Annotated in this window: 36 protein-coding genes (1 of these 36 cut by a window edge); 12 read left to right on the top strand and 24 right to left on the bottom strand. The window is 64.1% G+C overall.

Annotated elements, in window-relative coordinates:
* Positions 1-64 precede the first annotated feature (64 nt).
* The 10 genes from INR38_RS22740 to dapC form a co-directional block, all read right to left on the bottom strand.
* The gene (locus INR38_RS22740; RefSeq protein WP_207443505.1) at positions 65-2,128 is read right to left on the bottom strand and encodes an ATP-binding cassette domain-containing protein; all 2,064 of its coding nucleotides are present in this window, start codon (positions 2,126-2,128) and stop codon (positions 65-67) included.
* 94 nt (positions 2,129-2,222) lie between these two features.
* On the bottom strand, positions 2,223-3,242 hold the full coding sequence (locus INR38_RS22735; protein ID WP_013802547.1) for a tripartite tricarboxylate transporter substrate binding protein: 1,020 nt from the start codon (positions 3,240-3,242) through the stop codon (positions 2,223-2,225).
* Between the two features lie 41 nt (positions 3,243-3,283).
* Complete coding sequence (locus INR38_RS22730; RefSeq protein ID WP_207443504.1) at positions 3,284-4,507, bottom strand: acyl-CoA dehydrogenase family protein; 1,224 nt, start codon at positions 4,505-4,507, stop codon at positions 3,284-3,286.
* 1 nt (position 4,508) lies between these two features.
* Positions 4,509-6,107, bottom strand: a complete 1,599-nt coding sequence (locus INR38_RS22725) for an AMP-binding protein (RefSeq protein WP_207443503.1) — start codon at positions 6,105-6,107, stop codon at positions 4,509-4,511.
* Positions 6,108-6,291: 184 nt separating this feature from the next.
* Entirely contained in the window at positions 6,292-7,290 is a 999-nt protein-coding gene (locus INR38_RS22720) for a LysR family transcriptional regulator (RefSeq protein ID WP_207443502.1), read from the bottom strand.
* Position 7,291: 1 nt separating this feature from the next.
* Positions 7,292-8,269 carry a 50S ribosomal protein L3 N(5)-glutamine methyltransferase gene (prmB, locus tag INR38_RS22715; protein WP_207443501.1) on the bottom strand — a complete coding sequence of 326 codons (978 nt, stop codon included), beginning with the start codon at positions 8,267-8,269 and terminating at the stop codon, positions 7,292-7,294.
* Positions 8,270-8,289: 20 nt separating this feature from the next.
* Complete coding sequence (gene dapE / locus INR38_RS22710) at positions 8,290-9,450, bottom strand: succinyl-diaminopimelate desuccinylase (RefSeq protein WP_207443500.1); 1,161 nt, start codon at positions 9,448-9,450, stop codon at positions 8,290-8,292.
* A gap of 86 nt (positions 9,451-9,536) precedes the next feature.
* Positions 9,537-10,706 (bottom strand): PilT/PilU family type 4a pilus ATPase, encoded by a 1,170-nt coding sequence (locus INR38_RS22705; protein ID WP_207443499.1) that lies wholly within the window; start codon positions 10,704-10,706, stop codon positions 9,537-9,539.
* Between the two features lie 180 nt (positions 10,707-10,886).
* Positions 10,887-11,711 (bottom strand): 2,3,4,5-tetrahydropyridine-2,6-dicarboxylate N-succinyltransferase, encoded by an 825-nt coding sequence (gene dapD / locus INR38_RS22700; RefSeq protein ID WP_012205450.1) that lies wholly within the window; start codon positions 11,709-11,711, stop codon positions 10,887-10,889.
* A 51-nt stretch (positions 11,712-11,762) separates the two neighbouring features.
* Positions 11,763-12,968 (bottom strand): succinyldiaminopimelate transaminase, encoded by a 1,206-nt coding sequence (dapC, locus tag INR38_RS22695; RefSeq protein WP_207443498.1) that lies wholly within the window; start codon positions 12,966-12,968, stop codon positions 11,763-11,765.
* Between the two features lie 188 nt (positions 12,969-13,156).
* On the opposite strand from dapC, the gene INR38_RS22690 reads away from it, so the two are divergent.
* Positions 13,157-14,695, top strand: coding sequence for a methyl-accepting chemotaxis protein (locus INR38_RS22690; RefSeq protein ID WP_207443497.1), 1,539 nt, complete (start codon positions 13,157-13,159; stop codon positions 14,693-14,695).
* A 108-nt stretch (positions 14,696-14,803) separates the two neighbouring features.
* Here the strand turns inward: INR38_RS22690 and rsxB are convergent, their stop codons facing one another.
* The 3 genes from rsxB to dusA all read right to left on the bottom strand — a co-directional run bounded on the left by rsxB (position 14,804) and on the right by dusA (position 18,096).
* Positions 14,804-15,520, bottom strand: a complete 717-nt coding sequence (gene rsxB / locus INR38_RS22685; RefSeq protein ID WP_096916177.1) for an electron transport complex subunit RsxB — start codon at positions 15,518-15,520, stop codon at positions 14,804-14,806.
* A gap of 23 nt (positions 15,521-15,543) precedes the next feature.
* Positions 15,544-16,917, bottom strand: a complete 1,374-nt coding sequence (gene phaZ, locus INR38_RS22680; RefSeq protein ID WP_034393218.1) for a polyhydroxyalkanoate depolymerase — start codon at positions 16,915-16,917, stop codon at positions 15,544-15,546.
* 168 nt (positions 16,918-17,085) lie between these two features.
* Entirely contained in the window at positions 17,086-18,096 is a 1,011-nt protein-coding gene (dusA, locus tag INR38_RS22675) for a tRNA dihydrouridine(20/20a) synthase DusA (protein ID WP_207443496.1), read from the bottom strand.
* 186 nt (positions 18,097-18,282) lie between these two features.
* Here dusA and INR38_RS22670 point away from each other — a divergent pair, with 186 nt between their 5' ends.
* Together INR38_RS22670 and INR38_RS22665 are read left to right on the top strand one after the other, a co-directional pair.
* A complete protein-coding gene (locus INR38_RS22670) occupies positions 18,283-19,326 on the top strand; it encodes a site-specific integrase (RefSeq protein WP_123693157.1) in 1,044 nt (347 codons plus the stop codon).
* 99 nt (positions 19,327-19,425) lie between these two features.
* On the top strand, positions 19,426-19,704 hold the full coding sequence (locus INR38_RS22665) for a hypothetical protein (protein ID WP_242699163.1): 279 nt from the start codon (positions 19,426-19,428) through the stop codon (positions 19,702-19,704).
* An 82-nt stretch (positions 19,705-19,786) separates the two neighbouring features.
* On the opposite strand, the gene INR38_RS22660 is transcribed toward INR38_RS22665, so the two are convergent.
* Entirely contained in the window at positions 19,787-22,582 is a 2,796-nt protein-coding gene (locus tag INR38_RS22660; protein WP_242699162.1) for an IPTL-CTERM sorting domain-containing protein, read from the bottom strand.
* Positions 22,583-22,854: 272 nt separating this feature from the next.
* Complete coding sequence (locus INR38_RS22655) at positions 22,855-23,136, bottom strand: hypothetical protein (protein ID WP_207475997.1); 282 nt, start codon at positions 23,134-23,136, stop codon at positions 22,855-22,857.
* Between INR38_RS22655 and INR38_RS28795 the strand changes: the two genes are divergently transcribed.
* From INR38_RS28795 to INR38_RS28780, 4 genes are all read left to right on the top strand, one after another.
* Positions 23,123-23,746 (top strand): hypothetical protein, encoded by a 624-nt coding sequence (locus INR38_RS28795; RefSeq protein WP_242699161.1) that lies wholly within the window; start codon positions 23,123-23,125, stop codon positions 23,744-23,746. The two genes, INR38_RS22655 and INR38_RS28795, sit on opposite strands and share 14 nt — an antisense overlap.
* Before the next feature lie 157 nt (positions 23,747-23,903).
* A complete protein-coding gene (locus INR38_RS28790) occupies positions 23,904-24,416 on the top strand; it encodes an LPD38 domain-containing protein (protein ID WP_242699160.1) in 513 nt (170 codons plus the stop codon).
* Positions 24,319-24,666: an LPD38 domain-containing protein gene (locus INR38_RS28785; protein ID WP_347566768.1), complete on the top strand. Its 348-nt coding sequence runs from the start codon at positions 24,319-24,321 to the stop codon at positions 24,664-24,666. The genes INR38_RS28790 and INR38_RS28785 overlap by 98 nt, the downstream gene beginning before the upstream one ends.
* 4 nt (positions 24,667-24,670) lie before the next feature.
* Complete coding sequence (locus INR38_RS28780; RefSeq protein WP_242699159.1) at positions 24,671-24,871, top strand: hypothetical protein; 201 nt, start codon at positions 24,671-24,673, stop codon at positions 24,869-24,871.
* Between the two features lie 344 nt (positions 24,872-25,215).
* Here INR38_RS28780 and INR38_RS22645 read toward each other — a convergent pair whose 3' ends face one another.
* Positions 25,216-25,443, bottom strand: a complete 228-nt coding sequence (locus INR38_RS22645) for a hypothetical protein (RefSeq protein ID WP_207443495.1) — start codon at positions 25,441-25,443, stop codon at positions 25,216-25,218.
* 11 nt (positions 25,444-25,454) lie between these two features.
* On the opposite strand from INR38_RS22645, the gene INR38_RS22640 reads away from it, so the two are divergent.
* From INR38_RS22640 to INR38_RS22630, 3 genes are all read left to right on the top strand, one after another.
* Entirely contained in the window at positions 25,455-26,084 is a 630-nt protein-coding gene (locus INR38_RS22640) for a hypothetical protein (protein WP_207443494.1), read from the top strand.
* A 165-nt stretch (positions 26,085-26,249) separates the two neighbouring features.
* Positions 26,250-26,816: a hypothetical protein gene (locus tag INR38_RS22635; RefSeq protein WP_207443493.1), complete on the top strand. Its 567-nt coding sequence runs from the start codon at positions 26,250-26,252 to the stop codon at positions 26,814-26,816.
* A gap of 1,323 nt (positions 26,817-28,139) precedes the next feature.
* The gene (locus tag INR38_RS22630; RefSeq protein WP_207443492.1) at positions 28,140-29,447 is read left to right on the top strand and encodes an HD domain-containing phosphohydrolase; all 1,308 of its coding nucleotides are present in this window, start codon (positions 28,140-28,142) and stop codon (positions 29,445-29,447) included.
* A gap of 626 nt (positions 29,448-30,073) precedes the next feature.
* Here the strand turns inward: INR38_RS22630 and INR38_RS22625 are convergent.
* The 7 genes from INR38_RS22625 to INR38_RS22595 all read right to left on the bottom strand — a co-directional run bounded on the left by INR38_RS22625 (position 30,074) and on the right by INR38_RS22595 (position 39,032).
* Complete coding sequence (locus INR38_RS22625) at positions 30,074-30,763, bottom strand: ANTAR domain-containing protein (RefSeq protein WP_207443491.1); 690 nt, start codon at positions 30,761-30,763, stop codon at positions 30,074-30,076.
* 2 nt (positions 30,764-30,765) lie between these two features.
* The gene (locus INR38_RS22620) at positions 30,766-31,914 is read right to left on the bottom strand and encodes a transporter substrate-binding domain-containing protein (protein ID WP_207443490.1); all 1,149 of its coding nucleotides are present in this window, start codon (positions 31,912-31,914) and stop codon (positions 30,766-30,768) included.
* 81 nt (positions 31,915-31,995) lie between these two features.
* A complete protein-coding gene (locus INR38_RS22615) occupies positions 31,996-33,732 on the bottom strand; it encodes a VWA domain-containing protein (RefSeq protein WP_207443489.1) in 1,737 nt (578 codons plus the stop codon).
* A gap of 12 nt (positions 33,733-33,744) precedes the next feature.
* Positions 33,745-34,602 (bottom strand): CbbQ/NirQ/NorQ/GpvN family protein, encoded by an 858-nt coding sequence (locus tag INR38_RS22610; RefSeq protein WP_207443488.1) that lies wholly within the window; start codon positions 34,600-34,602, stop codon positions 33,745-33,747.
* A 72-nt stretch (positions 34,603-34,674) separates the two neighbouring features.
* Positions 34,675-35,712, bottom strand: a complete 1,038-nt coding sequence (locus INR38_RS22605) for an aliphatic amidase (RefSeq protein WP_207443487.1) — start codon at positions 35,710-35,712, stop codon at positions 34,675-34,677.
* A gap of 307 nt (positions 35,713-36,019) precedes the next feature.
* Positions 36,020-37,429, bottom strand: coding sequence for a GntP family permease (locus tag INR38_RS22600; RefSeq protein WP_034393326.1), 1,410 nt, complete (start codon positions 37,427-37,429; stop codon positions 36,020-36,022).
* Between the two features lie 112 nt (positions 37,430-37,541).
* Positions 37,542-39,032, bottom strand: a complete 1,491-nt coding sequence (locus INR38_RS22595) for a cytochrome P450 (RefSeq protein ID WP_207443486.1) — start codon at positions 39,030-39,032, stop codon at positions 37,542-37,544.
* On the opposite strand from INR38_RS22595, the gene INR38_RS22590 reads away from it, so the two are divergent.
* A complete protein-coding gene (locus tag INR38_RS22590; protein ID WP_242699158.1) occupies positions 39,031-40,086 on the top strand; it encodes a helix-turn-helix domain-containing protein in 1,056 nt (351 codons plus the stop codon). The genes INR38_RS22595 and INR38_RS22590 overlap by 2 nt on opposite strands.
* 338 nt (positions 40,087-40,424) lie before the next feature.
* Positions 40,425-42,659, top strand: a complete 2,235-nt coding sequence (locus INR38_RS22585) for an NADP-dependent isocitrate dehydrogenase (RefSeq protein WP_207443485.1) — start codon at positions 40,425-40,427, stop codon at positions 42,657-42,659.
* A gap of 154 nt (positions 42,660-42,813) precedes the next feature.
* Here the strand turns inward: INR38_RS22585 and INR38_RS22580 are convergent, their stop codons facing one another.
* Positions 42,814-43,029, bottom strand: partial view of an RNA-binding protein gene (locus tag INR38_RS22580; protein WP_012205474.1) — the 3' portion only. 132 nt of this gene lie beyond the right edge of the window; 216 of the gene's 348 nt are visible here — the last part of the coding sequence; the start codon falls outside the window, past its right edge; its stop codon occupies positions 42,814-42,816.

Raw genomic sequence — 43,029 nt, 5'->3', positions numbered from 1 at the left:
ACGCGGGACGACGCTTGTGGCAGGCGGTCCCATGGGACCGCCTGATTTTTGAGAACGACTGGAATCAGTCGGAAATCGCGGCCGACAGCTGCTCGATCTGCTCGCTCAGTTCCAGCCAGCGCTCTTCCAGGCTGTCGATCTCGTCGTTGCAGGCCTTGAGGCTGCGGCCCGTCTCGGCCATGTCGGCGGGCGAGATGGGCTGACTCAGCAGGCCTTCGAGCCGCGTGCGCTCGGCCTGCAGCTGGGGCAGGCGCTTGTCCAGCTGTTCCAGTTCCTTCTTGAACGGCCGGGTCTTCTCGGCCATCTGCTGGCGGGCCAGGGCCGCCAGGCGCCGTTGCTCGCGCTGGTCTCCGGCACTGGCGGCCGGGGGCGTGGGTGGGGCAGCGGGAGCCGGCGCCAGCGCAGCAGCCACGGGGGCCTGCACTGCAGGTGCTGCATGTGCTGCAGGCTCCACCTGCGCTGCCGCCTTGCTGGTGGCCGCAGCCGCCTGTTCGGCCTTGCGGGCCTCTTCGCGCAGGCGGCGGGATTCTTCCAGCAGGTAGCGCTGGTAGTCGTCCAGGTCGCCGTCGAAGGGGCCGACCACGCCACGGCCGACCAGCCAGAAGTCCTCGCAGACCGAGCGCAGCAGCGCACGGTCGTGGCTGACCAGCATGACGGTGCCGTCGAAGTCGTTGATGGCCATGGCCAGGGCCTCGCGGGTGGCCAGGTCCAGGTGGTTGGTGGGCTCGTCCAGCAGCAGCAGGTTGGGGCGCTGCCAGACGATCATGGCCAGCACCAGGCGGGCCTTTTCGCCGCCGCTCATGCTGCCCACGGCCTGCTTGACCATGTCGCCGCTGAAGTTGAACGTGCCCAGGTAGCTGCGCAGGTCCTGCTCGCGGGCCTGCGGGCCGGTGGCGCCGGTGTCCCGTGCCAGGCGGATCATGTGCTCCATGGGGTTTTCGCCGGGGCGCAGCACGTCCAGTTCCTGCTGGGCGAAGTAGCCGATGTTCAGGCCCTTGCCTTCGGTCACGGTGCCGGCCAGGGCCTTCATCTCGCGCGCAATGGTCTTGACCAGGGTGGACTTGCCCTGGCCGTTGGCGCCCAGGATGCCGATGCGCTGGCCCGCCAGCACCGAGCGGTTGACGCCGCGCAGGATGGTGGTCGCCTGGCCTTCGTCGTCCAGGTAGCCGAATGCGGCGTTCGTGATCGCCAGCATGGGGTTGGGCAGGTTGGCCGGCGGCTTGAACTCGAAGGTGAAATCGGCGCTGGCCAGCATGGGGGCGACCTTTTCCATGCGCTCGATCTGCTTGACGCGGCTTTGCGCCTGCTTGGCCTTGGAGGCCTTGGCCTTGAAGCGGTCGATGAATTTCTGCAGGTGGGCGATCTTGTCCTGCTGGCGCTCGAACGAGGCCTGCTGCAGCAGGATCTGCTGGGCGCGCAGTTCCTCGAACTTGCTGTAGTTGCCGCCATAGCGCGTGACCTGCGCGTTTTCTATGTGCAGCGTGGTGTTGGTGATGGCGTCCAGGAATTCGCGGTCATGGCTGATCACGACCAGGGTGCCGGGATAGCGCTTGAGCCAGGCTTCCAGCCAGACCAGGGCGTCCAGGTCCAAGTGGTTGGTGGGCTCGTCCAGCAGCAGCAGGTCGGAGGGGCACATCAGCGCGCGCGCCAGCTGCAGGCGCATGCGCCAGCCGCCGGAGAAGCTGTTGACGGGGTGCTCCAGCTCGGAGACCTTGAAGCCCAGGCCCAGGATCAGGGCCTGGGCGCGCGGCACGGCATCGTGGGCACCGGCGTCGGCCAGGTCCACGTGGGCGTGGGCAATGGCCATGCCGTCCTCGCTGGCCTCGGCGGCCGCGAGCTGGGCGTTGAGCTCGCTCAGGCGGGTGTCGCCGTCCAGCACGAACTGGGTGGCCGTCTCCGAGGTCTCGGGCATGTTCTGCGCGACCTGGCCCAGGCGCCATTGCGAAGGGATGGAGAACTCTCCACCGTCCTCGGCCAGGCTGCCGTTGAGCAGGGCGAACAGGCTGGACTTGCCGGCGCCATTGCGTCCGACAAGGCCGACTTTTTCACCGGGGTTGATGGAGACGGAGGTGCTGTCCAGCAGCACGCGGGTGCCGCGGCGCAGGGTAATGTTGCGAAGGCTGATCATGAATGGGCAGGATTATCCCAGCGATTGCGTCAGGACAGGATTGCCGCCCGCCATGCCCGTGCCCGGCCACGGTGCAAAGCCCTGGTACCTGGCCCTAGATCGGCTGTATGCCCACGCGCTGCATCATGGACTGGGTGAACTGGATCTCGCGCTCGAAGCCCTTGGCATAGGCGTCGGCGCTGGTGATGGCGACCTTGCCGCCTTCCTGCTCCAGCAAGGCGATGACCCTGGGCTGCCTGAGCACCTCCTCCAGCGCCGTGCGCAGCCGCTGGACGATGGGCTCGGGCGTGGCGGCCGGCACGGACACGCCGCCCCAGGACGTGAGGTTGACGTTGGGCACGCCCAGCTCGGCCAGGGTCTGCACCTGGGGCAGCTTGGCGTTGCGCTGCGGGCCGGCAATGGCCAGCGGCACCAGCTTGCCGGCCAGCACCTGGGGATAGGCCACGGAAAACAGCGGGGCGCCGAAGGCCACCTGCTGGCCCAGCACGGCATTGACCAGCTCGGACGCGCCCTTGTAGGGCACATGGTTGACCTGCAGGCCCATGCTGGAGGCCAGCATTTCCACACCCAGGTGCGATGGCGTGCCCACGCCGCCCGAGGCATAGTCCAGCGCGCCGGGTTTGGCCTTGGCGCGCGCGGCCAGGTCGTCCAGCGTGCGCATGCCCGAGTCGGCATGCACGACGACCAGGATGTCCGAGCGCGACATGCCCAGCACATGGCGGAAGTCCTTGAACACGTCGTAGCCCGGGCTTTTGTACATGCGCATGGCGGCGGCCATGGGCGAGCCCGAATACAGCAGGGTGTAGCCGTCCGCCGGGGCCTTGGCCACCTGGCGTGCGCCGATGTTGCCGCCCGCGCCTGCACGGTTGTCTATCACCACGGGCTGGCCCAGCTGGGCGGACAGCGCCTCGGCCACTATGCGCGCGGCCGTGTCGGGGCTGGTGCCGGCTAGGTAGGGCACCACCCATTTGATGGGGCGCGTGGGCCAGGCGCTGTCGTGTGTGGTGGCTGTGGCGGCTGTGGTGGCCCAGGGCAGGCCTGCGGCAAGCGATGCGGCGCCCGCAGCGCGCAGGAATCGGCGTCGGTCCGGCCTTTGGGATGGATTGTCTTGCATGGCGTTGTCTCCTTGTCTTTTCGCTTTCATGCCGGCCAGCCTCAGGCGCCGGCCCGCTCCAGCAGTTCCTTGGCGATGGTGTTGCGCTGTATCTCGCTGGTGCCCGTGAGCACGCGGTACATGCGCAGCATGCGGAACAGGAATTCCACGCGCCGGCCCTGGACGATGCCTTCGCCGCCATGGATTTGCACGGCGCGGTCGGCAATGCGGAACGCCGTCTCCGAGCAGAACAGCTTGCTCATCGAGGCCTGGGCGCGCGCATCGATGCCGGCGTCGATGGCGCGGGCCGTCTGCACCATCAGTGCGCGCGCGGCCATCCATTCGGTGGCCATGTCGGCCAGCATGTGCTGTATGGACTGGAACTGGGCAATGCTGCGGCCGAATTGCTGGCGGCCCAGCGCATAGTCGCGCGCATCGCGCAGCGCCACCTGGGCCAGCCCCAGCATGGCCGGGCAGTGCAGCAGGCGGTTGACGGTGATGCGGCCCAGCGCCAGGGCCAGGCCACGGCCCGGCTCCCCGATCAACTGGGCGGCGGGCACGCGGCAGCCGTCGAGCACGATGTCCCCCGTGCTGGACTGCCCGGCCATGGTCTTGTAGCCGCTGACCACCTGCACGCCCGGGGCATGCAGGTCCACGAAGAAGGCGCTGATCTCGCGCTGCGGGCTGCCCTCGGGCGCGGTCGAGGCCATGAGCACGGCCAAGTCGGCGAACGGCGAGCCCGAGATGAAGCGCTTGCGGCCGTGCAGCACGTAGTGGTCGCCTTCGAGCACGGCGCGCGTCTCCAGCGCACCGGCGTCCGAGCCCGCTGCGGCCTCGGTCAGCGCAAAGCAGATGGATTTCTCGGCGCGCGCCACGGGCAGGATGAACTGCTCCATCTGCAGCGGCGTGGCCTTGCGGATCAGCGCGCCTATGCGCGGCGGGCCGCTGAGTTCGCCCAGCACATGGGGCGCGAAGGGCGAGCCCGTGGCGTAGATGGCCTCCTTGACCAGCACCTGATCGAGCACGGACAGGCCGGCGCCGCCCATGGCCTCGGGCAGGGTCATGCCGTAGAAGCCGCGCGCATGCGACAGCTTCCACACCTGGCGCAGCAAATCGGTGGAAGCGCTGTTTTCATGGTCCACGCCATGCGCGCGGGCGAGGTCGGCAAGTTCGCCGTGGATGAAAGCGTTGAGCGCGTCGATCAGGCCGGCTGCGCGTTCCGAGCCTTCAAAGGGCATTTCCAGCAGGGCAGCGTTGGCGGCGGGGAGTGTGTCTTTGGCGTTCATCTCAGTTCACCTTGCGGGCGTGGTTGGCCCAGTAGGGCGCCTGCACGGCGCGGCGCATGACCTTGCCGTTGGGGTTCTTGGGCAGCTGCTGCACGAATTCGATGTGGCGCGGGCGCTTGAAGCCGCCCAGGCGCTCGGCGCAGAAGCGGTCCAGCGCGGCGCTGTCGCCGGCCAGGCCGGGCTTGAGCACGATGTGGGCGGCCACGGCCTCGCCCCATTTGTCGTCGGGAATGGCGAACACGCAGGCATCGGCCACCGAGGCATGTTCGTAGAGCACGGACTCCACCTCGGACGGATAGACGTTGAAGCCGCCGCTGATGACCATGTCCTTCTTGCGGTCCACGATGTAGACAAAGCCCTGCTCGTCCATGCGGGCCAGATCGCCCGTGTGGTAGCGGCCGTTCCTGAGCACCTCGGCCGTCAGCTCGGGCGCGCGCCAGTAGCCTGCAAAGACATCGGCGCCGCTGACCACGATTTCGCCGATCTCGCCCTCGGGCACCGGGCGGCCCTCGTCGTCCAGCACTTCGACCAGGGATTCCAGGAAGGGCCGTCCGCAGGATGCCAGCCGCTCGGGGCGCGATGCGCGCGCCTGCAGGTGGTCCTGCACCGTCAGGCCACAGACGCCGGAGGTGGTCTCGCCCGCGCCGTAGCCCTGGGACAGGATGGGGCCGAACACGTCCATGGCCTGCAGGATGCGCGCGGGCGCCATGGGCGCTGCGCCGTAGCCCAGGCGCAGCAGGTCGGGCAGGGGGCGGTAGCGGCCGCCGATCTCGGCCAGCAGCATGTTGATCATGGTGGGCACCATGAAGGTATGGGTCACGCGCCGCGCCTGCATCTCGGCCATGAAGGCGCCCGGCTCGAAGCCCGAGAACAGGTGGATGGTGGCGCCCGTGCACAGCGCCGGCACCATCTGCATGCCCGAGGCGTGCGTGACCGGACCGACCAGGCCCAGCACGTGGCCGGCCTGCATGCCCTCGCCGCGCATCAGGAATTTGCGCAGCTGGGCCAGGCGGTTGCCGAAGGTCTGCATGGCGGCCTTGAGCACGCCCGATGAGCCTGAGGTGTAGTGCAGCACGGCCACCTCGTGCTCGTGCACGGCCACGGGCTGGAAGCGGTCGCTGGCGCGGGCGAGCAGGGACTCGTAGCTTTCGCCGGCGGGGCCGTCCAGCAGCAGCAGGCGCACGTCGGCAGACTGCAGGTGCGGCTTGAAGGCCTCGGCGCGCGCTGCGGTGGTCACGATGACGGCGGCATCGCTGTTGGCCGCGATATCTCCCACTTCGCGCGGTGAAAGGCGTGCGTTGAAGGGAGCCTTGATGAGCCCGGCCTTGTAGCAGGCGATCTCGATCTCCACGATTTCCACGCAGTTGGGCAGGTAGATGCCCACGCGGTCGCCACGGGACAGGCCCAGCGCCGCCAGCGCATTGGCCAGCCGGTTGGAGCGCTGTTCCAGCTCGGCATAGCTGATGCTGCGCGCGGCGCTGGTCACGGCCGGCTGCGCGCCGTGGGCCTTGCAACTGCGCGCGACCAGTTCGCCGACATTGGGGATGGGAAGGGAGTGGGAATGGGTGTGGCCTGCGGTGGGCCGGGATGTCTCGTGCATGGCATTCCTTGGCTGAAGCCGCGCGTTTTGCGCGGCGTGCCATGCACTGTTCCAGAAGAGGCCTGGAGCGGGGAAATACCGTTTAGTGATTCAGGCACATCAGAAAAATTGATGTCCAGATCAACCCTTGCGGTATTTGCTGATGACCCCGTGCCCAGACCCCTGCGGTCATGCCGTCATGCCGTCATGCCTGCTGCCAGCGCGCCTGCCAGATGCCGGCCGTGATCAATTGCCGGGCCTGTGCCATCAGCGCCTGCTGGACCACCTGCAGTGCCGGGTCGCTGCTGCGGTTGGCCTGCACGGCCAGGAAGTAGCGGCGCAGCAGTTCGGGCGCCGTGACCTGGGCCACGATCCAGCCGTGCTGGATGGCCGTGGGCGCAGCCTTGGCTTCCTCGCGCAGCCAGGCGGGCGCATCGCTCAGCGAGCAGGCGGGCGTGAAGGTGAAGCCCGCGCCGCAGTGGTAGAGCGAGCGGATGACGCGGGCGGAATCGTGTTCGTGGACGATGTTCAGCCGCAGGTCCCGTGCGTCGGCCGCGGCCTCCACGGTCTGGCGGATGGAAAAGCGGCGCGACTGCAGCACCAGCGGCAGCTGGCAGGCGTGGGCAAAGTCCATGTGCGGCAGGCCGCCGTCCGGCGCGGGGCGCAGCAGCGGGGCCACGCTGCCATCGACATCCTGGCCGCAGACGTAGATGGATTCCTCGGCCATGGGCTGCACCTGCATGTCGTGCAGGCTGGCCGTGTCCACGAGGATGGCCAGGTCTGCGCGCCGGTCCAGCATGGCCTTTTGCACCATGAGGCTGAGGTCGTCGAGCACAAAGATGCGTATGCGCGGGTGGCTGCTGCGCAGGCTGGCGATCACGGGGCCGGCCAGCAGGCTGGTCAGCAAAAAGGGCAGGGCGATGGTGACCGAGCCTTCGGGGCCCTGGGGCAGGCGCTGTATGCGCTCGCGCATGGCATCGGCGTCGGACAGCAGGCGGCGTGCGTCCTCGTACAGCTGGGCGCCGGCCGGCGTGGGCGTCACGCCGGCGTGGCTGCGCTCCAGCAACTGGGCTCCCAGCTCACCTTCCAGCTTCTTGATCTGCGCCGTGAGCGCGGGCTGGGCCACGTACAGCGAATGCGCGGCGCGCGAGAGGCTGCCCGCCTCCAGCACCGCGATGAAGTAGCGCAGCGCCCGCAGGTCCATCTCAGCCCAGGGGGCGGTAGGTGGGGCGCAGGGCCTCGATGTCGCCCTCGGTCCAGGCGCGCAGCGCCTCCTGGGTGATCAGCAGCACCTGTTCGTCGCCCGAACTGGTGTCCAGCCAGAACACGGGCAGGTCGGGGAAGGCGGCTTCGAAGAAGTCCTTTTCATTGCCGATTTCCAGCACGACCACGCCTTCCTTGGCCAGACGCGACGGCAGGTCCAGCAGCAGGCGGCGGATGAAGTCCATGCCGTCGGCGCCGCCGGCCAGCGCCAGTTCGGGCTCGGCCTGGTATTCGGCGGGCAGGCGCGACATGCTGTCGGCATTCACATAGGGCGGGTTGCACAGCACCAGGTCCCAGGGGCCGGGAAGGGCGGCCAGTCCGTCGCTTTCCAGCAATTGCACGCGCTCGGCGAGTTCATGGCGGTCCACGTTGATGCGCGCCACGGCCAGCGCGTCGGCCGAGATGTCGGCGCCCGTGACCTCGACCTCGGGCCAGGCCATGGCCGCCAGGCAGGCCAGGCTGCCGTTGCCGGTGCACAGGTCCAGCACGCGGCGCGTGCGGTCGGACAGCCAGCCGTCGATGCTGCCGTCGGCCAGCAGCTCGGCAATGAAGCTGCGCGGCACGATGGCGCGCTCGTCCACGTAGAAGGGCACGCCCTGCAGCCAGGCCTCGCGCGTGAGGTAGGCGGCGGGCTTGCGCGTTCGGATGCGCTCTGCGAAAAGCTCGGCCACTTCGGCCTGCTGCTGGGCGCTGACGGCCTGGTCGGCCAGGGATTCGGGCGCGCCAGGCGCCAGTTCGCTGTCCAGCGGCAGGCCCAGCTTCCACAGCGTGAGCCAGGCCGCTTCGTCTACGGCCGTGGCCGTGCCGTGGCCAAAGGCCACGCCGGCCGCCGTGAGCGCTGCGGCCCCGGAGGCCACGAGGTCGGCGATGGTGCTGCCCGAGATGGCGGGAATATTGGCAGGGGTGGGGGCGGATGTCATCGTCGGCTCCTTGGTCGCGTTCAGATGGCCTGCTGTCGCTGCAGCTCCTGGAGCGTGCGGCGGTAAATGTTCTTGATGGGCTCGATGTCGGCCACCACGATGTGCTCGTCGATCTTGTGGATGCTGGCGTTGGGCGGGCCCACCTCCACGACCTGGCTGCAGATTTGGGCGATGAAGCGGCCGTCGCTGGTGCCGCCCGTGGTGGACAGCTCGGTCTCCAGGCCGGTCTCGGCGCGGATGGCCGCCTGCACGGCGCTCACCAGCGTGCCCGGCGTGGTCAGGAAGGGCTGGCCGCCAACGGTCCAGGCCAGCTCGTACTCCAGCCCGTGGCGGTCCAGCACGGCGTGCACGCGCTGCTGCAGCGATTCGGCCGTGGACTCGGTGCAGAAGCGGAAGTTGAAGTCGATGGTCACATGGCCGGGAATGACGTTGGATGCGCCCGTGCCGCCATGCATGTTGCTGATCTGCCAGCTGGTGGGCGGGAAGAAGGCATTGCCCTCGTCCCAGCGCGTGGCGGCCAGTTCGGCCAGGGCCGGCAGGGCCTGGTGGATGGGGTTGCGCGCCAGCTGCGGGTAGGCGATGTGGCCCTGGATGCCCTTGACCGTGAGGCGCCCGCTCATGGTGCCCCGGCGGCCGTTCTTGATCATGTCGCCCGTGCGCTCCACCGAGGTGGGCTCGCCGACGATGCACCAGTCCAGGCGCTCGCCGCGCTCGCGCAGCAGCTCGACCACGACCTTGGTGCCGTCCACCGAAGGGCCTTCCTCGTCGCTGGTCAGCAGCAGGGCAATGTCGAAGGAGGGAGCCGGTGTCTCGGCCAGGAATTCCTCCAGTGCCACGACGAAGGCGGCGATGGAGGTCTTCATGTCGCTGGCGCCGCGGCCGTACAGCTTGCCGTCGCGGTGCGTGGGCACGAAGGGCGGGCTGCTCCACTGCTCCAGCGGGCCGGTGGGCACCACGTCGGTATGGCCGGCAAAGACCAGCACGGGCCGGTCGGCGCCTGTCCCGGAGCGCCGGGCCCAGAGGTTGCGCACGCGAAAGCTGTCGGGGCCGCTGTCGATGCGCTCGCAGGCAAAGCCCATGGGCTGCAGGGCATCGGCCAGGAGTTCGAGGCAGCCGGCGTCTTCGGGAGTGACGGAGGGCAGGCTGATCAGCTGCTCGGTCAGTTGCAGGGTGCGGGACATGGTGGGTGGAATCAAAAAACAAAAAAGTCGGAGGGCCGGCTGCCGCCAGCGTGCTCCGACATTGTGAACGCTGCGGGGCTGGCCGATCAGTTCGGCTTGACTTCCAGCATGATTTCCGTGAACGAGGGCATGTCATCCTCGCCGGGGGTGGCCAGTTCGGCGAACTGGCTGGACGGCGCGGCATGGCTGGCCTTGACCACGTCGTTTTCCAGGCGCCACATCAGGTTGGTGGGCGAATCGGCGAAGGCCAGGGCTTCGGCGCGGTCGATGCGGCCGGAGCGGACCAGCTGCGCCAGCGCCTCTTCAAAGGTCTGCGAGCCTTCGGCCATGGATTTTTCCATGGCCTCCTTGACGCCCGAGAAGTTGCCGCGCTCGATCAGGTCGGCGATCAGCTTGGTGTTGAGCATGACCTCGACGGCCGGAATGCGGCCGCCGTCCACGGTGCGCACCAGGCGCTGGGAGATCACGCCCTTGAGCGCTGCCGACAGCTCGCCCAGCATGGTGGGGCGGATTTCCTCGGGGAAGAAGGACAGGATGCGGTTGAGCGCGTGGTAGCTGTTGTTGGCGTGCAGCGTGGCCAGGCACAGGTGGCCCGACTGCGCAAAGCCCATGGCCGAGGACATGGTCTCGCGGTCGCGGATTTCGCCGATCAGGATCACGTCGGGCGCCTGGCGCAGCGCATTCTTGAGCGCGATCTGCAGCGATGCCGTGTCCGAGCCCACTTCGCGCTGGTTGACGATGGAGCGCTTGTTGCGGAACTGGTATTCGATGGGGTCCTCGATGGTGAGGATGTGGCCCGTGAGCTTTTCGTTGCGCGCATCGATCATCGAGGCCAGCGTCGTGCTCTTGCCCGAGCCCGTGGAGCCCACGACCAGCAGCAGGCCGCGCTTTTGCATGATCAGCTCGCCCAGCACGGGCGGCAGGTTCAGCGTGTCCATGGCCGGAATGTGCTGGGCGATGAAGCGGATCACCACGGCGCAGCTGCCGCGCTGGTGCATGGCGCTGACGCGAAAACGCCCCACGCCGCGCAGCGGCACGCCCATGTTGAGCTCGCCCGTTTCGTCCAGCTCCTGCAGGCGCTCGGCCGGCACGATCTCGGCCAGCAGGCTGCGCGGCGCGTCGGGCGGCAGCAGCTGGTTGTTGATGGGCACGCATTCGCCGTTGATCTTGATCAGCGCCGGCGCGTTGACCGCCAGGTAGACGTCGGACGCCTGCTTCTCGCCCATCAGGCGCAAAATCCTCTCCATCGTGCCCATGTTTTCCCCCAAATTCGTGTACTGCCGCTGTTCTTGGATCGTCTGCACGCTCTTGTGACGTGAAACGGGCGTCCGCTGCCTGGTGGCCGGGGACGCCCTCGAGAGTATGCCTTGCTCCATCCCCTGAACAGGGGATGTTTTGGCGCCGCAACCACGCCTTTGGCGCGGTGCGGATGCGGATCAATCGCGCAGCAGGTCGTTCAGGCTCGTGGTGGAGCGTGTCTTGGCATCGACCTTCTTGACGATGATGGCGGCGTACATGCTGTAGCGGCCGTTGTCCTTGGGCAGGTTGCCCGACACCACCACCGAGCCGGCAGGCACGCGGCCATAGCTGGTCTCGCCGGTCGCACGGTCATAGATGGGGGTGGACTGGCCGATGTACACGCCCATGGAGATCACGGAGTTCTCTTCCACGATCACGCCTTCGACGATCTCGGATCGCGCGCCGATGAAGCAGTTGTCCTCAATGATGGTCGGGTTTGCCTGCAGCGGCTCCAGCACGCCGCCCAGGCCCACGCCGCCGGACAGGTGCACGTTCTTGCCGACCTGGGCGCAGGAGCCCACGGTGGCCCAGGTGTCGACCATGGTGCCTTCGTCCACATAGGCGCCGATGTTCACGTAGGAAGGCATCAGGATCGCGCCCTTGGCCACGAAGCTGCCGCGGCGGGCCACGGCCGGGGGCACCACGCGCACGCCGGTGGCGGCGATCTCGGCCTCGGTCATGCCGGCGAACTTGGTGGGGACCTTGTCGAAGAAGTTCAGGTCGCCGGACTGCATCAGCACGTTGTCCTTGAGGCGGAAGGACAGCAGCACGGCCTTCTTGATCCACTGGTGCACGGTCCACTGGCCCACGCCTTCGCGCGTGGCCACGCGCAGCTGGCCGTTGTTCAGGGCTTCGATCACGTGGTCCACGGCCTCGGTCACTTCCTTGGGGGCGGCAGCGGGGGAGAGGCTGGCACGGTTGTCCCAGGCGGTGTCGATGATGGATTGCAGCTGTTGCGTCATATGGCTTTGGTGATCAAAGGGTTTGTGAGGAAAGGGGAGCGCAGGGCTGTCTCAGCGCTGGCGCGATTCTATGAACTGTGCAATGCGCTGGGCGGCTTCCAGGCATTCTGCGGTCTCGGCCACCAGGGCCATGCGCACGCGCCCGGCGCCGGGGTTGCGGCCATTGGCTTCGCGCGCCAGGTAGCTGCCGGGCAGCACGGTCACGCCGGTGGCGGCGTACAGCTCGCGTGCAAAGTCGGCGTCGTCCAGGCCCAGCGATTCGGGAATGCCGGCCCAGAGGTAGAAGCTTGCGTCGGGCAGGCGAACATCCATCACGCGCGCCAGCACGGGCGTGACCTGGTTGAACTTCTCGCGGTAAAGGCGGCGGTTTTCCTCGACATGGGCCTCGTCGGCCCAGGCCGCCATGCTGGCCGTCTGCACCACGGGGCTCATGGCACCGCCGTGGTAGGTGCGGTACAGCAAAAAGGCCTTGATCAGGGCCGCATCGCCCGCCACGAAACCGCTGCGCAGGCCAGGCACATTGCTGCGCTTGGACAGGCTGGTGAACATCAGCAGGTTTTTGTAGTCCGCGCGGCCCAGGCGCTGCGCGGCTTCCAGGCCGCCCAGGGGGGCGGTGCCGTCGAAATAGATCTCGCTGTAGCACTCGTCGCTGGCAATCACGAAGCCGTAGCGGTCGGACAGCGCAAACAGCTTTTCCCACTCGGCCAGCGGCATCACCGCGCCCGTGGGGTTGCCGGGCGAGCACACGAAGATCAGCTGGGTCTTTTCCCACACGTCGGCGGGCACGCTGTCCCAGTCCACCGCGAAGTTGCGTGCGGCGTCGCTGGGCGCGTAGTACGGCTGGGCGCCGGCCAGCAGGGTGGCGCCTTCGTAGATTTGATAGAACGGGTTGGGGCAGATCACGCGCGCGCCGTCCTGGCTGGCATCCACCACCACCTGGGTGAAGGCAAACAGTGCCTCGCGCGAGCCGTTGACGGGCAGCACCTGGGTGGCGGCGTCCAGGGCAATGCCATAGCGCTGGCGTGCCCATTGGGCGCAGGCCTCGCGCAGCGCGGGTTCGCCGGCCGTGGCGGGGTACTTGGCCAGGCCGCCGAGGTCGGCGCTCAGTGCCTGTTCGATGAACGCTGGCGTGGCATGGCGGGGCTCTCCGATGCCAAGGCTGATGGGGCGCACGCCCGCCGGTGGCTGGACCCCGGTGAACAGTTTGCGAAGACGCTCAAACGGGTAGGGCTGGAGTCGGGAGAGCAGGGGATTCATGGGCTCGCATTATGGATTGATGCGCTTTCGGCATGCCGTTGTCACAGGGGACTGCGGGTCTGCACGCTGGCTTTTTTGCATTCTGTTACCTATTCTGGCATGGTCTCGACTGGGGCCATGCCATCTCGTGTGGCGGGGCTTCGTGAACGGTGAATTCCAGATACCAATGACTAGAGAGGCAATCAGCTATGCAGGCAGGCGCTGGCATGGAAAAAGTGGGAAACAAGCATCGTAAGCATACATCCGGCCCCGGGGCCGGCTTCCTTGTATGCGCCGTGTGGGCATTGGCGGGGCCGCCGCTGGCGCTGGTAGCCGGTTCGGCGGGCTTGGGGCCCTGGGTTTGGGGTGCCTTGCTGCTGTGGGCCGGGCTGCTGCTGGGCGGCATGCACAGGCTCTGGTCGCGGGTGATCGGCGAGCGGGAATTGCTGCAGCAGGCCATGCAGGGCATCGCCCAGGGCGACCTGAGCCAGCGCGTGACCGTGGAGGCGGCCGCCTCGCAGGAGGGCGCTGGCGCTGTCCAGACGCCCAAGGCGCTGCTGGGAGGCATGGTCACCTCTCTGTCGGGCATGGTGGCCGATGTGCGCAGCAATGCGGCGCTGGTGGCGCAGGCCGGGCAGCAATTGGTGAACGAGCACCAGGCGCTGTCCGATCGCACCGAGCTGCAGGCCACCAACCTGGCCCAGACCGTGGTCAGCGTGGAGCAGTTGAGCAGCGCCGTGCAGCACAACGCCGATGTGGTGGGCGTGGTCCACCACCAGGCCAGCGCCGTGCGCGGCGCCGCCGATGAAGGCGTGGTGGCCATGGGCCGCGCCGTGGAGTCGGTGGAGACCATTGAGAACAGCGCCGGGCGCATGCGGGAGATCATCGGCGTGATCGACGGCATTGCTTTCCAGACCAATATCCTCGCGCTCAATGCCGCCGTGGAGGCCGCACGGGCTGGCGAGCAGGGCCGGGGCTTTGCCGTGGTGGCCAGCGAGGTGCGCTCCCTGGCCGGCCGCTCGGCGGAGGCGGCGCGCGAGATTCGCCACCTGATTGGCGATGCCTTGACCCAGGTGGAGCACAGCACCGAGTTGATCCGCACGGCCGGACGTGGCATGGAGCGCGTGACCGAAGGCATCCGCCAGGTGGCCGAGCACATGGGCGAGCTCTCGCAGTCCACCGGCAGCCAGAGCACGGGCCTGGCCGAGATCAGCCGCGCCGTGCACCAGATCGACGAGATCACCCAGCACAACGCGCAGATGGTGGGCCACGCGCTGGACCAGGCACGCGCGCTGCAGCAGCGCGCCCAGATGCTGTCAGGGGCGGTGTCGCGCTTTCGGCTGCAGCAGGGCACGGCGGAGGAAGCCGTGGCCCTGGTCGAGTCGGCCCTGGGCCTGGCGCGGCGCGGGGTGGCCACCGATGCACTGCTGGCCGCCGTGAACGACCCCGGCCAGCCCTTTCATGACCGCGATATGTACGTGTTCGCCCTGGCCGCCGACGGCAGCTACCGCGCCTTTGGCGGCAACCCTGCGCGTGTGGGCGTGCGCGTGCAGGAGCTGCCAGGCGTGCGGGGTGAGCAGCTGCTGGCCGACATCATTGCCCAGGCCGAGCGCGGCCCAGGCTGGGTGGAGTACGACTTCAGAAACCCTGCCACGCAACAGGTACAGACCAAGATGTCCTTCGTCTGCAAGCATGGCGGGCTGTACTGGGGTTGCGGGGTCTACAAGAGCTTGGCGCTGGCTGCGTAGGCCTGCCACGGCCTGCGTGGGTGCCTATGGCGGTCTATGACCATCGATTGGCATCCATAGGCTTGTACTGGCGGGCGTAGGCGGGTCTCGCTGCCCGCCCACATCCACTCAATGCCCGTTGGGCGTTGAGGCGCCACCCGCACGCTGGGCGCGTGCGCGGGCCAGGATGGCTGCGATGGTGGCCTGCTTGCTGTCGGTCGCCAGCGGTGGCGCCGGGCAGGGCGTGGAAGGGCTGGCGTCGTCGGCCATTTCCTGCTCCCCCAATGCAAGAGGCGTCTGCGCCCGGGCGGCACCCAGGCGCTCGCGCTCCTGTTCACGCTCTCGGCGCAGCACATAGCGCTGTCGCGCATGCTCGGCCTGCTGGGGGCTCCAGGCAGACCAGCCTGTGGCCGGGCCGCTGGCGTTGTGCAGCTCGATGCAGTCCACGGGACAGACGGGGATGCACAGCTCGCAGCCCGTGCAGTGGGCGGCGATCACCGTATGCATGAACTTGTTGGCGCCCAGGATGGCATCCGTGGGGCAGGCCTTGATGCACAGGGTGCAACCGATGCACCAGGCCTCGTCGATCACGGCCACGGTGCGCGGGGCTTCCGTGCCGTGCTCGGCGCTCAGTGGGACAGCGGGCCGGCCCGTCAGTGCAGCCAGCCTCTCCACTCCCGCAGCGCCCCCGGGGGGGCACTGGTTGATGCCGGCCTCGCCCGAGGCCACGGCCTGGGCATAGCTGGCGCAGTCGGGGTAGCCGCAACGCGTGCACTGCGTCTGCGGCAGCGCCGCGTCTATGCGTGCTGCCAGATCGTCGCGGGCAAGGATTGCGAAGGCGGACATGGCGTGCCGGGCTTGCTCGGTGCTCAGCCTGCCTGCACCTTGGCACCGCGCTTGCGCGGCTGCTCGGTGGCCGAGGGCGCGTCATCGCTCAGGCTGCTGGTGTGACCTGCCGCGCTGGCGGCCGTGGCGCTTTCGGGCTGGTGGGCACTGATGAACTCGCGCACCTGCGGGTAGACGATCTCTCTCCAGCGCCTGCCGCTGAAAATCCCGTAGTGGCCGGCGCCCGGCACTTCAAGGTGCTTGCGCTGATCGGCCGCGATGCCCGTGCACAGATCGTGCGCTGCGCGCGTCTGGCCCGAGCCGGAGATGTCGTCCAGCTCGCCTTCGACGGTCAGCAGGGCGCTGCCCTTGATGTCCTGCGGGCGCACCAGCTCGGCCTGGCCTTCGGGCGAACGCACTTCCCAGGTGCCATGGACCAGCTTGTAGTCCTGGAACACCGTGGCGATGGTCTCGAGGTAGTAGTCGGCATCCATGTCGAGCACGGCGTTGTACTCGTCATAGAACTTGCGGTGATGCTCGGCGCTGGCGTCGTCACCCTTGATCAGGTCCTTGAAATAGTCGTAGTGGCTATTGGCGTGGCGGTCCGGATTCATCGCCACGAAGCCCGAATACTGCAGGAAGCCCGGGTACACGCGGCGACCCACGCCCGGATAGCCTTCGGGCACGCGGTAGATCACATTGTTCTCGAACCACTCGAAGCTGCGGTTCTGCGCCAGGTTGTTCACCGAGGTCGGCGAGCGGCGCGCATCGATGGGGCCGCCCATCATGGTCATGGACAGCGGAGGCGTCTCGCCACGGCTGGCCATCAGCGACACGGCAGCCAGCACCGGCACCGTGGGCTGGCACACGCTGACCACGTGGCACTGGCCGTACTTGCCCTGCAGGTAGCGGATGAACTCCTGCACATAGTTCACGTAGTCGTCGAGGTGGAACTCGCCATCGGCCAGGGGCACCAGGCGGGCGTTCTTCCAGTCGGTGATGTAGACCTTGTGGCCGCCCAGCATGCTTTGCACCGTATCGCGCAGCAGCGTGGCGTAGTGGCCCGACAGCGGCGCCACGATCAGCACCACGGGCTGGCTCAGCATGGTCTGCAGCGTATCGGTGTCGTCGGAGAAGCGCTTGAAGCGGCGCAGCTCGCAAAACGGCTTGTCCACTTCGACGCGCTCGCGGATGGTCACGTCAACGCCACCCACATCCACACTGTGCAGGTTGAATTCGGGCTTCTCGTAATCCTTGCCAAGGCGGTAGAACAGATCGAACCCGGCGGCCATGCGCTGGGACATCGGACCTTGGCTCAGCAACGAGTGGGGGTTGCTGTAGAGCTTGGCTGCAGCTTGCGCGAAATCGGCAAAGGGCTCGACCATGGCGCGCTGGATTTCGTAGAGCTGATAGAGCATGGATACAAGGGGTTGTTTGGATATGTTGCAGTGCAATATATCAGCAGCAAGCTAAGAAAATTGGTAGTAAAACCCCTTTGATGCTGTCGCGTAAGTGATAGTTTTTACCGATAGGCCTGGGCGAGCGGCCGCCTCAGCCCTGGCCATCCTGCAATGCAGTCCCCCGCGCTAGGCGGCAAGCGCCGCCTCGGCCGGTTTGGTGCGCGCAAGCCGCATCACCTCTGAAGGCGGCAATTGCTTGAGCTGGTGATTGCTCCACACCTGGCGCCAGCGGCGCGCCCCCGCCAGCCCGTTGCGCAACCCCAACATATGCCGCGCGACGGAGTACCAGTGCGTGCCATGCGTGCGCGCCTCGCGCTCCATATACGCCACCATCTGCTCCTCGATGGACTCGCGCGTGTGCTCCACGCTCGCATCGCCGTAGTACAGCGCATCCCACGAGGCCAGCCACCAGGGGTTGTGATAGGCCTCGCGGCCCACCATCACGCCATCGACCTGCTGCAGCAGTTCCTGCACCGTGGCATCGGCCTTGATGCCGCCGTTGATGGCAATGGTCAGTTCCGGAAAATCCTGCTTGAGCCGGGCCACGATCTCGTAGCGCAGCGGCGGGATCTCGCGGTTTTCCTTGGGCGACAGGCCCTTGAGCCAGGCATTGCGGGCATGCACGATGAACACGCGGCAGCCCGCATCCGCCACCGTGCCCACGAAATCGCGCACGAACTCGTAGCTCTCATCCTTGTCGATGCCAATGCGGTGCTTCACCGTGACGGGCACATCCACCACATCCACCATCGCCTTCACGCAATCGGCCACCAGCGGGGCCTCATTCATCAGGCAGGCGCCAAACGCGCCGCGCTGCACCCGCTCGCTGGGGCAGCCGCAATTGAGGTTGATCTCGTCATACCCCCACTGCGCCCCCAGCCGCGCAGCCTGCGCCAGATCGGAAGGCTCGCTGCCACCGAGCTGCAGTGCCACCGGGTGTTCCTCGGCCTCGAAACGCAGATGCCGCGGCACATCCCCATGCAGCAGAGCGCCCGTCGTCACCATCTCTGTGTAGAGCAAGGTGTGGCGGCTCAGAAGCCGGTGCAGGTAGCGGCAGTGCTTGTCGGTCCAGTCCATCATGGGCGCAACGGACATGCGCCACATGTTGGCAGGTGCTTGATTTTCTACGTTTGTCATTGATCTGATTGGGTTTTTTGCTCTGGCGTCGTTGCCTGATTCTTCGCCATTCAACCCCGTTTTTGCTGATTTTCTCGCTGGCTTTGCTACATCCTTCACCTGTAGCAAAACAGATGGGAGCATCACTTCACGCAAGCGCGCACACGGCTTGCTTGCTCGCTTGCCTGCACCGCACAGATCCGGCTGATGGAGAACGGCACGTTCGTCCACCGCGAAAGCCAGACCTACCGTCGGAAAGTGCTGGCCAACGAGCGGCTGCGCAGGCGCGAGTACGAAATGGACCAGGAGCGCGCTTCCTGCCAAGCTGTGCACAAGAAAATTTCAGTGGGGGAGCCACTGCGGGATTATGTCAGTGCGGCCGAAAACGTGACTGAGTGGGGCCGTAGCAAAAAGGCCGACATCGCGCGCCTGCAGGCCTCTGGTCGGGCTGACCTACAGGCCACCAAGCTCACGGTGCAGGATCTGATGGGCTACACCAAGAAGCGGCGCACGGAAGGCGAGGCCGGCCCCGCCACCGCGCTCAATGACATGGTGTGGCTGCGCCAGGTCTTCCTGCATGCTTCGGCCGCGCGCGGCATCGATGCGCCGCTGCAGGTGCTGGACCGCGCCAAGTCCGAACTGATGCGCACGCGGGTGATCGCCAAGCCGGCTCAGCGCTCGCGCCGGCTGCTGCCCGAGGAAGAGGCCAGGCTGCTGGAGCACTTCGCCAGCCGCGACGGCCGGGCGTCGATCCCCATGCGCGACATCATGCAGTTCGCGCTGCTCACGGCGCGGCGCCAGGAGGAGATATGCCGCCTGCGTTGGGACGATGTGGATTTCGAGAAGGGGGTTGCGTGGCTGGATGACGTGAAGCACCCCCGCATGAAGAAGGGCAACCGGCGGTGCTTTCGGGTGCTCAATGCGGCAGCCGACATCATCAAAAGTCAGTCGAGGGAAGAGGGAGCGGAATTCGTATTCCCCTACAACAACAGATCAGTCGGAGCTGCATTCACTCGGGCTTGCCATGTCCTTGGCATTGAGGACCTGCACTTCCACGACTTGCGTCATGAGGCGACGAGCAGGCTTTTCGAGAAGGGATACAGCATTCAGGAGGTTGCCCAGTTCACATTGCATGAAAGCTGGGCCACGTTGAAGCGGTATGCCGCAAGCATTGGACGTACAGCAATGAGCGTGCGCTCCATCACCCATCTGGTCGCCGCCAGTCTGGCCGCCTTCTTGGCCTGGAGCTAACAGGGCGCCCGCCTGGGCGCTGACCTGGCCGAGGCCCGCACTGCAGCTACAGGCGAAAAGCTGGCTGTCAGCACAGCCCAGCGCGCGGCCGACGCCCGAGTGCGCCGCGCAGAGCAGTCCATCAACACCAACTACCAGGAGGCGCTGAATGCCGCCCGAACCCGTGAGGCGCTGCTGCGCCGTGAGCTTGATGACCTGCGCATTGTCTCTTACAGCCTGCGCGAGCAATCCGCAGATGCTGCCCGCCGACTTGCCAACGCTCCCCCCGCCGCCGTCCTTGAGTACGCCACTGCCCTCGGAGTCGTATTTGAAGACTGCCGCGCAGCGTATGCGGATATGGCAGCAAAGCTGATGGGCATGCAACTGATGCAGCCCTGATGAGTGATTCCTGGCCCAACACGTCGCGTTGACGAGCGCGCGGGCGGGCAAAAGGAAAAGCCACCCGGAGGTGGCTTTTGTCTCAGACTTGTCGTCGCCGCATTCTTGCCAGTCCGAAAATTGACATCAGCGCCGACAACACGATGAGGCCCCACTCAGAAATCGTGGGAATTGCATGCGAGGCTGCAGGTGCCGCCAGCAACATGGGCGCGAAAGGATCCATGATCACGCCCGGCACGGTGGTCTCGTTGTCGCCTTCGCCGTCATCCGTGACGCTATAGCTCACCGAATTGCCATTGACAGCCAGGTCCGGCGGCGTGAACCAGCCGATTTGCATGGGCGGCTGTCCGTGGGGCCCATATTTTTGCATCGTCAACCCCGCCAGGCTGCCGGCCGGGTAGTCCACCTGCACCTGTAGCTTGGCGCCTGCGCAGCCAGTGGTACTGAAGAACAGCGCACCCACTGGGAAGGATGCATTCGCCGGTGCACTGGGAATGCCCGACGCACTGATGCGAAGGGTTCCGGGGGACACCGTGCAACCCGCCTGGGTGCTGGTGACCAGTACGGACGCATTGCCTGCGTTGCCGGGCAGCGGTACGGTTTCGGCGACCGGTGCTGTCACAGCTACTGAATAGGCCCGTGAGCCTGTGGCACCGTTGGCATCCGTGGCCGTCACTGTAAAGCTGCTGGTGCCGCTGGAGGAAGGGGTTCCGCTGATGGTGCCCGTCGATGTATTGAGGGACATACCTGCTGGAAGGCTGCCTGAACTGATGGTGTAGCTATAGGGAGCGGTGCCACCCGACGCGCTGATCGTGGCGCTATATGTGGTGCCTTGGAGCCCTGCGTTCAGGGAAGCCGGCGCCACAGCCAAGGTCGGGGCACTGACGGTGATGGATACCGTGGCCGGGCTGGAAGTGCCGCTGGCATTGGTGGCGATGTAGGTGAAGCTGTCAGGGCCTGAGTAACCGGTTGTCGGTGTGTAAGTGACGCTGGTCCCGCTGGCCGTGGTAGTGCCGTGGCTGGCTGCGCTGGCGATGGCCACGCTAGTGGCTGCGCCGCCGCTAAGGTTCAGTGTGATGGGGTTGGCACTGCTGTTGGCAGCAACCGTGGCGCTGACGGCGCCGGCGACGGGCGCTTGGGCATTGATTGCAAATGTGTAGGCTCTTGATCCCGTGGCACCGTTGGCATCTGTTGCCGTGATGGTCAGGTTGGTGGTACCACTGGAGGAGGGCGTACCGCTGATCAGTCCGGTAGAGACGGTCAGGCTCAGCCCGATGGGAAGAGTGCCAGCGGTAATGGTGTAGGTGTAGGGCGCCATCCCACCGGAGGCAGACAAGGTGGTGCTGTAGCTTGAGCCGGTCGTGCCGTTGGGCAGGCTGGTGGGAGTTAGCGCAATTGTCGGAGCGCTGACGGTGACGGATACCGTGGCCGGGCTGGAAGTGCCTGTGGCATTGGTGGCGGAATAGGTGAAGCTGTCCGGGCCTGAGTAGCCTGCCGTGGGTGTGTAAGTGATGCTGGTCCCGCTGGCCGTGGCAGTGCCGTGGCTGGCTGCGCTTGCGACCGCCACACTGACAGCAGCGCCGCCGCTGAGATTCAGCGTGATGGGATTGGAACTGCTGTTGGCGGCTACTGTGGCGCTTACTGGTCCAGCGACAGGCGCCTGGGGTGCGATCACGAATGTGTAGGCTCTTGATCCCGTGGCACTGTTGGCATCTGTGGCGGTAATGGTCAGGTTGGCGGTGCCACTGGCGAAGGGCGTGCCGCTGATCAATCCGGTGGAGGTATTCAGGGCCAGTCCGGGAACAAGACTTCCAGCGGTAATGGCATAGGTGTAGGGCGCGGTCCCCCCTGATGCCGAAACGGTGGCGTTGTAGGGGAAATTGACGAAGCCGTTGGGCAGGCTGGCCGGGGCTATGGCAAGGATCGGGGCACTGACCGTGATGGACACCGTGGCCGGGCTGGAGGTGCCTGTGGTATTGGTGGCGGTATAGGTGAAGCTGTCCGGGCCCGAGTAACCAGCCGTGGGTGTGTAAGTGACGCTGGTTCCGCTGGCCGTGGCAGTGCCGTGGCTGGCTGCGCTGGCGACTGCCACGCTGGTGGCGGTGCCGCCACTGAGGCTCAGTGTGATGGGGTTGGCGCTGCTGTTGGCTGCGACCGTGGCGCTCACTGCCCCTGCAACAGGCACCGGCACGTTATAGGTATATCCATTGGTAAGAGTGGCCGAACCGCCAGGCGTAGTGACCGAAACATTCACAGCGCCTGCCGCATGGGCTGGCGTGGTGGCCGTAATTGTAGTGGCGTTGTTGACGGTGTAGCCCAAGGCAGCTGTACCTCCGAAGCTGACTGCAGTGGCGCCCGTCAGATTGTTACCGGTGAGCGTGACCGAGGTGCTGCCGGCGGTGCTGCCGCTGTTGGGGGCGAGGTTCGTCAGCGTGGGCACAGCGGAACTGGTGACCAACAGGTGATACGTGGCCACACCACCGTCGTTGTGGCCGTCATTCAGAGTGATGCTGAAGGTATACGCGCCGGCTGTGGTAGGGGTGCCATGCAAGACCGTGGTCGCCGAGCCTGGCGAAGCGTCCAGTATGAGTCCTGGCGGGAGGCAAGGCGTCACTCCGTCATAGTCTGGGTCGTTTGCGTCACACTCTACCCACATGTCCAAAGGCATTGTGCCCCCTATGGACGATATGGTGATGCTCATGGACTGTCCTACGGCGACGGTAGGTAGCGCGCTTCCTGTGACGGGGTTGGTGATAACTGGCGCCGCCGCATGGGACGAAGCTGCCAACATGAACAATTGCAAGAAAAAAACGGCGATCGCTCGAAGAAACCACGGTAAGAGCCGTATTTTTTGCGGAATTTTTATCATGTAGGCCATAGCTAATTACCTGGTTTTATATTTGGAAGAATGCTTTTGCTATTGAGAAATTCTTCTCAATTATTGCGATTAAGTCTCGAAAAAAACATAGCTTGAATGCACTCGTTGCTGTCAATGGCTAGAGTAGCGCCCAGTGATTTTAGTAATAAAAAGTATATTTTCCTATCACTGATTTCTCTGTGCAAATGGCCAGCGTCGTTGGGTAAGGATGGTTGTCGGCGGATTTTTCACGATGTTCCCCACTCGTACCAAGCCTGCCAACCTGCCGTGATTCAAACCACGTAAGGACGCACATGAGCTTGAACGACGACAACCTGCGCCTCCTGTCCGACGCCGAGCGCGAGGCCATGGAAGACGACGACAAGTACGACCCTGACACCGACAACGCAGCAGCGCTGGCGGCCCTGGGTCGCTTCCCTCTCGATGCGGAAGTGGAGGAAGAGAGCAACGACGACGCGGCTGACGCGGGCAACGGCATGTCCGGCTACCGGCCTGGTGCGCACGATGGTGGACCACGCGGCGAAGCTGCGCGCCAATGTCGTGTCCGTGCGCATAGGTGGCAAAGATCAGTACATCGTGTTCAACGAGCGCAACGAGAAAGCCGTGCGCCTGGCCATAGCCATGAAGAACATGGACGCCATGGAGCTGGACAGGTTCACGCGGGGCGCGGCCTGGATCACGTGCTGGTTCGCATCCGTCAACACTCAGTACAACCCGGTGTTCGGCGTCATGAACCTGGCGCGCGACCTGCAGGGCGCCATGCTGCAGCTGTCCACCACGCCGCTGGCTGGCAAGCAGGCCGAGGTGTTCCGCAACATCCGGCGCAACACCCGCTCCATCTACAAGGATCTGCGCCGCGAGCGCAGGGAGGAGAGCGCCGGCACAAGCGAATGGGCCAAGTTGTGGGAGCATCTGCAGCTGGGCGGCGGCACCACCCGCTACCGTGACCTGCACGCCGATCCCAAGGACTGCGCCAAGGCACTGCAGAGGGCGCTGGACCAGGTGGGCGCAAGGTGGTTGGCAACGGCCGCGCACTGCTGGCCTGGCTGTCGGGCTTCCATGAGACCCTGGAAGCCACAACGCGCCTGGGCGTCTACAAGGCTGCGCTGGACCAGGGCATCAGCCGCCAAGAGGCCTCTAGCATTGCCAAGAACATCACGGTGAACTTCAACCGCATGGGACGAAACATGCCCGTGGCCGGCACGCACTTCGCTTTCCTGAACGCGGCGATACGGGGCAACAAGCGCATGCTGGAGACGCTGGCTGGGCCGGCCGGGCGCAAGGTCATGATGGGCGGGGGGCCCTGGGCATGGTGTCGGCCATGGCGGGCTACCTGATGATGGGCGGCGGCGATGGCGCGGACGACGAGCGGAAGAAGATCCCGGACTTTGTGAAAGAACGGTCCATCATCATTCCGCTGGGCCGACAGGACTATGTGGCCATCCCGCTGCCGCTGGGGTTTCATGTGTTCCCCGACATCGGGCGGATCATCGTGGAGATGGCCGTGCACGACGATCCGACCAAGAACCGAATGGGTCACGTCCTGGGCATGGCTGCACTAGCCCTCGATGCCTACAACCCGCTGGGCGGGTCCGCTGATCTGGGGCAGATGGCATCGCCTACCTGGTTTGATCCCGCGCTGGCCCTGGCTCGCAACAAGGATTGGACAGGCCGGGAGATCTACCGAGGGGACCGGAGTTCAAACGACCCGATGCCAGGCGCGAGCCGGGTGAAGGATTCGACCGCGAAAGCCTTACCGCTGGCTGGCCTCCTTTGCCAATGCCGCGACGGGCGGCAACGAATGGCGACCCGGTGCTGTCAGCGCAACGCCTGAGGCCATCGAGTATTTGGTGGAGCAGATCACTGGCGGCGTGGGCCGCGAGCTGAACAAGGCCGCGGCCATGACCACGTTCGCCTTCACTGGCGAGGAACTGGCGCCGCACCAGATCGTGCTGGCGGGCCGCCTCTACGGGAACACGCGCGGCGCTAACGGCCAGGGCAACGCCTACTACGAGAACCTCAAGCGCATCAACATCAGCGAGAACGAGTTCAAAGCCCGGGGTCAGCGGGGCGAGGCATGCTGATGCCGTGCTGGCGGATGTGCCGCTGGCCAGGGCTCATGGCGCAGCGAAGGCGCTGGACAAGAAGATCTCGGACCTTCGCAAGTACCGCCGTAGCGTGCAGGCGAGCGAGGCTACGGGCAAGCGCGATCAGGTGAAAGCGATCAATCAGGAGATCGAGCTTTCAATGCGGCTGCTGAACCAAGCGTATGAGTATTCTTTGCATTGATCAATTATTTTAGTCTGGTAATAATGATTGCTCATTCCCATGGATAGACTATTTTTAGTGCGTGCAATCATGCAATTCATGTTATCCCTATGTAATTTTATTTCATCAAGAGGGCATAATTGAGTGATACCGTGACAGTCGTTTCAACGAAAAGGAGAAAGATATGGCAACCTCAGATTTGGCCGATAAAATTGCCTTTTTGAACGGCTTAGATATTTCCAGAGATAATCCCGCTGCACTTGTGGTTGATTTTGCTCTTAGGGCAAAACGTGCTGATCTTTTCACTAGCAAGCAATTGTTGGGCGCAAAGTTAAAGCTCATAGACAGTAATGGGTTCGAACTACTCAACCAATTGGTTGAGGAAGATGAGCAAGAAGCACCAGCACCAGCACCAGCACCAGCACCAGCACCAGCACCAGCACCAGCACCAGCACCAGCACCAGCACCAGCACCAGCACCAGCACCAGCACCAGCACCAGCACCAGCACCAGCACCAGCACCAGCAGTTTTGCAAGCGCAGGTTGACGCGAATATCGTCTTTGATAAGTCAAAAAGCCAAGCAGTAATAGCAAGCTCTACGTTAATGACCTACGAAGCTGGAGTTGATGCAATTTTGCGGGAAGCTATAGCTGACTCTTTAATACTTGCTAAATACTACGCCGATAGTGTGCAGAATTTTGAATCATCTCCGAAAGAATGGTTTGAAGCCTATCTGCGCGTTCTGGAAGCATGCGGATGGGCAGTAAGTGGATTGCTATCTAGTGACTATAAATCGGCGGGAAAGGCAGCACAGGTGCATCAAGCAATCATTGGTTTGCTAGCAGCTGTGGCGGGAGGAGCAACCGGAGGACTGCTGCTAGCAAAGGCACTTCTTGAGTCGTTAGATAAAATGGACGAAGGCGAGTGGATTACGCTTTGGAAAAAAGAAACATTTCAGTCGAAAATTTCTCAATTCCAAGTCGGGTTTGCTAGCATGAAGGACGATTTTGTGGTTGTGAGTCTTGCTCTCCTGTATCTGAGGGCTGCAAAAAATCTTCAGCAGGTTCTATTTTTTAAGTGGAATAATGCCGAGGCGGATTTGTATGGGAGATCTCAATCTGTTTTGTTAGACAAAGCGGTCGTGCTAGAAACTGCGCCGGTTGTCAGAAGTAAAGTTAGACAAATGCGCGGAAACTTTCTTAGCTCTATTATGAATTTGACGCCGAATATTTAGAAGATTTATTGATTGATTTATAAAAGCACTCGATTCGGTCAAGTGCTTTTCAATTTATAATCTGTCTGTCGGATTTCTGTCAGAATTGCATTGCGGGTGCTGATATATTTTATGAGGCGATATTTCTTGTCGCATGCATGTTGTTTATCTAAATAAATAGTGCAAATGAAATTATTTTTCAAAAAATACCGTGATGCAATTATTTGGATAAGTACAGCCTGTTTCGTTTGTGCTTCATCGGCGCAAGGCCTAGATGCTCCTTCAATAAAAGAGCAAACTAAGCGCATTATTGAAGCCGTTTCTCACTATGGGACGGCCATCGGTTGCATGGACGTGGCTCCCACATCGAAAGAGATTGCCGCAATGATTCCGTATCAGTCGATGGAAAATCGACTTGATGCAAAGTTCGCCGTTATTTGGTCGGGAGACATCGGGTGTAACGGCGGCTCTGGCTCATCCGGAGCTCACATTGCGATTGTTCGTGTTGGTAGCGGAGACACCTTCTATGTCAGTGCGTCAGAGTCCGAGCCACAAATTGATTCTCCATTGCCGAGATCGGTAGAGCGGCTAGTAGGAGCTACAAAAAACTCACTGATCCTGGATACCAGAGATTATGGTGAGAAGGACGCAAACTGCTGTCCTACTGAGCGCCAGAGAATAACTATCAGGCAATCAGAAAAGGGAAGCTGGAAGAAAGTTGAGATGAAGCAACTAGCGCCTGCAAAGTACTGAGCATGTGCGTCATCGAGGATCTGAAGCAACGCCGAGGTGTAGTGATCACACTACGATGTTGCTACGGATCTTTTTAATGATGTTGTAGTTCTTTGTTTTTAAAGGATTTTTTTGTATTGTGGATCCCATCCATCATGGGCGCCACGGACATGCGCCACATGCTGGCAGGTGCTTGATTTTCTACGTTTCTCATTGATCTGATTGGGTTTTTTGCTCTGGCGTCGTTGCCTGATTCTTCGCCATACAACCCCGTTTTCCTATTTGTTCAACTCTAAGCACTCAATCGGAATGATCACCGCACACAAGCAGGCAGGCGGCTCGCTGGCTGACACCGTACAGGTCCTGCCAATGGGAACGGTACCTTCATCCACAGCGAGAGTCCGGCCTTCATCGGACGGTCTTGGCGGACGAGTGTCTGCGTAGGCGCGTGTATGAAATTGAGCAGGAGCGTGCATCTGGCAGATGCAGCACAAGAGAGTTTCAGTGGGGGAGTCGCTGTGGGACTATGTCAGCGTAGCTGAAAACGTGACTGAGTTGGGCCGTAGCAAAAAGGCCGACATCGCACGCCTGCAGGCCTCTGGCCTGGGTGACCTCCAGGCCTCCAAGCTCACGGTCCAGTTCGGTAGGGTCAATCTCCAAAGAAAAAGCCCCTGGCGCGCACGCACCCAAGGGGCTTGAGGCGCCGCCTAGACTTGGCGCGCACCTCCTTGCTTGGTGTATCGGCTGCACGCCGCCTAACTTTTGGCCTTTTCGATCAGGAATTGCCTGCGGTTCTTGCCGTTGATCCAGTTCGGCGGCTTGCCGCGGCCGATCCGGGGAGCACCCGTCTCGGGGGGAGGGCGTGGAATCTGGGCATGGCCACGAAGCTCTTCGCCTTGGAGCAGCTGGCAGGGAACACGTTCTGCTCGGGCAACTGGCGTTCCTGAACCAGGGCGCGAACCTCTTCCAACGCACCGGCTTTTTTTCTGTTTTCATCATTTCCGCGATGCGTACATCCGGCTTGGCCTTTTGCTGCAGTGGGTTCGGCGCCGCATCCATCGTCCCTGTGCACGGGGACGTGCCTTGCCGACGCTGGCGCGGCACTGACCATCGCCGACAAGACTGCCTTGAATCCAAGCGAGTGGCATCACTGACGCAAAAATCATCCATTGCGCGAGGCTGGTTGTGGTAGCTACATGTAAGTGGATGAAAAGATTCGAATGAATTTGATCTTCATTTGCGTGATGCTAGTAAAGAATTACTATCTTCACCAATGCCTTTCGATGTCATATTCTTGAGACTCATTGATCGATGCATCGAATAATGCAATTGGAGGCATGCCAAATGAATGCTGAAGAGAAACAAGAATCATTTGCACGGCAATCGCGGTTGCAGGCATTGTTGATTGACCCGGAGGTAGAGGACGTTGCAGGGTTAAACCTGTTGCTTGGTCAGGCTGGATATGATCTGCGGATGGCAGCAAGCTCGCCAGAAGCATTGGCGGAGTTTTCTGGTGAACGAATTGACTTGTTGATATGCAATACGCATGTGCTTGACAAGGATGGCGGACAGTGGTTGGAGAGTATTGTTGGACAGTTCCCTGACCTGTTTGTGATTTTTCTTTCGGAATACGGTAGAACTGTGATTCCGAAAGGCATTGGTCGTTTGATGGGTTTGTACCGTCACATAGTAAAACCTTGGAATAGTGAGCAATTTTTGGATGCTATTGATCAATTAAACGATCAGAAAATTACACGCCATGAGACTATTCGTCTGGATCAAAAAAATAAAGCGCTGACGAAGGAGCTGGCAGAGTTAAATGCAACTGTTGAGCTTACTGCCCATGTGCACGACGACGAACTGTTGGAGGCGCATAGGAAGCTTAAGAAGAATTTCGTCGCAGCTATCCGGATGTTTTCCAATCTTCTTGAGTGGCGGGGCGGGCTGCTTGCAGGGCATTCTAGACGCGTTGCGGACCTGACCCGTCGAACCGCAAATATCATGCAGCTAAGCGAAGAAGATCAGCAGAATTCTTTTGTTGCTGCGCTCATTCATGATATTGCCCATATTACTCTTGCCGATGGGATGTTGAACAAGCCCGTCCCAAGCTTGAGTCATGAAGAGCTGGAAAAATATAGGAATCACAGCAGCTTGGGAGAACAGTTGCTTCTGCCGATAGACGATGCGCACCCGGTCGCTACTCTCGTCAGGTCCCACCATGAGCGATTCGACGGGGCAGGTTTCCCTGATGGCCTGAAAGGGAAGGATATTCCAATAGGAGCTCGGATAATAGCGGTTGCTGATTTTTACGATGACCTGATGATAGGGCATTTAAGCAGCAAGCCCCTAAATTGTGCAGAGGCAAGAACCCTCATTTCGCATGGCAGAGGAACACAATTTGATCCAGAGGTTGTCGATGCTTTCTTGCAGATTTTGATACAGGCAACCCCCGTTGCCGACCCAGCCCCACTTTATGTTCCCTGTTCGGAGCTCCGGCCAGGAATGATTTTGGCTCAAGACTTCGTATCGAGGGAAGGGTTGGTATTGCTTACGGCAGGTCGAGTTTTGACGACAGACTTGATACGCAGAATGCAATTGCGTGTTGATCTTGGCCGGAAGTTGCCGATTCGTGCCATGGCCTCGGCTGTTTGATGATTTTTGAGATTTTGTAATTGTTTTGGTATGGGTTTGATCAAGTTGTTAATGGTTTTTGCTCTCTGCTTGTCTTGAAGAACTTCAGCAGAATTTCACCGTTGGATGTAATCGCTTGTTTTTCTGATATGTCAGCTATATGTGAAGGCGGTACTTCTGTGGAATATAGCTTGCTGTTGCTTATTCTGTATAAAATTCTCTTGTCTCCGACTATGAATTCATCTCCTTCAATCAGTCCTATATACCGGCCATTTTTGGTATAGGCTTTCCACCATCCGCCTTCTATCATTTTATGCCTCGCGATACTATGGTTTATTGTTGACGCCCAACACGTCAATGCTTAAGGGTGAAATGCTAATCTGAGAGTCGTCCGATTTTGCAATCGATGCAAAATTTGACAAAGTAATTGATTTTGATAATCCATTATCAGATTCTTATCGAACGAGAGTGACATTCACATATGTGGGCGGGTTGGTGGGTAACTATTGATCAAAGTATTCACAAGCCCTGCGTGCTCCGCATCGGGAGCCATTTTTTTCTTCACACGCTGCGTGCGTTCAAAAAAAGAGGACCCTGGTTACCCGGGGTCAAGCCATGGCTGCTGGCGGCAGAGAGTCCTGCGCGATTTACCCGCCCACGCCCTTGCCCAGCGACAGTATTTCGCTCGCATGGACGATGGCCTGGGCAATCTCCTCCACCGAGCTGCGCCGGCTCATGGCCTGGGCACGGATCATGTCGTAGGCCTGGTCTTCGTTGATCTGGTGGGTTTGCATGAGGATGGCCTTGGCTTCGGCCACGCGGCGCTGGCCCAGCAGCTTGGCCTGGAGCTTGGCGATGCGCTGCTGCTGCTGGCGTGATTCCTTGTGGTTTCTGCGCGCCAGCACCAGGGTGGACAGCAGGCCGAAGGAGCGGATGGGCGAGGGCAGGATGGCTTGCACCTGCAGCTCCAGCACGGTGGAGACGATGGTGGGGTTCTCGTAGTTGACCACGGCGATGGCGGTGGGCGGGCTCTCACCCTCGCCTTGGGTCCAGGTGTAGTTCAACTGCAGGTGATCGGGGCGCACGGCCAGGAAGACCACGTCCGTGCCCTCGGGCAGGCTGGGCTGGGGCGGCCAGATGGCCTGGACCTGGCAGCCTATGCGCTGCAGCTGCTGGGCCAGCAGGCGGCCGTCCGCGTCGTCGGGGTGGACGACGGCAATGCGCAGCTGGCGCAGTTCCTTCAGTTGGGGCGAGGTGGCACGCAGCAGCGGCTTTCTTTCCAGCAGTGGCCGGCCTGTGGCCGCGCTGCCTGCGTCCTTGTTCGGGGCGGCATCCACGCTCAGTTCTCCAGGGCACCGAGGCTGGCGGTCCAGTCGCCCAGGGAGTGGGTGACCAGGTAGGGGTCGGGCGAGACGGCCCGGGTGGCCTGGCGCACGATGGTGAAGCCGCCCTGTGCATTGGCGCGGCCCACGCGCGGGTGCAGCCAGGTGTGGTGGTTGTCGGGGTCCAGCCGGATGCGGCCCTGGGGCGCGTCGAATTCGCTGCCCAGCAGATGGGGCAGCAGCTCGCCTATGCGGTCACTGCCGGCCTGGCGGAATGCGTTGGCGAACAGGTGCATCTGAAAGTAGGCGGCCTCCCAGCACAGGTTGGGCCGGCAGTCGTCGCCCAGGCGCTGGCGCAGCCGGGCCAGGCAGCGCGCGTTGGCGGGCGAATCGATGGACTGGAAGTAGGGCGCGGCCGTGAAGTGGCCGGCCGCCACATCGGCGCCCATCTGGGCGATCTCGGCCTCGGAGGTGGTGAGGCTGGCAATCGGCATGGTCTGCGGGCTGAAACCCGCATCGGCATAGGCGCGGTAGAGGCTGGCAGTGGAATCGCCGACCACGGTGGAGAAGATGAAGTCCGGCTGCCTGGCGCGAATGTCCTGCATGATGGCCGCGTAGTCGCGCTCGGTGGCGTCCAGCGGCAGGTAGTGTTCACCGAGCTTGTCGCTGCCCGGGTGCTGCATGACCAGCTCGCCCATGATGCGGTTGGACTCATAGGGATAGATGTAGTCCGAGCCGATGAGGTAGACCCGCGCGCCGAAGCTGCTGGTCATGTAGTCGGCCAGTTGCACGCTGTTCTGGTTGGGCGCGGCGCCCGTGTAGATGACATTGCCCGAGAACTCGAAGCCTTCGTAGAGCGTGGGATAGAACAGCAGCTTGTTCCATTTCTCGACGATGGGGATGACCGCCTTGCGGCTGCTGGACATGTAGCAGCCGAAGATGACGTTGATGCCGTCGCGCACGATGAGTTGCTCGGCCAGGGCCGCATAGCGGGCCGGCGTGGAGGCCGGGTCGTAGCGCACGGCGACCAGTTCACGCCCCAGCAGGCCGCCCGCCTCGTTGATTTCGTCAATGGCCAGCTGCGCGCCCTGCAGCTGGGACTGGCCGATGGTCGATGTGGTGCCGGTGGCCGAGTAAAGAATGCCGACTCTGACGGGGTCGTTCATGGGTTCCTTCTGTGCCAGGTGCTGGCGTGCGTTCTTTGCATGCTTCAGGTTAATCGAGATTGGCGTGGCCGGTGCCCGTGGTCAGCGGCCGGCTGCGAGCCTTGCGCCCATCTGGGACAGCCGCCTTGGCAGATGCCGCGCGTCGTCGGCAATGCCGTAGTTGCGCCCGCCAAAGATATGGCGCACATAGCTGTCTGCCTGGCTGTCCACGGCCAGGCAACTGATGCGTATGTCTGCGGCGCGGGCCTGCTGCACGGCGTGGCGCGCGTCTTCGATCAGGTAGCGATCGTCATGCACGTCGATGTCGGCGGGTGCGCCGTCGGTGATCACCAGCAGATGGCGCTGGCCAGCAGGCTCCGCTGCCAGCAGGCTGCTGGCGTGGCGCAGGGCGGCGCCCAGGCGGGTGGAATGGCGGCCCTGCAGTGCCTGCAACCGGGTGACCGCTGCTGCGGCAAAGGGTTGGCCGAAGTCCAGCAGGCGCAGGTAGCGGACTTCGGCGCGCGTGTTGGACGAGAAGGCGTGGATGGCCAGGCGGTCCACGCCGGTCCTGTGGCCTGCGCGCGATTCGGCCAGCATGAGGGCCGCCTGTTTCTCCAGCTCCAGCAATCTGGCGCCGTGGGGGCCGGGCGTGTTGACCGATTCGGAAGCGTCCATCAGCACCAGCACGCTGGTGGGGCGCGGGCCTTTGCCGGCCCGCATGAAAAGGCGGGGCTCAGGGCGCAGGTTCAGGCGGCGGTCCACCTGGACCTCGATGGCGGCATTGAAGTCCAGGTCATCGCCTTCCCACTGGCGGCGCAGGCGCTGGCGCCGGTCCAGCTGGCGTGCGGGTGGCAGCGGCAGGGGCGGCAGTGTCTGTCTGCCGGCCTGGGAGCCTTTCCCGGCCAAAGCCTCGGCCTGCCATGCGGGCAGGGTGTCGATGACGGTGCACCAGTCCGTCTTCAGGCGCTCCGACCTGCGGTCCCATTCGGGATAGCTGTGGCGCGACAGTTCCCGGCCTGGGTCCAGGTCCAGCGACGGGCCTTCCTGTGCATCGGACTGCTGTCCTGCGCCGGCCGATGGAGGAGGGGCCGCGCGCGCAGCGGTCTGCTGCAGCGCGAGTGTGTCTTCCTCGCCCTGGGGCGACTCCGGATGCTGCCAGAGATAGCTGTTGTCATCACGGTAGATGCTGGGCACGGCATGGTGCTGCGGGTCCATGCGCACGCGCATCTGGCCCAGATCGTTGGCCAGGATGGACGCAATGGCCCGGAATGCGGCGTAGTCCTCCAGCCCGTGGCGCGTGGCGGTGTTCTCGAACAGGTCACGGGCCTTGTGGATCCAGTGGTTGCCGTCCATACGGCCTGGCCACAGCAGCATGCGGTCCAGCCGGGCCATGAAGGCGGCAAAGCCCAGGTCGGATGGGTCGGGCTCGGGCGCGATGCAGGCCTCGAACCAGCGGCGCACGCCGGGGTGCTGCAGGCACAGCAGCCGCTCCACGCGCGCATCTTCCAGCGCGCCCACCACGGCCTGGCCCATGGGCTTGAGGGCGCTGCTGTCCTGGCGGGCGGGCGAGAAGCGCAGATGGGCTGCGGCATGGGCCATCGTTGCTGCGTACAGGTGTGCCTGCATGGGCAAGTTGGCGGGAACCAGCAGCCGGGCAGGCTGGCTGATCAGCACGGCGCGCGGAGGCAGGGCGTGGGCCTGGCCGGGCGCCGGGGCACTGGCCGGCATCCTGGCCAGCGCCTGCACGGCGACAGGCCGGCGCGCCAGGCCGCTGGCCAGCAGGCCCAGCGTGTGCAGCAGACGGGGCTCTTCGGGCAAGGCAACGGAGACGATGGCCATGGCGCGCGGCCCTCAGGCGCCGAACTCTGCTTCGACCAGCTGGCGCAGCGCGGCGGCCGTGTCGGGGTCGTCGGTCAGGGCGCTGGTGATGGTCATGTCGCAGCTGTCGTGCACCGAGACGCCGTCGCGCATCAGCAGGCCCGCGTAGATCAGCATGCGGGTGGAGGCGCCTTCGTCAAGGCCCCGGTGGCGCAGTTCGCGCGTGCTGCGCGCCAGGCTGACCAGGCTGTGAGCGGTGGCTGGGGCAATGCCGGTCTCGTGGGCCACGATGTCCGCCTCGATCTCGGGCGCCGGGTAGTCGAAGTCCAGCGCCGCGAAGCGCTGTCGGGTCGATGGCTTCATGTCCTTGGCGCTGCTCTGGTAGCCGGGGTTGTAGGAAACCACCAGCTGGAAGTCGGGGTGCGCGTGGACCACCTCGCCCTTCTTGTCCAGCGGCAGGGCGCGGCGCGCGTCGGTCAGCGGGTGGATGACGACCGTGGTGTCCTGGCGGGCCTCCACCACTTCGTCCAGGTAGCAGATGCCGCCGTGGCGCACGGCCAGGGTCAGCGGGCCGTCGTGCCAGGCCGTGCCGTCGGCATCCAGCAGGTAGCGGCCCACCAGGTCGGAGGCCGTCATGTCCTCGTTGCAGGCCAGCGTGACCAGGGGGCGCTTGAGCGCCCACGCCATGTATTCCACAAAGCGCGTCTTGCCGCAGCCCGTGGGGCCCTTGAGGATGAGCGGCATGCGGTGCTGGTAGGCCTGGCGGTACAGCTGCACTTCGCGGCCCGAGGGGCGGTAGAAGGGTTCTTCCTCAATGCGGTAGGCCGCCAGCGGGTCGGCGGCCTGGCTGGCAGGAGCGGGCACCGGGCCTGTGGTTGTTGTCGTGCTCATCTTCACTCTTCACCTTTCCGTGTTCATGGGCGAGCGTGCCCCCGGGCCTGCAGGCCCGGAGGCAGGACGCTGTCAGCGGTGCTTGGGCCCCTCGTGCGGAATGCCTTCGATGGGGCATTCGGGCGTGCCTACGGTGGTGCGTGTGAAGGACTCCACCATCTCGCGCGTGCCCTCGGGGTCGTTGACCCACTGGCTGTAGAAGTTGTAGGGGCAGGCGGCCACGCCCTTGTCCCCGTCGCCGGAGTTGATGGTGCCGGTGTAGCCGCGGTGCACCAGCTTGAACAGATGGTTCTGCGACTGGCCGTTCTTGCGCGCATCGCGGATCAGGTGCTTGGACAACTCGGCGTACTGGATGCCCATTTCCTCCTCGCCGGTCTCGCCCAGGGTGCGGCCGTCGAAGCCGATGATGGCCGAGTGCCCGAAGTACGAGTACACGCCGTCGAAGCCCGCCGCATTGGCCACGGCCACGTAGCAGTTGTTCATGAAGGCCATGGCCTTGGAGACCATGATCTGCTGCTCCTTGGCCGGGTACATGTAGCCCTGGCAGCGCACGACGAGCTCGGCGCCGCGCATGGCGCAGTCGCGCCAGATCTCGGGGTAGTTGCCGTCGTCGCAGATGATGAGGCTGATCTTCAGGCCCTTGGGGCCTTCGCTCACATAGGTGCAGTCGCCCGGGTACCAGCCCTCAATGGGCACCCAGGGCATGATCTTGCGGTACTTCTGCACGATCTCACCCTGGTTGTTCATGAGGATGAGGGTGTTGTATGGCGCCTTGTTGGGATGCTCCTCATGGCGCTCGCCCGTCAGCGAGAACACGCCCCAGACGTTGGCCCTGCGGCAGGCGTCTGCGAAGATTTCGGTCTCTTCGCCCGGGATGGCGCTGGCCGTGTCGTACATCTCCTTGGCGTCGTACATGATGCCGTGCGTGGAGTACTCGGGAAAGATCACCAGGTCCATGCCCGGCAGGCCGCGCTTCATGCCCACCAGCATGTCCGCGATCTTGCGGCAGTTGTCCAGCACCTCGGCCTTGGTGTGCAGGCGCGGCATCTTGTAGTTGACCACCGCCACGCCGACGCAATCGTTGCTGCTGGAAATATCTCCGTGTCTCATGCTGCTGCTCCTGAAGGGGTTGAGGGGGCGGCGTGCGGCATCGCTGCCCCATCGATTCCCGGCCAACAAAAAAAGGCCCGAACCGCTCCGGGTCAGGGAGCGGTTCGGGCCTTGTTGCCCGACATCGGCGCTGGCAGCTTTGGCAGCGGATGTCGTCTTGTCGGTGATGCGGGAATGAATCGGGGCGATGCCTTATCGCCGTGCATGCATTGTTGCCATGCACCCGCCCCGCGCATATACGTCATATGCCGGTTGTGGCGGGCGCGATGCCGTGGTATTTTCCGCGCGCGCTCTGCGCCCTGGTCCCTCAGAAGGACCCGAACATGGTGCCGAGCGTGATCACCAGCACCAGGGCCAGCAGTGGCGCGCCAATGGTCATGATGGCGATGTTGCCGTACGACTGGCGGTGCGTGAGGCCGCAGATGGACAGCAGCGTGATGATGGCGCCGCTGTGCGGCAGGGTGTCGAAGCAGCCGGCCGCCATCACGGCCACGCGGTGCAGCAGCTCGGGGCTGATGCCCAGTTGCGCGGCCATGGCCAGGTAGTCCTTGCCCAGCGTGGACAGCGCAATCGACAGGCCGCCCGACGACGACCCCGTGATGCCAGCCAGCACGTTCATGGCTACGGCCTCGGAGATCAGCGGGTTGTGAGGTGCGACGTTGAGCACGGCCTCGCGGATGATGGCAAAGCCCGCCAGCCCCGCGATGACCGCGCCGTAGCCCACTTCCGAGGCGGTGTTGAAGATGGGCAGCATGGAGCCCAGCACGCCCTTGTTCACCGACTCCTTGAGATTGCGCCAGCGGCCCAGGCCCAGCAGCACCAGTGCGGCGCAGGCCACGGCCAGGGCCATGATCAGCGCCCACAGGCCCGTCTGCTTGGCAGGGTCCACCGCAGGAAAGCGCTCCTTCAGAAAGCCGAAATCCATCTGCGGGAACACGCCGTAGGTCAGCAGCGCGTTGACCGCGATCACCAGCACCAGCGGCAGCAGGGCCAGCAGCAGCGGCAGGTCCCGGCGGCTGTGCAGGGCGGGATCGCTTTCTTCATGCAGCCCCTGCTCGACGGCATCGTCATGGTCGCCGTAGCCTTCGCCCGCCACACGTGCCTTGGCCGCGCGCGACTGCAGCCACCACAGGCCCAGGGCCAGCATGGTCATGCCGCCGATGATGCCAAGGCCCGGCGCCGCGAACACATTGGTGCCGTAGTAGGGAATGGGAATGGCGTTCTGGATGGACGGCGTGCCCGGCAGCGCCGTCATGGTGAAGGTGAACGAGCCCAGCGCGATGGTGGGCGGTATCAGCCGCTTGGGCACATGGGCCGCGCGGAACAGCGACTTGGCAATCGGATAGATGGCAAAGGCCACCACGAACAGCGACACGCCGCCATAGGTGAGCACGGCGCAGGCCAGAACCACCGTGAGGATGGCGTGCTTCTCGCCCAGCACGCGCATGATCCAGTGCGATATCGCGGTGGCCGCGCCCGAGTCCGCCATCAACTGGCCGAACAGCGCGCCCAGCAGGAACACGGGGAAGAACTGCAGCATGTAGTTGCCCAGGGCGCCCATGAAGGTGCTGGTGTACAGCGGCAGCATGTGGCCCAGGTCGCCGGACAGCAGCACAGCCACGGCGGCCATCAGGGGGGCCAGCAGCAGCACGGAGATGCCTCGGTAGGCCAGGAACATCAGTCCCGCCAATGAAATCACGATTGCCAGGGTACTCAAATCGTCTCCAGTCCAGTGGTTCTAGTCAAAAAGACAGAATAAATGCGGATGGGTGACAATTTGGCGTAATTGGCGTGCTTTGTAGATGATTTGGCGCAATATATCGCCACGTTTACCCGGCCTGTGCGCCGCTGCGCGACTGCAGCCGCAGTCTCAGGGGCGTGGATGGCCGCAGCGTGACCTGCAGCACAGGGCGAGGGGCGCCGGCACCTTTGGGCACGCTCAGCCGAAGGCGCTGCAGCACCATGGCTGCCACCACCGTCATCTCCGTGCTGGCCAGGTGCTGGCCCAGGCATACGCGCGGGCCGGTACCGAAGGGCATCCAGCTGCCGCGCGGCGCGGCAGGGGCGCCGTCCTTGTCGGCATCGGCGAAACGCTGCGGCTGAAAGGCATCGGGTTGCGGGAACCAGCGCGCATCGCGTTGCATGAGGCCGGGCGCAATCATGAACAGGGTTCGCGCGGGCAGGCGCCACGGACCCAGCTGCACAGGCCGTGTGCAACGCCGGCTGATGAGCACGGGCGCGGCCGGGTACAGGCGCATGGCTTCCTGAAGGCTCCAGCCCAACTGGCGCAGCGCCGGCAGGTCCTGCGCCGTGGGCGTGCGGCCCTGCAGCTGTGCATGGATCTCGTCAGCCACCTGCTGCTGCGCCTCGGGATGGGTGGCCATGCACCAGGACCACCAGGTCAGGCTGCTGGCCACGGTTTCGTGACCTGCCAGAAAGGCCGTCATGCACTCATCGCGCACGGCCTGCAGCGTCCAGGCCTGGGCGTCGCCCCGGTGCAGGCGCAGCAGGCGGCTGAGCAGATCCTCGGGCCAGTCTGCCTCGGCCTGCGCCAGCCGGAGCCGGGCCTGCCGGTCGATGAAGCCGCGCAGCCAGGCAAGCGCCCGGCGCTTGCGGCGCTTCCAGGGCATGGCATCGGGCCAGCGCAGGGGCCAGTAGAACTCGCTGTTGGCGGCATGGCTGACTTCGCGGATGGCCTGCTCCGCGGAGCGCGCATCCTCGCCGATGGCGCCGGAGAACATCAGCCGCATGATCACATCCATGGCCAGGGCGGTCAGCGCCTGTTCCATGGGAAAGTCCTCGGACTGCTGCGGCCAGGTCTGGAGCGCGGCCTGCGCGGCTGCGGCCAGGGCCGGTATCTGGGCCTGCACGGCCTTGGGGGAGAAGGCCGGCAACAGGGCCTGCCGCTTGCTGCGCCAGGGCTGGCCTTCGCTGACCAGCACGCTGTGGCCGTGCAGCTGGGCAAAGACCGAGATGCCGTGCTCCCAGCGCACCAGCGCATCGTGCTGGCCGACCAGCAGCTCGCGCACCAGTTCGGGATCCGTGACGACGACCTGGTGCTCTGGCCAGATGCGCAGATGGATGGCATCGCCGTGCTCGCTACGCCATTGCGCCAGCGTACCCAGCAGGTCGCGCGACATGCGGCGCAGCAGGCCCCAGCCCATGAGCCCCGGGGCCGGGCCGGGTGGCCAGGCCGTGGAGGCCGTCTGCTCGGAGTGCTCGGTTTGCGCCGGTTGCGCGGGTTGCGTGGCGAAGGGGCAGGAGGCCGCATTCGACGGCGCCGGTGTGCAGGTATCTTGCGTGGAATTCGGGCGGTTCATGTTCCCATGCTCGCTGGTCAAGCCGCCCGTGGTCTTGAACGAAAGCGTCACGGGATCGGCGGGCGGCAAGGCCTACACTGCGCCATCCAAGGATGCCGTCGTGATGCCCGAAGCCGAGCCCGAAACCGAAGCCTGTGTGCCCAGCGCCTTTGCTGCCTGTCCCCCTCTGCATGCCAGGGCCGCGCGCTGGGCAGGCCAGGGGCGGCAGCCGCACTCCATGCTGTATCCCGCGCCAGCGGGGCTGCATGGTGCGGTGGTGGCCGTCGTCTGCCGCGATACGCGGGGCGTGGTCCTGGACGATGCGCAGCGGCTGTCGCATTTTCCCGCCACCCCCATGGTCTGCCTGTCCTGGTACCAGGACATGGCTGCAGGCGTGGTGGGCGTGCAGGGCTGCGAGCCCTTTGAGGCATCCGTCATGCTTTCGGGCAGCCAGACCACGCCCACGGCCAGCTGGGCCAGCGGGCCGGGCCGTGGCGGCATGGTCTGCCTGCACCTGGATGCCGCGCTGCAGCTGTTCGGCCCCGGCGTGCTGCAGGCGCAGGATGGCTTTGTCGCGGCATCCGGGGTGCTGGGGCCGTCCTGGTCCGCGCTGAGCCAGGCCCTGCTGCATGCGCAGGACGATGCCGGCACCCTGGACGCGTTGCAGCGCCACCTGGCGCCGCGCTGGCGCGAAGCCCGGGGGAGCGCCCTGCAGGTGCTGCCCTCATTGCGCGAGCATGGGCGCCACTGGGTGGCCTGGCTGGGGATGCAGGCGCTGCAATGGCAAAGAACGCTGGGCGCGCGCCAGGTGGAGCGGCGCATCAAGCAGTTCAGCGGCCGCTCCCTGCGGCAATGGCAAGGCATGGTGCGCACGGAAAGCCTGTTCCATGCGGCGCGGCGCCACCATGAACAGGGACAGGCGCTGGACTGGGCCGCGCTGGCGCTGGACGAGGGCTTCTCCGACCAGGCTCATATGTGCCGCGCCGTGCGCCAGATCACGGGGTTTTCGCCGGGGGAGTTTGCGCGGCGCTTCGAGCACGATGAATCGTTCTGGATGTATCGGCTCTGGGTTTGACCCGGGGGTCTGCTCCGCTTGCGTGTCCGTCACGCTACAGCATTTTTTGCATGGTAGAAAACGCGGGGGCTGCAAGCCGTTTCCCTGTGAAAACAGGTCCTGAATGCCGCTGTAAAACCCTAAGTCTTCTACAAGACTTAAAAAATGTGGCGGGTTCCGCTTAGAATTTTGTATTGTGGGATCGCATTGCAGAAAACGCCGGGGCAGCATGCTGGCGCGACGGGGCATTGCGTGACGGTCCTACTGCCTCAGGCTGCACCGGCCCCGTTTCCCCTAGCGGATGCCCGGTTCGACGGCCTGCGGCGCGACCCCTACCTTTTCACTACCTGAGACAAGAGATGAGCACGCAGCAACCCACCATCATCTACACCCTGACCGATGAGGCTCCGCGCCTTGCCACCAGTGCCTTCCTGCCTGTGGTGCGCGCCTTTGCCGCACCCGTCGGCGTGAATGTCGAGACCGCCGACATCTCCGTGGCCCACCGCATCCTGGGTGAGTTCTCCGAATTCCTGGCCGAAGACCAGCGCGTGGCCCACACCTTGTCCGAGCTCGGCAAGAAGACGCTGGAGCCCGATGTCAACATCATCAAGCTGCCCAACATCAGCGCCTCGGTGGCCCAGCTGACGGCTGCCATCAAGGAGCTGCAGGGCAAGGGCTACGCACTGCCCGACTACCCCGAGAATCCGACCAACGACCAGGAAAAGGACATCAAGGCACGCTACGGCAAGTGCCTGGGCTCGGCCGTGAACCCCGTGCTGCGCGAGGGCAACTCCGACCGCCGCGCTCCTGCCGCCGTCAAGAACTACGCCAAGAAGCACCCCCACTCCATGGGCGAGTGGAAGCAGTGGTCGCAAACCCATGTCTCGCACATGGAGCACGGCGACTTCTACCACGGCGAAAAGTCGATCACGCTGGACGCCGCACGCGACGTCAAGATGGAGCTGACCACCACGAGCGGCAAGACCGTGGTGCTCAAGTCCAAGGTGGCCCTGAAGGCCGGCGAGATCATCGACTCCATGTTCATGAGCAAGAAGGCGCTGTGCGACTTCTATGAAAAGGAACTGGACGACTGCCGCGACGCCGGCATCCTGTTCTCGCTGCACGTCAAGGCCACGATGATGAAGGTCTCGCACCCCATCGTGTTCGGCCACTGCGTGAGGATCTACTACAAGGAAGCCTTCGAGAAGCACGGCAAGCTGTTCGACGAGCTGGGCGTGAACGTCAACAACGGCATGTCCACGCTGTACGAGAAGATCGAGACGCTGCCCGCCTCGCTGCGCGAAGAGATCATCCGTGACCTGCACGCCTGCCAGGAACACCGTCCCGCGCTGGCCATGGTGGACTCGGCCAAGGGCATCACCAACTTCCACTCGCCCAACGACGTGATCGTTGACGCGTCCATGCCCGCCATGATCCGCCAGGGCGGCAAGATGTGGGGCGCCGACGGCAAGCCCTACGACTGCAAGGCCGTGATGCCTGAGTCCACCTTTGCCCGCATCTACCAGGAGATGATCAACTTCTGCAAGTGGCACGGCAACTTCGACCCCAAGACCATGGGCACCGTGCCCAACGTGGGCCTGATGGCGCAAAAGGCCGAAGAGTACGGCTCGCACGACAAGACCTTCGAGATCGAGGAAGACGGCGTTGCCAACATCGTCGATCTGGCCACCGGCGAAGTGCTGATGAGCCAGAACGTGGAGCAGGGCGACATCTGGCGCATGTGCCAGGTCAAGGACGCTCCCATCCGCGACTGGGTCAAGCTGGCCGTCACGCGTGCCCGCAACTCCGGCATGCCTGCCGTGTTCTGGCTGGACCCCTATCGTCCGCACGAGGCCGAGCTGATCAAGAAGGTCAACACCTACCTGAAGGACTACGACACCACGGGCCTGGAAATCCACATCCTGTCTCAGGTCCGCGCCATGCGCTACACGCTGGAGCGCGTGGCCCGCGGCCTGGACACCATCTCGGTGACCGGCAACATCCTGCGTGACTACCTGACCGACCTGTTCCCCATCATGGAACTGGGCACCTCGGCCAAGATGCTGTCCATCGTGCCCCTGATGGCCGGCGGCGGCATGTACGAAACGGGCGCTGGCGGCTCGGCTCCCAAGCACGTGCAGCAGCTGGTGGAAGAAAACCACCTGCGCTGGGATTCGCTGGGCGAGTTCCTGGCACTGGCCGTGTCGCTGGAAGACCTGGGCATCAAGAACGACAACGCCCGCGCCAAGCTGCTGGCCAAGACCCTGGATGAAGCCACGGGCAAGCTGCTGGACGAAGACAAGTCGCCTTCGCGCCGCACCGGCGAGCTGGACAACCGTGGCAGCCAGTTCTACATCGCCCTGTACTGGGCACAGGCCCTGGCGGCGCAGACGGAAGATGCCGAACTGGCTTCCAAGTTCGCTTCGCTGGCCAAGCAACTGGCCGACAACGAGTCCAAGATCATCGAAGAGCTGCGCGCCGTGCAGGGCAAGGCCGTGGACATCGGTGGCTACTACATGCCCGATGTGGCCAAGATGGATGCCGTGATGCGCCCCAGCGCCACGTTCAACGCAGCCATCGACGCGCTGCTGTAAGCCGCTGCGCCGGGGCCGGGCCCCGGCAGGCTTCAGCCATGACCGGCCGACCCGCAGGGGCGGCCGGTTTTTTCATGCCTGCAACGGCAGGAAAGAAAACCGCAGGCGAAAAAAAACCGGCCCAGAGAGCCGGTTTTTGGAAGCTGCGCCGTGATCAGTAGCGACCGCCGCCGTGGCCGCCATTGCCATAGCCGACGTCCGAACGCTTGCCGGCGTAACCCTGCGGGCTGTAGCCACCGGAGCTGCGGCCTTCTTCACGGGGACGGGCCAGGTTCACGACGATCGAGCGTCCGTCCACGGACATGCCGTGCAGGCCGGTGATGGCGGCCTGGGCGACTTCGGCAGAAGCCATTTCCACAAAGCCGAAGCC

The sequence above is a fragment of the Delftia sp. SD018 genome (assembly GCF_017355445.1).
GTDB lineage: Bacteria > Pseudomonadota > Gammaproteobacteria > Burkholderiales > Burkholderiaceae_C > Comamonas > Comamonas acidovorans.
Note: the sequence above shows the minus strand (reverse complement) of the source record. Positions and strands in the feature narration are given on the sequence as shown.

Bases quoted from the DNA above. Each gene is read 5' to 3' on its own strand.
- INR38_RS22740 (WP_207443505.1), bottom strand. From the start codon at position 2,128: ATGATCAGCCTTCGCAACATTACCCTGCGCCGCGGCACCCGCGTGCTG.
- INR38_RS22735 (WP_013802547.1), bottom strand. From the start codon at position 3,242: ATGCAAGACAATCCATCCCAAAGGCCGGACCGACGCCGATTCCTGCGC.
- INR38_RS22730 (WP_207443504.1), bottom strand. From the start codon at position 4,507: ATGAACGCCAAAGACACACTCCCCGCCGCCAACGCTGCCCTGCTGGAA.
- INR38_RS22725 (WP_207443503.1), bottom strand. From the start codon at position 6,107: ATGCACGAGACATCCCGGCCCACCGCAGGCCACACCCATTCCCACTCC.
- INR38_RS22720 (WP_207443502.1), bottom strand. From the start codon at position 7,290: ATGGACCTGCGGGCGCTGCGCTACTTCATCGCGGTGCTGGAGGCGGGC.
- prmB (WP_207443501.1), bottom strand. From the start codon at position 8,269: ATGACATCCGCCCCCACCCCTGCCAATATTCCCGCCATCTCGGGCAGC.
- dapE (WP_207443500.1), bottom strand. From the start codon at position 9,450: ATGTCCCGCACCCTGCAACTGACCGAGCAGCTGATCAGCCTGCCCTCC.
- INR38_RS22705 (WP_207443499.1), bottom strand. From the start codon at position 10,706: ATGGGCACGATGGAGAGGATTTTGCGCCTGATGGGCGAGAAGCAGGCG.
- dapD (WP_012205450.1), bottom strand. From the start codon at position 11,711: ATGACGCAACAGCTGCAATCCATCATCGACACCGCCTGGGACAACCGT.
- dapC (WP_207443498.1), bottom strand. From the start codon at position 12,968: ATGAATCCCCTGCTCTCCCGACTCCAGCCCTACCCGTTTGAGCGTCTT.
- INR38_RS22690 (WP_207443497.1), top strand. From the start codon at position 13,157: ATGCAGGCAGGCGCTGGCATGGAAAAAGTGGGAAACAAGCATCGTAAG.
- rsxB (WP_096916177.1), bottom strand. From the start codon at position 15,520: ATGTCCGCCTTCGCAATCCTTGCCCGCGACGATCTGGCAGCACGCATA.
- phaZ (WP_034393218.1), bottom strand. From the start codon at position 16,917: ATGCTCTATCAGCTCTACGAAATCCAGCGCGCCATGGTCGAGCCCTTT.
- dusA (WP_207443496.1), bottom strand. From the start codon at position 18,096: ATGACAAACGTAGAAAATCAAGCACCTGCCAACATGTGGCGCATGTCC.
- INR38_RS22670 (WP_123693157.1), top strand. From the start codon at position 18,283: ATGGAGAACGGCACGTTCGTCCACCGCGAAAGCCAGACCTACCGTCGG.
- INR38_RS22660 (WP_242699162.1), bottom strand. From the start codon at position 22,582: ATGGCCTACATGATAAAAATTCCGCAAAAAATACGGCTCTTACCGTGG.
- INR38_RS22655 (WP_207475997.1), bottom strand. From the start codon at position 23,136: ATGCGCACGGACACGACATTGGCGCGCAGCTTCGCCGCGTGGTCCACC.
- INR38_RS28790 (WP_242699160.1), top strand. From the start codon at position 23,904: ATGGCGGGCTACCTGATGATGGGCGGCGGCGATGGCGCGGACGACGAG.
- INR38_RS22640 (WP_207443494.1), top strand. From the start codon at position 25,455: ATGACCTACGAAGCTGGAGTTGATGCAATTTTGCGGGAAGCTATAGCT.
- INR38_RS22635 (WP_207443493.1), top strand. From the start codon at position 26,250: ATGAAATTATTTTTCAAAAAATACCGTGATGCAATTATTTGGATAAGT.
- INR38_RS22630 (WP_207443492.1), top strand. From the start codon at position 28,140: ATGAATGCTGAAGAGAAACAAGAATCATTTGCACGGCAATCGCGGTTG.
- INR38_RS22620 (WP_207443490.1), bottom strand. From the start codon at position 31,914: ATGAACGACCCCGTCAGAGTCGGCATTCTTTACTCGGCCACCGGCACC.
- INR38_RS22615 (WP_207443489.1), bottom strand. From the start codon at position 33,732: ATGGCCATCGTCTCCGTTGCCTTGCCCGAAGAGCCCCGTCTGCTGCAC.
- INR38_RS22610 (WP_207443488.1), bottom strand. From the start codon at position 34,602: ATGAGCACGACAACAACCACAGGCCCGGTGCCCGCTCCTGCCAGCCAG.
- INR38_RS22605 (WP_207443487.1), bottom strand. From the start codon at position 35,712: ATGAGACACGGAGATATTTCCAGCAGCAACGATTGCGTCGGCGTGGCG.
- INR38_RS22590 (WP_242699158.1), top strand. From the start codon at position 39,031: ATGTTCCCATGCTCGCTGGTCAAGCCGCCCGTGGTCTTGAACGAAAGC.
- INR38_RS22595 (WP_207443486.1), bottom strand. From the start codon at position 39,032: ATGAACCGCCCGAATTCCACGCAAGATACCTGCACACCGGCGCCGTCG.
- INR38_RS22585 (WP_207443485.1), top strand. From the start codon at position 40,425: ATGAGCACGCAGCAACCCACCATCATCTACACCCTGACCGATGAGGCT.